This is a genomic window from Bacillus sp. GbtcB10, from assembly GCF_019091365.1.
In the GTDB taxonomy this organism is placed as follows: domain Bacteria; phylum Bacillota; class Bacilli; order Bacillales; family Bacillaceae; genus Bacillus; species Bacillus altitudinis.
Genome location: NZ_JAGXJP010000005.1, coordinates 115,343 through 172,442, shown reverse-complemented (window position 1 = coordinate 172,442; position 57,100 = coordinate 115,343). Strand labels below are relative to the sequence as shown.

General features: G+C 41.5%; 60 protein-coding genes and 1 riboswitch (2 of these 61 cut by a window edge). Of the genes, 39 read left to right on the top strand and 21 right to left on the bottom strand.

The features are described from left to right. The 11 genes from KVT11_RS17290 to KVT11_RS17240 form a co-directional block, all read left to right on the top strand. Window positions 1–136, top strand: partial view of an ABC-2 transporter permease gene (locus tag KVT11_RS17290; protein ID WP_072367574.1) — the 3' end only. The gene continues 470 nt to the left of window position 1, outside the view; the window shows 136 of its 606 coding nt (coding positions 471–606); the start codon falls outside the window, past its left edge; the stop codon is at window positions 134–136. Window positions 137–320: 184 nt separating this feature from the next. After that, on the top strand, window positions 321–539 hold the full coding sequence (locus KVT11_RS17285; protein WP_017366493.1) for a helix-turn-helix transcriptional regulator: 219 nt from the start codon (window positions 321–323) through the stop codon (window positions 537–539). Beyond that, the gene (locus KVT11_RS17280; RefSeq protein ID WP_017366494.1) at window positions 536–835 is read left to right on the top strand and encodes a hypothetical protein; all 300 of its coding nucleotides are present in this window, start codon (window positions 536–538) and stop codon (window positions 833–835) included. The genes KVT11_RS17285 and KVT11_RS17280 overlap by 4 nt, the downstream gene beginning before the upstream one ends. 55 nt (window positions 836–890) lie before the next feature. Further along, window positions 891–1,835: an alpha/beta fold hydrolase gene (locus tag KVT11_RS17275; RefSeq protein WP_017366495.1), complete on the top strand. Its 945-nt coding sequence runs from the start codon at window positions 891–893 to the stop codon at window positions 1,833–1,835. A 105-nt stretch (window positions 1,836–1,940) separates the two neighbouring features. Beyond that, the gene (locus KVT11_RS17270) at window positions 1,941–2,831 is read left to right on the top strand and encodes a helix-turn-helix domain-containing protein (RefSeq protein ID WP_116307340.1); all 891 of its coding nucleotides are present in this window, start codon (window positions 1,941–1,943) and stop codon (window positions 2,829–2,831) included. 376 nt (window positions 2,832–3,207) lie between these two features. Then, complete coding sequence (locus tag KVT11_RS17265) at window positions 3,208–3,507, top strand: circular bacteriocin, circularin A/uberolysin family (RefSeq protein WP_017366497.1); 300 nt, start codon at window positions 3,208–3,210, stop codon at window positions 3,505–3,507. 41 nt (window positions 3,508–3,548) lie between these two features. Further along, a complete protein-coding gene (locus KVT11_RS17260; RefSeq protein ID WP_017366498.1) occupies window positions 3,549–5,039 on the top strand; it encodes a hypothetical protein in 1,491 nt (496 codons plus the stop codon). After that, on the top strand, window positions 5,029–5,637 hold the full coding sequence (locus KVT11_RS17255; RefSeq protein ID WP_017366499.1) for an ATP-binding cassette domain-containing protein: 609 nt from the start codon (window positions 5,029–5,031) through the stop codon (window positions 5,635–5,637). The genes KVT11_RS17260 and KVT11_RS17255 overlap by 11 nt, the downstream gene beginning before the upstream one ends. Further along, complete coding sequence (locus KVT11_RS17250; protein ID WP_017366500.1) at window positions 5,615–6,130, top strand: stage II sporulation protein M; 516 nt, start codon at window positions 5,615–5,617, stop codon at window positions 6,128–6,130. The genes KVT11_RS17255 and KVT11_RS17250 overlap by 23 nt, the downstream gene beginning before the upstream one ends. Before the next feature lie 30 nt (window positions 6,131–6,160). Further along, on the top strand, window positions 6,161–6,670 hold the full coding sequence (locus KVT11_RS17245) for a hypothetical protein (RefSeq protein WP_017366501.1): 510 nt from the start codon (window positions 6,161–6,163) through the stop codon (window positions 6,668–6,670). 573 nt (window positions 6,671–7,243) lie between these two features. Continuing rightward, window positions 7,244–8,632: an amino acid permease gene (locus KVT11_RS17240; protein WP_210552291.1), complete on the top strand. Its 1,389-nt coding sequence runs from the start codon at window positions 7,244–7,246 to the stop codon at window positions 8,630–8,632. 38 nt (window positions 8,633–8,670) lie between these two features. Here KVT11_RS17240 and KVT11_RS17235 read toward each other — a convergent pair whose 3' ends face one another. The 5 genes from KVT11_RS17235 to fabF all read right to left on the bottom strand — a co-directional run bounded on the left by KVT11_RS17235 (window position 8,671) and on the right by fabF (window position 15,576). After that, window positions 8,671–9,552 carry a glycerophosphodiester phosphodiesterase gene (locus KVT11_RS17235; RefSeq protein ID WP_052321024.1) on the bottom strand — a complete coding sequence of 294 codons (882 nt, stop codon included), beginning with the start codon at window positions 9,550–9,552 and terminating at the stop codon, window positions 8,671–8,673. A 92-nt stretch (window positions 9,553–9,644) separates the two neighbouring features. Continuing rightward, window positions 9,645–10,979: a glycerol-3-phosphate transporter gene (gene glpT / locus KVT11_RS17230; protein ID WP_008343899.1), complete on the bottom strand. Its 1,335-nt coding sequence runs from the start codon at window positions 10,977–10,979 to the stop codon at window positions 9,645–9,647. A gap of 218 nt (window positions 10,980–11,197) precedes the next feature. Next, on the bottom strand, window positions 11,198–11,968 hold the full coding sequence (locus KVT11_RS17225) for a SurA N-terminal domain-containing protein (protein ID WP_035702985.1): 771 nt from the start codon (window positions 11,966–11,968) through the stop codon (window positions 11,198–11,200). A gap of 152 nt (window positions 11,969–12,120) precedes the next feature. Then, a complete protein-coding gene (locus KVT11_RS21355) occupies window positions 12,121–14,184 on the bottom strand; it encodes a thioredoxin domain-containing protein (RefSeq protein ID WP_210552292.1) in 2,064 nt (687 codons plus the stop codon). A 159-nt stretch (window positions 14,185–14,343) separates the two neighbouring features. Continuing rightward, entirely contained in the window at window positions 14,344–15,576 is a 1,233-nt protein-coding gene (fabF, locus tag KVT11_RS17215; RefSeq protein WP_017366507.1) for a beta-ketoacyl-ACP synthase II, read from the bottom strand. A gap of 103 nt (window positions 15,577–15,679) precedes the next feature. Here fabF and KVT11_RS17210 point away from each other — a divergent pair, with 103 nt between their 5' ends. Together KVT11_RS17210 and KVT11_RS21110 are read left to right on the top strand one after the other, a co-directional pair. Beyond that, window positions 15,680–16,516 carry a helix-turn-helix transcriptional regulator gene (locus KVT11_RS17210; protein ID WP_008359338.1) on the top strand — a complete coding sequence of 279 codons (837 nt, stop codon included), beginning with the start codon at window positions 15,680–15,682 and terminating at the stop codon, window positions 16,514–16,516. Window positions 16,517–16,703: 187 nt separating this feature from the next. Next, the gene (locus KVT11_RS21110; RefSeq protein WP_116307348.1) at window positions 16,704–16,913 is read left to right on the top strand and encodes a hypothetical protein; all 210 of its coding nucleotides are present in this window, start codon (window positions 16,704–16,706) and stop codon (window positions 16,911–16,913) included. A 145-nt stretch (window positions 16,914–17,058) separates the two neighbouring features. Here the strand turns inward: KVT11_RS21110 and KVT11_RS17205 are convergent, their stop codons facing one another. Further along, complete coding sequence (locus tag KVT11_RS17205; protein WP_017366508.1) at window positions 17,059–17,565, bottom strand: hypothetical protein; 507 nt, start codon at window positions 17,563–17,565, stop codon at window positions 17,059–17,061. A gap of 118 nt (window positions 17,566–17,683) precedes the next feature. On the opposite strand from KVT11_RS17205, the gene KVT11_RS17200 reads away from it, so the two are divergent. The 10 genes from KVT11_RS17200 to KVT11_RS17155 all read left to right on the top strand — a co-directional run bounded on the left by KVT11_RS17200 (window position 17,684) and on the right by KVT11_RS17155 (window position 23,206). Further along, entirely contained in the window at window positions 17,684–17,998 is a 315-nt protein-coding gene (locus KVT11_RS17200) for an ArsR/SmtB family transcription factor (protein ID WP_008343888.1), read from the top strand. Between the two features lie 83 nt (window positions 17,999–18,081). Next, window positions 18,082–18,510: a DMT family transporter gene (locus tag KVT11_RS17195; protein WP_008343887.1), complete on the top strand. Its 429-nt coding sequence runs from the start codon at window positions 18,082–18,084 to the stop codon at window positions 18,508–18,510. 13 nt (window positions 18,511–18,523) lie between these two features. Then, entirely contained in the window at window positions 18,524–18,988 is a 465-nt protein-coding gene (locus KVT11_RS17190; RefSeq protein ID WP_017366510.1) for a DMT family transporter, read from the top strand. A 122-nt stretch (window positions 18,989–19,110) separates the two neighbouring features. Then, the gene (locus KVT11_RS17185) at window positions 19,111–19,371 is read left to right on the top strand and encodes a metal-sensitive transcriptional regulator (protein ID WP_003217059.1); all 261 of its coding nucleotides are present in this window, start codon (window positions 19,111–19,113) and stop codon (window positions 19,369–19,371) included. Window positions 19,372–19,496: 125 nt separating this feature from the next. Further along, complete coding sequence (locus tag KVT11_RS17180) at window positions 19,497–19,979, top strand: DsrE/DsrF/DrsH-like family protein (protein WP_060832022.1); 483 nt, start codon at window positions 19,497–19,499, stop codon at window positions 19,977–19,979. A gap of 14 nt (window positions 19,980–19,993) precedes the next feature. Further along, window positions 19,994–20,350, top strand: coding sequence for a rhodanese-like domain-containing protein (locus KVT11_RS17175; protein ID WP_116307350.1), 357 nt, complete (start codon window positions 19,994–19,996; stop codon window positions 20,348–20,350). 52 nt (window positions 20,351–20,402) lie between these two features. Next, window positions 20,403–20,963 (top strand): sulfurtransferase TusA family protein, encoded by a 561-nt coding sequence (locus tag KVT11_RS17170; RefSeq protein ID WP_060832024.1) that lies wholly within the window; start codon window positions 20,403–20,405, stop codon window positions 20,961–20,963. A gap of 15 nt (window positions 20,964–20,978) precedes the next feature. Then, complete coding sequence (locus KVT11_RS17165; RefSeq protein ID WP_060832025.1) at window positions 20,979–22,106, top strand: MBL fold metallo-hydrolase; 1,128 nt, start codon at window positions 20,979–20,981, stop codon at window positions 22,104–22,106. Between the two features lie 34 nt (window positions 22,107–22,140). Further along, window positions 22,141–22,371 carry a sulfurtransferase TusA family protein gene (locus KVT11_RS17160; RefSeq protein WP_008343881.1) on the top strand — a complete coding sequence of 77 codons (231 nt, stop codon included), beginning with the start codon at window positions 22,141–22,143 and terminating at the stop codon, window positions 22,369–22,371. 58 nt (window positions 22,372–22,429) lie between these two features. Beyond that, window positions 22,430–23,206 carry a sulfite exporter TauE/SafE family protein gene (locus KVT11_RS17155; RefSeq protein ID WP_060832026.1) on the top strand — a complete coding sequence of 259 codons (777 nt, stop codon included), beginning with the start codon at window positions 22,430–22,432 and terminating at the stop codon, window positions 23,204–23,206. A 52-nt stretch (window positions 23,207–23,258) separates the two neighbouring features. Here KVT11_RS17155 and KVT11_RS17150 read toward each other — a convergent pair whose 3' ends face one another. Together KVT11_RS17150 and proS are read right to left on the bottom strand one after the other, a co-directional pair. Then, a complete protein-coding gene (locus KVT11_RS17150) occupies window positions 23,259–23,435 on the bottom strand; it encodes a hypothetical protein (protein WP_017358723.1) in 177 nt (58 codons plus the stop codon). Window positions 23,436–23,610: 175 nt separating this feature from the next. Beyond that, entirely contained in the window at window positions 23,611–25,044 is a 1,434-nt protein-coding gene (proS, locus tag KVT11_RS17145) for a proline--tRNA ligase (protein WP_074041742.1), read from the bottom strand. A 400-nt stretch (window positions 25,045–25,444) separates the two neighbouring features. Next, window positions 25,445–25,544: riboswitch (purine riboswitch) on the top strand. A 77-nt stretch (window positions 25,545–25,621) separates the two neighbouring features. Between proS and KVT11_RS17140 the strand changes: the two genes are divergently transcribed. Next, window positions 25,622–26,794 carry an MFS transporter gene (locus tag KVT11_RS17140; protein ID WP_008343877.1) on the top strand — a complete coding sequence of 391 codons (1,173 nt, stop codon included), beginning with the start codon at window positions 25,622–25,624 and terminating at the stop codon, window positions 26,792–26,794. 42 nt (window positions 26,795–26,836) lie between these two features. Here the strand turns inward: KVT11_RS17140 and KVT11_RS17135 are convergent, their stop codons facing one another. Both KVT11_RS17135 and KVT11_RS17130 read right to left on the bottom strand, forming a co-directional pair. Further along, the gene (locus KVT11_RS17135) at window positions 26,837–27,214 is read right to left on the bottom strand and encodes a hotdog domain-containing protein (protein ID WP_017366518.1); all 378 of its coding nucleotides are present in this window, start codon (window positions 27,212–27,214) and stop codon (window positions 26,837–26,839) included. Between the two features lie 137 nt (window positions 27,215–27,351). Next, on the bottom strand, window positions 27,352–28,119 hold the full coding sequence (locus tag KVT11_RS17130) for a GNAT family N-acetyltransferase (RefSeq protein ID WP_017366519.1): 768 nt from the start codon (window positions 28,117–28,119) through the stop codon (window positions 27,352–27,354). A 207-nt stretch (window positions 28,120–28,326) separates the two neighbouring features. Here KVT11_RS17130 and KVT11_RS17125 point away from each other — a divergent pair, with 207 nt between their 5' ends. The 3 genes from KVT11_RS17125 to KVT11_RS17115 all read left to right on the top strand — a co-directional run bounded on the left by KVT11_RS17125 (window position 28,327) and on the right by KVT11_RS17115 (window position 30,604). After that, window positions 28,327–28,785 carry a MarR family transcriptional regulator gene (locus tag KVT11_RS17125; RefSeq protein WP_017366520.1) on the top strand — a complete coding sequence of 153 codons (459 nt, stop codon included), beginning with the start codon at window positions 28,327–28,329 and terminating at the stop codon, window positions 28,783–28,785. Window positions 28,786–29,133: 348 nt separating this feature from the next. Further along, window positions 29,134–29,595: a 2-thiouracil desulfurase family protein gene (locus KVT11_RS17120; RefSeq protein WP_045034650.1), complete on the top strand. Its 462-nt coding sequence runs from the start codon at window positions 29,134–29,136 to the stop codon at window positions 29,593–29,595. Between the two features lie 181 nt (window positions 29,596–29,776). Continuing rightward, window positions 29,777–30,604, top strand: a complete 828-nt coding sequence (locus KVT11_RS17115) for an aldo/keto reductase (RefSeq protein WP_017358734.1) — start codon at window positions 29,777–29,779, stop codon at window positions 30,602–30,604. A 50-nt stretch (window positions 30,605–30,654) separates the two neighbouring features. On the opposite strand, the gene KVT11_RS17110 is transcribed toward KVT11_RS17115, so the two are convergent. Next, on the bottom strand, window positions 30,655–31,737 hold the full coding sequence (locus tag KVT11_RS17110; protein WP_116307354.1) for an iron-containing alcohol dehydrogenase family protein: 1,083 nt from the start codon (window positions 31,735–31,737) through the stop codon (window positions 30,655–30,657). 199 nt (window positions 31,738–31,936) lie between these two features. On the opposite strand from KVT11_RS17110, the gene trhO reads away from it, so the two are divergent. Beyond that, on the top strand, window positions 31,937–32,905 hold the full coding sequence (trhO, locus tag KVT11_RS17105; protein ID WP_007498459.1) for an oxygen-dependent tRNA uridine(34) hydroxylase TrhO: 969 nt from the start codon (window positions 31,937–31,939) through the stop codon (window positions 32,903–32,905). 343 nt (window positions 32,906–33,248) lie between these two features. Further along, window positions 33,249–34,868 (top strand): glutamate/serine transporter AimA, encoded by a 1,620-nt coding sequence (locus KVT11_RS17100; protein WP_024719047.1) that lies wholly within the window; start codon window positions 33,249–33,251, stop codon window positions 34,866–34,868. A gap of 34 nt (window positions 34,869–34,902) precedes the next feature. Here KVT11_RS17100 and KVT11_RS17095 read toward each other — a convergent pair whose 3' ends face one another. Further along, window positions 34,903–35,103 carry a hypothetical protein gene (locus tag KVT11_RS17095; RefSeq protein ID WP_008343859.1) on the bottom strand — a complete coding sequence of 67 codons (201 nt, stop codon included), beginning with the start codon at window positions 35,101–35,103 and terminating at the stop codon, window positions 34,903–34,905. Between the two features lie 185 nt (window positions 35,104–35,288). Here KVT11_RS17095 and licT point away from each other — a divergent pair, with 185 nt between their 5' ends. From licT to arr, 5 genes are all read left to right on the top strand, one after another. Continuing rightward, complete coding sequence (gene licT / locus KVT11_RS17090; protein WP_017358738.1) at window positions 35,289–36,125, top strand: BglG family transcription antiterminator LicT; 837 nt, start codon at window positions 35,289–35,291, stop codon at window positions 36,123–36,125. A gap of 236 nt (window positions 36,126–36,361) precedes the next feature. After that, on the top strand, window positions 36,362–38,221 hold the full coding sequence (locus tag KVT11_RS17085) for a beta-glucoside-specific PTS transporter subunit IIABC (protein WP_048002337.1): 1,860 nt from the start codon (window positions 36,362–36,364) through the stop codon (window positions 38,219–38,221). Window positions 38,222–38,239: 18 nt separating this feature from the next. Next, window positions 38,240–39,661, top strand: a complete 1,422-nt coding sequence (locus tag KVT11_RS17080; protein WP_116307356.1) for a glycoside hydrolase family 1 protein — start codon at window positions 38,240–38,242, stop codon at window positions 39,659–39,661. Window positions 39,662–39,818: 157 nt separating this feature from the next. Continuing rightward, entirely contained in the window at window positions 39,819–40,004 is a 186-nt protein-coding gene (locus KVT11_RS17075; RefSeq protein WP_008343855.1) for a hypothetical protein, read from the top strand. 120 nt (window positions 40,005–40,124) lie between these two features. Beyond that, on the top strand, window positions 40,125–40,541 hold the full coding sequence (gene arr, locus KVT11_RS17070; RefSeq protein ID WP_007498448.1) for an NAD(+)--rifampin ADP-ribosyltransferase: 417 nt from the start codon (window positions 40,125–40,127) through the stop codon (window positions 40,539–40,541). A 61-nt stretch (window positions 40,542–40,602) separates the two neighbouring features. Here arr and KVT11_RS17065 read toward each other — a convergent pair whose 3' ends face one another. Genes KVT11_RS17065 through KVT11_RS17040 form a run of 6 tightly spaced genes read right to left on the bottom strand, consistent with a single transcriptional unit; the run spans window position 40,603 to window position 48,092 of the window. Next, window positions 40,603–42,522 (bottom strand): BglG family transcription antiterminator, encoded by a 1,920-nt coding sequence (locus tag KVT11_RS17065; protein WP_116307358.1) that lies wholly within the window; start codon window positions 42,520–42,522, stop codon window positions 40,603–40,605. Continuing rightward, a complete protein-coding gene (locus KVT11_RS17060; RefSeq protein ID WP_048003124.1) occupies window positions 42,519–43,403 on the bottom strand; it encodes an ROK family protein in 885 nt (294 codons plus the stop codon). Before KVT11_RS17060 ends, KVT11_RS17065 begins: the two co-directional genes overlap by 4 nt. 57 nt (window positions 43,404–43,460) lie before the next feature. Continuing rightward, window positions 43,461–46,124 (bottom strand): mannosylglycerate hydrolase, encoded by a 2,664-nt coding sequence (mngB, locus tag KVT11_RS17055; protein WP_116307360.1) that lies wholly within the window; start codon window positions 46,122–46,124, stop codon window positions 43,461–43,463. A 28-nt stretch (window positions 46,125–46,152) separates the two neighbouring features. Continuing rightward, window positions 46,153–47,271, bottom strand: a complete 1,119-nt coding sequence (locus KVT11_RS17050; RefSeq protein WP_008342177.1) for a PTS fructose transporter subunit IIC — start codon at window positions 47,269–47,271, stop codon at window positions 46,153–46,155. Window positions 47,272–47,307: 36 nt separating this feature from the next. Next, the gene (locus KVT11_RS17045) at window positions 47,308–47,637 is read right to left on the bottom strand and encodes a PTS fructose transporter subunit IIB (RefSeq protein ID WP_007498438.1); all 330 of its coding nucleotides are present in this window, start codon (window positions 47,635–47,637) and stop codon (window positions 47,308–47,310) included. Beyond that, window positions 47,634–48,092: a PTS sugar transporter subunit IIA gene (locus KVT11_RS17040; protein ID WP_116307362.1), complete on the bottom strand. Its 459-nt coding sequence runs from the start codon at window positions 48,090–48,092 to the stop codon at window positions 47,634–47,636. Before KVT11_RS17040 ends, KVT11_RS17045 begins: the two co-directional genes overlap by 4 nt. Before the next feature lie 242 nt (window positions 48,093–48,334). On the opposite strand from KVT11_RS17040, the gene KVT11_RS17035 reads away from it, so the two are divergent. Then, window positions 48,335–51,001, top strand: a complete 2,667-nt coding sequence (locus KVT11_RS17035; protein WP_116307364.1) for a S8 family peptidase — start codon at window positions 48,335–48,337, stop codon at window positions 50,999–51,001. A gap of 109 nt (window positions 51,002–51,110) precedes the next feature. Next, window positions 51,111–51,593 carry a DUF2059 domain-containing protein gene (locus tag KVT11_RS17030; protein WP_007498435.1) on the top strand — a complete coding sequence of 161 codons (483 nt, stop codon included), beginning with the start codon at window positions 51,111–51,113 and terminating at the stop codon, window positions 51,591–51,593. A gap of 344 nt (window positions 51,594–51,937) precedes the next feature. On the opposite strand, the gene KVT11_RS17025 is transcribed toward KVT11_RS17030, so the two are convergent. From KVT11_RS17025 to mmuM, 3 genes are all read right to left on the bottom strand, one after another. Then, entirely contained in the window at window positions 51,938–52,558 is a 621-nt protein-coding gene (locus KVT11_RS17025; RefSeq protein WP_041091191.1) for a hypothetical protein, read from the bottom strand. A 112-nt stretch (window positions 52,559–52,670) separates the two neighbouring features. Further along, window positions 52,671–54,074 carry an S-methylmethionine permease gene (gene mmuP, locus KVT11_RS17020; protein ID WP_076822588.1) on the bottom strand — a complete coding sequence of 468 codons (1,404 nt, stop codon included), beginning with the start codon at window positions 54,072–54,074 and terminating at the stop codon, window positions 52,671–52,673. Between the two features lie 46 nt (window positions 54,075–54,120). After that, window positions 54,121–55,059, bottom strand: a complete 939-nt coding sequence (gene mmuM / locus KVT11_RS17015; RefSeq protein WP_116307502.1) for a homocysteine S-methyltransferase — start codon at window positions 55,057–55,059, stop codon at window positions 54,121–54,123. 337 nt (window positions 55,060–55,396) lie between these two features. Here mmuM and KVT11_RS17010 point away from each other — a divergent pair, with 337 nt between their 5' ends. The 3 genes from KVT11_RS17010 to KVT11_RS17000 all read left to right on the top strand — a co-directional run. Next, complete coding sequence (locus KVT11_RS17010; RefSeq protein ID WP_025206673.1) at window positions 55,397–56,227, top strand: YitT family protein; 831 nt, start codon at window positions 55,397–55,399, stop codon at window positions 56,225–56,227. Window positions 56,228–56,334: 107 nt separating this feature from the next. Then, a complete protein-coding gene (locus KVT11_RS17005) occupies window positions 56,335–56,652 on the top strand; it encodes a PadR family transcriptional regulator (protein ID WP_048003129.1) in 318 nt (105 codons plus the stop codon). Continuing rightward, on the top strand, window positions 56,645–57,100 hold the 5' portion of the coding sequence (locus KVT11_RS17000; protein WP_017360400.1) for a DUF1700 domain-containing protein. The gene runs 132 nt beyond the window's last position; 456 of the gene's 588 nt are visible here — the first part of the coding sequence; it begins with the start codon at window positions 56,645–56,647; the stop codon falls past the right edge of the window. The genes KVT11_RS17005 and KVT11_RS17000 overlap by 8 nt, the downstream gene beginning before the upstream one ends.

Below are 57,100 nucleotides of genomic sequence, written 5' to 3'. Positions count from 1 at the left end.
ATTTAGTGGGATCACTGAGTTTATCATGAATTTATCAATCCCTATTTTATACACTGGGTCCGTTGTGCTGATTATGCTTATTTACTTGCTGTCTTGGGGACTTTCTACTGCGATTTACCAGAGGAAAGTGTTTTAAATCAGATGATCACATCATTTATAGAGAATCATTCATTTTGAGGTAGGTCTTTCAAAATGGATGATTCTTTTTTGCATCCGGTGAAATTGACATCCTGCAGAAAACAGGTTATTGTTATTTAACATAATGTTAATTATTTTTAACATTATGTTAAATAAATCATCCTTTAAGAAAGGAATCTGAAATGGAAATTAAAAATAGAATGAAAGTATTACGGGCAGAAAAAGACTGGACACAAAAGGATTTGGCAGAGAAGTTAGGTGTGACTCGTCAAACTGTGGCAGCGATTGAAAATGGTAAATATTCTTTGTCTTTACAACTAGCATTTCAAATTGCGAGAACATTTGAAGTTGATTTATATGACGTTTTTCAAGAGGTCGACAAGGAGGAACAACAGCGATGATGACAACGATCATACTTTATTCTCTGATTATCCTTTCTATCTTAAGTACGGTCTTTCAATTTAAGAAAAGCCGTGAATATAAACAGGATGAACGGGGTCAATTTATTTTAGCGAAAGCCGGAAGTTTTTCAATTGTAGGTGTGGCATTAGCCTATATATTGGTTGCTGTCATTCAAGCTTTTGTTCATGAATTATCATCTCCAACGGAATGGTTTTATATAGCGATTACGTTTATGTATGTATCAAGTGTTTGTGCAAATACAATTGGCATTATCTATTGTGAAAGAAAATACTAATCTTTCATCTGCGGATGCAAGCTAGGGTACTTCATCATGAAGGGAAGAAAAAATATTGAAAAAATTACTGAAAATAATGCTGATTGCTCTATGTACCATTCTGACTGTCTTGGTTGTATTTGTAGCCAGTGTTTATGTTGTGAATCTAATTAGTAATGAAAGAGAACAGGGGAAAATAGAAGATTATGGGCAAAAGGTCTTGGTAGATGGGAAGCAAATGAATGTGCTCATTCAAGGCGATGGGAAAGAAACGATTGTCCTTCTCCCAGGCTATGGAACTGCTTCACCTGTGCTGGATTTTGAACCGTTAGTCAAGGAGTTATCGCCAGATTATAGAGTCGTTGTGATTGAACCGTTTGGTTATGGTTTAAGTGACGACACAGATAAAGTAAGGACAAGTCAAAACATTGTGGATGAGATTCATGAATGTTTGCAAAAACTCAACATTAAAAAATATACGCTGATGGGTCATTCGATTGCTGGCATTTATGGATTAGAATATGTGAATCAATACGAAAAAGAAGTCCAAGCCTTTGTCGGCATTGATACGAGTGTTCCTAAACAGGAAACGGATGAATTGCCAGTCTCCAGCTTACAGCTGCTTCATCAATCCGGCTTTTACAGATTGATAGTGAAAATGAATCCAGATCAACTGGTGATGCCTAAAGTAGATGATCAAACGAAAGCTCAGATTAAAATGCTGACTTTCCGAAATTTCTTGGATGAAAGCCAAGCGAGTGAGGCAGAAAACTTTAGAAACAATTTTAAAAACGCTCAACGCCTACATTTCCCTAAGAAGCTCCCTGTTGCTTTCTATCTAGCGGATCAAACGGAGGAAGAAACACCAAGCTGGAAACCAATGCATGAAGAGCTGCTGAAACATGTAGACCACGGAAAAGTCGTTACTTTCAAAGGCGGCCATTATTTGCATCATACGAAATCAAAAGAAATCGCAGATGATGTGAGGGAGTTTCTATCGAACAACGAGCGCTCACGTTAGCGTTCTTCCCCCTCTGCTTCTGTTTGAGTTGAACAGATGAAACATCGCAATTTTGATCAAAACGAGTGAACTGATTTGTTTTATGATCAAGAAGAGGTGAGGGAGATGATGTATAGTCGGGTGACGCAAGAGGTGATTTCTTATTTGGAGTCGCATTTGATGGATGAGCTGTCGCTGAGACAGGTGCCTGAGAAAGTAGGATATTCACATTTTCATTTGCTGCGTGTGTTTAAACGAGAAACCGGGCTGTCGATGGGGGAATATGTGCGGAAACGAAGATTGGCTACGGCTGCACGGCTTCTTTTGTATACGGATCAGGGGATTTTAGACATTGCTTTTTCGTTACAATTCCAATCGCAGGAAGCCTTTACGCGTGCTTTTAAGCATCTGTATTCCTTACCTCCCGGAATGTACAGGTCGATGATGAGAGACATGCAAATGAAAAAGGAGGAAGATTCGATGACATTACATGAAGCAGTACCTGGCTGGGGTTTGAGTGGTTCACATCCGCATATGTATGAGATGGGTGTTGATACAGCAGAGTTTCATACGGGAAAGCAATCAGGTGTTTTATCATCTAAAGAAGGCGTACAAGATGGACAGTTTGCGACGATGATGCAAGGGTTTCAAGCAAAAGAGTATGCAGGCAAGCGGTTGAAGCTCTCTGCTTTCTTGAAAACAGCGAATGTATCTTCAGCAGGAATTTGGATGCGGGTAGATGACGGAAAGGGTGATACGGTGCAGTTTGATAATATGCAGAATCGACCTGTGACAGATTCTACGGAATGGAATCAATATGCGATCGTATTAGATGTTCCTACGCGCAGTGAATCCATTCATTTTGGAGTGCTACTCAGTGGTCATGGAACAGTCTGGGCTGACGGTTTTCGATTTGAGGAAGTGGATGAGAAAACACCTACAACGAATATGGTGGAGGCTTCGGCTCTGCCAGATGTGCCGATGAATTTGCATTTTGAGCTTGAGGAGACCGTGTGAGCGGTCTCAGCTCGTAGAGAAACAAAGATTCTCTACGAGTTTTTTTTGATATGATCTACCTTATGGAACTGATTGAAATTAACTAATCCGTGTTACAACTTTTTTAGGTATTATAAAAGGCTACTAAATACTAGAATTATAGTGTGTAGACAATCTTTTTGATGAAATGATTTCGGGGTCTTTAGGTTTATTTTTTACAATGTCTCCTATTTCAAGAACAGTCTTTATTCTTATTTCCATTTTAATTGATAGATCTAGTGTAATAGTATTAATTTACTAATTATAATATAATTTGTATTTAATGTTGAAATTATACAATTTAAATGACAAGATATAAATAAGGGGGAGAAAATAATCAAAGAAAAGGGGAATACTTATGAGCTTAACAACACGTAAAAAATTATTTGGATTAGGTTTTATGTCATTAATCGCAACGGTCGCTGTAACTTCTGTTGCTTTTATGAGTATTAATCAGAACTTTTTAGTAGCCAAGCTTGGCATTGAACTAAGTACAGCTGAAAAAATTGCAGACCTTATTATGGCAGGCGGAACAATTGCATCTATTATTGGCATTGTTGGCGCAGCCACAGGTGTAGGACTTGCTCTAGCTGGAGCAATCGGTGCTTTAAAAGCAATAGCAAAGGCACAGGGAAGAAAAGCAGTTATTAACTACTAAGCTTTGTCTTCTCCCCCAATACACTATATTAGGTGATATATATGAGATTAGCTTTACTATTTGAAAAAATGTATCTTAGGAAGAAAATAGATGAAGCATCATTACCACAATGGTTAGGTCATGCTACATATTTATTTCTATCTTTAAGATTTTTCATCATTTATCCTGCAATAGGCATAGGTTTATTTTTTGTTTTAAAAGCTCGTATATTAGACATGACCCTTATAAGTACGTTATGTTGCATCTTAGCAATTATAGATGCGAGAGATTTCCCTATAAAGAATTATTTGATTTACACGTTACATCAAAATGTAATTGTGGATAGAACAGAATCATTTAGAAAAATTTATCGGCATATTTATTTTTATTTTTTCGGTAAAACTGTCTTTAAATTCTCCTTGATTTTTTTTGTGCCTATGTTTATGGTTGAGAATCAATTAAACATCATTTATTTTGTGTTATTAGTGATAATCATCATTATAACAGTGATGAACTTTTCTTCTTATCATTTTTATAGAAGCTACTTTCAAAAAGGTATTGGCCAAAATATACGGTTAGTCAAGCTCATTTTAGTATGTTTTACTGCGTATATCGTACTGTTAGCCATTTTCCATTATTTCGAATCGGAGATTATACAAGTCTATAATCATTTTCAATTTGATCTATTCAACATCTTGACTGAACTATTAATTACCTGTTTAGTTCTATTTATTTTGTCTATGGTGTTTCACCATCATAAGGTGTTTCGAAAAATTGGTAAAGAAGAATTAAATGCAAAGGAAACTGTTGTTCAGCATAAGGTGAGGTTTAAAAAGAGGGTATTCTTTAACAAAGATATCTTACTTATAAAAAGAACTTACTACAATAAACTCAGGTTTTTAAAATATTTATATGTCCTACATGTATGTGCCTTAGCGATAGTTCCGGTATTGGTTAGTTTATTATTAAAAGGGAATGATTCCTATATTCTGTTATCCATCATATTTATCGCTGTGGCTTTCTCAAATTTTATAACAGATTATTTAAAAAAGGTGATTAGCCCTGATATTGAATTTTTTGCATTGCCACCAAATACTGCATGGAATATTTCTTTAAATGAAATCTTGGTTCAGAAAGTATATATCTATTTGATTTTATCTGGGATTCCAGTAATCTTTAGTGTCATAACTATGGTCATCTTACATATTCCTTATTCATTCATTACTGGCGTTGCTCTTTTAATTGTTTTTGTATTTATCAATATGGGGCTAGCTGCTACGATTGGTGCCATACTCTTTCCGAAAATAAATCCAGAGAGTGATTATGAAATAGGAAACTCAAGTAAGGCAGTCGTATTTGAAAATGTTTATTTGTACATAATCTCTATTTTGCTTTCCTTTATATTCATCATGGAAATTTTTAGTCTGGAGATGCCATTTCAATTAGGAAAGTACATAGTGACGTTAATCGTGATCCAAATTTCAATTCTCGTCGTCGCGATCTTGTATTTGAGAAATACCAAGGTGAAGGATGTAATGAAAAATGCAAATTAAGAAAGCATCTTTTAGTTATGGAAACAGTTTGATCTTTGAAAAGATCAATTTAGAGTTAATACCAGGCGAAATTGTTGCTGTAGTTGGTTCTAATGGCTCGGGTAAATCGACATTATTAAAATGTTTAGCTGGTATTTATGAGTTACATAGTGGTGATATCGTGAAAGAGGCCGAGGAAAATGTAGTGTTTGTGCCTGACGTACCTAGATCATATGAATATTTAACAGGATATGAATACCTTGTATTTATACAATCTGTTTCTAAGAAAAAAGATGTTGCAAAGATTCATAGTATTTTAAAGGACTATACTCTATATCCGAATAAGGATAAATTGATCAAACATTATTCTCACGGAATGAAACAAAAATTGGGGCTTTGTGCCGCACTCATCAATGAAGATATTCATTATTTATTATTAGATGAGCCACTTACAGGTATTGATGAGAAAAGTCAAAAAGTGATCATTGAAAAATTTAAAGAACTTGCGAGCAAACAATGTTCGATTATATTCTCAACACATCAAATTGAAACATTAAGAGGGATATGTGATAAGGTTTTTTATTTAGAGGAGCAGTATGAAGAAATTGTTCATAAATAAAATTAAAGTTAGACTTTCAGCAGTCTCTACTCTATCATTTATACTCCTTCATGTAGTATTCGGTGTTATTGGTTTTATAATAACTAAAAAAGCACCCTCGGATGTCATGTATGTAGAGGATAGTGTGTTCCTTTATTTTACTAACAATTTTTTATACTGTATGGTTCTTGTCGTTGGTGTCGTTACAGCAGGCCTGCTCACCACCTTTCTCATCGCTTCAAATGCATATCTGCTTGGAGTGACAATGAAGGGAGCTCTATTGTTAGGGCATGATATAGGATACGTTCTTTATCATATTTTGCATGGAGTGATTGAACTTCCTGCAATTTATTTTTTCTTTAAAATCGGTATTTATCCAGTCAGTTTGTTTTTGAAATATTTCGTTTTTGATCACAGATTTGATTTTTGGAGAGATATTTATACAGTCATCCGATACTTTATTTATGGGACAGCTTTATTGTTATTAGCTGCAGTGGTTGAATTCTTATTATAGTGAACTTCTTTTGTTTATAGGGAGATGGACATGTTAAAAAAAGAAAAGCTTAATTTACTATTCATTTGGAGCGTCATTATATTCATTCATTTCATTGTATCGCTTTACATTACAGATGCTATTTCTGCCCCCTTATTAAAAAAATCATCTATCAATGTAGGGGAAAATACGGTGATTTTAATGACAATTATACTATTAATTTTAGCGTCATTAATAGATGTTGTGATTGTTTCTTTACTCATTCATATTAGCTCTGTCATGATGAACATTAGAGTAAATATGATGAAAAGCTTTTTCATTGCTAGTTTATTTAATCTCATTTTAAATGTAAACCAAGTGTTAGACACTATTGTGTTATCAAACGCAAATAATCTGACAGCAGAAAATTTCTCAACGAATATCTTCTTCAATCCGTTCTTTTATCTAGGTTTAGTTGTTGTTAGTCTGTGGTTAAGATATGTTGAGAAGAAACCAAATGTACAAATAATTGTGATTGCGGCTGTTATTTGTATATATAAATCTTTAACTGTATTTATTTAAATATACAAAAAAGGAGATTTAGTATATGTCGAATTCATCAAAAAAAAATAATAATTTAATCTTTTATATAGGTGTTGGAATGGTTATTCTACTTATAGCCTTTTTGAAGTTTAGTCATATTTCCGGTACGATGGAGGTCGTGTTGATATTAATCGGCTTAGTCTCCTTATTTACAATAAAGATTCTTACTAGAGAAAAAAAAGATAAAAAGCAGTAGAGTCTTTATTAAGCGTACGGTGTTTTAGAAATATTATGAGAATATGATTGAAGGGCATAGTCATTTGATTATGTCTTTTTGATTATCGTTGTTCGGTCTTTATTTAGTAGAAGAAGGTCGTGTTTTAAAAATATGTTTAGTTATAAAAGGTTCCTAACTTTTTATATGCAAATAACAAAATTTAAGGAATTTAAATATCTGAATATTATAATAACGGTGTTTTCCTCAAAAAAACAATTGTTTTTTAAGGGTAGATTTATTATGATAATATACATCGAAAGATTGAAGATTTTGAATCAGAATGAAAATTCTGATTTTTTATTTTTTATGTTGTTTGTTGATGAGGGGGAATGGAAGTGGCTCAAAAGGAATTAAAGAGAGGGTTAAGTGCTCGTCATATTCAAATGATCGCGCTTGGCGGCACAATTGGTGTTGGCTTATTTATGGGGTCAGCTAAAGCCATTCAATGGACAGGTCCATCGGTTCTTCTAGCGTACGCAGTGTGTGGTATTTTTATCTTTTTTATTATGCGTGCGATGGGAGAAATGTTGTATCTTGAACCGAGTACGGGATCTTTTGCTACATTTGGGCATCAATATATTCATCCGCTTGCGGGGTATATGACAGCTTGGAGTAACTGGTTCCAGTGGGTCATTGTTGGGATGTCTGAGATTATCGCCGTAGGTGCTTATATGAAATATTGGTTCCCTGATTTACCAGCGTGGATTCCGGGATTAATCGCCATGATCATTTTAGGTGCGGCCAACTTGATTTCGGTTAAGTCATTCGGTGAGTTTGAATTCTGGTTTGCGATGATCAAGATTGTGACGATTATTTTAATGATCATTGCAGGTTTAGGCATTATTTTCTTTGGGTTTGGCAATGGTGGAACAGCGATTGGTTTGTCTAACCTTTGGGCGCATGGCGGATTCTTTACAGGTGGATTTACCGGTTTCTTGTTTGCATTGTCTCTAGTGATTGCTGCCTATCAAGGGGTAGAGCTTATTGGGATTACTGCAGGTGAGGCGCAAAATCCGCAAAAGACGCTGACAAATGCCATCAAAAGCATCATCTGGCGTATTTTGATTTTCTATATCGGTGCGATCTTTGTCATCGTAACTGTGTATCCGTGGGATCAGCTGAATACGCTCGGCAGTCCATTTGTGGCGACGTTTGCGAAAATTGGAATTACGGCAGCAGCAGGTATTATTAACTTTGTTGTCATTACAGCAGCGATGTCCGGCTGTAATAGTGGAATCTTCAGTGCGGGACGTATGCTTTATACATTAGGTGTGAATGGACAGGCACCTGCTTTCTTTACAAAAATTTCGAAGAATGGTGTACCGTATTTTGGGACATTTGCTGTGCTGATTGGTTTAGCGGTTGGGGTGGTCTTAAATTACGTTTCTCCGCCAAACATTTTCGTTTATGTGTATAGTGCGAGTGTCCTTCCTGGTATGGTGCCTTGGTTTGTGATTTTAATTAGTCACATTGGCTTCAGAAAGGCGAAGGGGGCAGCGCTTGATCAGCATCCGTTTAAGCTGCCGCTTGCGCCATTTTCTAACTATTTGACAATCGGATTCTTGCTGATGGTGCTTGTGTTTATGCTGATTAATCAGGATACACGAATTTCTCTTATTGTAGCAATTGGGTTCTTGATTTTAGTGGCGCTTAGCTTTTTTGTATTTGGAATTGGTAAACGAAAACCGATTGAAACAGCTTCTTCTGATCAAACGGTGGAATAATCAAAAGCCTTGCGGAACAACCGCGAGGCTTTTGTCGTTTACAGAGAAGCTTTGACACGCTGAAAGACATCTGGAAAGTTGGTGAAAAGACCGGTGACGCCGTACTGCAAAAGCCGTGTCATATCTGCCTCGCTATTGACTGTATATGGGTGAAGGAGGAGTCCATGGCTTCTGACCTGCTGTACATTTTCAAGTGTCAAAGCTCTAAAATTCGGTCCGATCCCCACTGCATACGATTTGATGAAGTCGAGCTGATCATCTGTAATAGACGTCATTTGCGCTCTATCTAATAGCTGTACTTTTGGAAGCCGAGGGGCGAGTTTCTGCAATTTTAATAGACTTTCTTGGCTGAAAGATTGGATGATGACCTGCCCTTTTCTCGTATGTTTTCCAAGAAGGTGATGTTTCTTTAAGACGGCCAATAGCTTTTCTTCCATTTGTGGATAGATGTCTGGTTTTTTGGTTTCAATATAATAATTTTCTCGTTTACCGAAGTAGCGTAATACCTCATCTAATGTGAGGACTTGCTGTCCAATATAGTGGGCATTTTGTTTGTCGGGGTTGGCTTCGTTGAACCATGCACCGGCATCAAGCTGTTTGATTTCGGCAAGTGTGAGGTCTTTGACCCAGCCTGTTCCGTTTGTCGTCCGGTCAACCGTTTCATCGTGCATGACGATGAGGTGTCCATCCTTTGTCATTTGAAGGTCGAGTTCGAGGTAATCTGCATTCATCTTTGTGGCGAGCTTGTAGGAAGCTAGGGTATGCTCTGGGGCATACCCTGATGCTCCGCGGTGTGCAACGGTTAAAATGCGATCTGGAGATAAAAGATGTTCATGTGCCGATATGGTGGTCGGCACCCAACCAAAAGACAGTAAAGCAAAAGAGAGTAACACGAAAGCAAGTAATCTACTTTTCTTCATATTTTATCCTCCTTTTACGGTAACTGCCTCCATCATAAGAAATAGATGTAAAGGGCATGTTGGGCGGAGATGAATCTTTTATGTGATTTTCATTAAGCTTGCTCTACGCGCTTTCCTGTATTCCATGTCATGGCGAGGAACACAATCGCAAGGATACAAGAACCAACTAGTAAAATGAAACCTCCTGTCCAGTCATAGTGATCGACGACGACACCCATCATGGCATTAGCGAAAGCAGAGCCACCAATATATCCAAAGAATCCTGTCAACCCGGCAGCAGTGCCAGCGGCTTTTTTCGGAGCGAGATCAATGGCTTGCAGTCCAATGAGCATGACGGGTCCGTAAATTAAAAACCCGATGCTGATGAGGGCAATGTTATCAACCATTGGATTGCCAGCAGGGTTTAACCAGTACACAAGAACCGCAATTAATACGCCGATCATAAAGAGGACGCCAGCAGGTGCGCGGCGGCTTCTAAAGAAGCGGTCACTAATCCACCCGCACAATAATGTACCAGGGATGCCTGCATATTCATAAAGGAAATAAGACCAGCGTGAATGCTCTGGTGAGAATCCTTTTGCTTCTGTTAAATAGGTAGGTGCCCAGTCTACGACCCCGTAACGGACAAAGTACACAAAGACGTTGGCAATGGCGATATACCAAAGGAATTTATTGTTGAGTACATATTTAAACAAAATCTCTTTTACGGTTAATTCTTTTTCTTGATCTTCATATTGTTGTGCCGGATAGTCATTTCGGTATTCTTCAATTGGCGGAAGACCAGCGGATTGCGGGGTGTCCCGTACGAGAAGAATGATGACGAAGGAGACGATAATGGCGATGATGGCAGGGAAGAAAAAGATACTTTTCCACGTCGCAAACAAAACAATTCCTAATGTAATAAGCGGTGCAAGAATCCCCCCGCCGATATTGTGAGCGACGTTCCAAATGGACATTTTCGTACCACGTTCACTCACCGAAAACCAATGCGCCATCGTTCGTCCGCATGGCGGCCACCCCATTCCTTGAAACCAGCCGTTTAAGAACATGAATAAAAACATGATCCATACACTGGATGTCACCCATGGAAATGAGACAAAAAGAATATTGATAAGAGCTGATAGAAAGAGTCCAGCGGCTAAAAAGTATCTTGGGTTACACCGGTCTGAGATCATCCCCATAATGAATTTACTAAAGCCATAAGCGATTGAAACAGCCGCCAGTACAAAGCCTAATTCACTTTTTGTGAACCCCTCTTCCTGTAAATAAGGGATGGCAAATGCGAAATTTTTGCGCAGCAAATAGTAGCCAGCATATCCGATAAAGATCCCCAAAAAGACTTGCAGACGCAGCCGTTTATAGGTTTCGTCTGTTTTGGCATCATCGAGCCTGTCGATATGCGGAGCGGGTTTAAACCATTTGAACATAAACATCCTCCTCTTGTAGATATGACTGAAACAAAAGTACGAGGTCTGTCTTTGATCTTGTACTTTTTCAGAGACAAAAGAATTGATAACGCTTTCTTTTGTACTCCCATCATATCGGATGGAGTAGATGTTTATGATGAGGCTTTTGTCATTATTTTGGAAAAACAGTTCTTGAAGTGATGAAAAAAATCCGCACAATGGCGGATTTTTAATAGTGGTTAAATTGATACATCAATTTTTGCAGATTTCTTTAGTTGATCAATTTCTTTTTGTACTTCTTTTTGCTTTTCTTGAGATTCTAACTGCTTCTTGATTTGTGATTTGACGTCTTTGAAATCAGGTGCTTTTTGTTTTTGTTTTTTCATTTGTTCGGCGTATTGGTCATAGTACGCTTTGACGTCTTTTTCAGACACAGAGGCTGATTTAATTTCTTTGTCGACATATTGGCTGTATTTGATGCTGTCGGCAATATCACTTTTCAGCTGATCCATTGTCAGTCCGCTCTTTTTGAGTGCTTCTTCAAATTGAGCATTGTCTTTAAATTGTTTCTTTTCTTCTTTTAGCTGCTGATCGACTTGTTTGTCAGAGGCTTTATAGCCCTTCTTCTCAGCATCTTGCAGGATGAGCTCTTGACCTACTAGCGCATCAATGGTTTGCTTTTTGACAGCTTTTGCGCCTTCTTTAGATGTTGGGTCTTGTCCTGACTGCTGAAGTTGACCTTGAATGGTTGATAGGGCGCTATTGTATTCACTGCCTGTGATTTTATCTTTGTTGACGGTCGCAACGACCTTTTGATCATCAATTTTTTGTGCGTCTAATTTCTTTTGCATCTCTTCCATTTGCTTTTGCTGCTCTTTTTGGTCAGCCTGTGTTGTTTCCTTGCTTTTGGCTGAATCGTTTTGCTTATCCTGTTTCGCATCGTTTGATGAGCAGGCTGCAAGCCCCACTGATAACAGACAAGCAATGAGTGTATATGATACTTTTTTCAATTATTTTCTCTCCCTTCGGTATGAGAACATCTAGTGCGCATTCTAACCGTTTTAGAGGAAAAATAAAACCGTACAGATGAATTGTTAGCGGATTGACATGTTTTTTATCTGTTTGTCCTCATTTTGTCTTCTCATAGTCATCATATGACAGCTTAAATTTGAAATAATTGTTCCATCGCTTCGTCGAGATTGGTGATCGGCTGGCGGCAGCTGTAGTTTTCACAAATATAGACCGTCGTGCTGTCGTTGATCGTTTTGTAATCTTTTGCAAAAGGTGCGAGCCTTGCTAGTTCTTGCCCTGTTTCGGCAGTTAAAATGAGATCAAATGGCATGAATCGTTTTTGCAATGCTTGTAGAAGCTGTTCTTTTTGCGGATCGCCCTTTTTCCCGAGAATAATGATTTCTCGTTTTACGGCATATTGGCTTAATAGTCCTTGTAAAAAGGCGGTATGTCCGCTTGGATAGGAAGAGACATCGACGTAAAAGGCGCTGAACATCTTCTCTAGTGTTTCGATCCAGTCTTGACGTCCGATCATTCTGCTTAGTTTCAGAAGGTGTTGGAGTGCAGTACTGTTACCAGACGGCATGGCCCCGTCGTATACTTCTTTTTCACGAACGATAAGCGCTTCTGCATCTGAGCCTGAGAAGAAAAAGCCCCCGATTTGCTCATCCCAAAATAGTTCAAACATATTTTCACCAACGGCTCTGGCTTTTGTCAGCCAATCTAGGTCAAAGGTCGCTTCGTATAAAGACATATACGCTGTGAGCATGTGCGCATAATCCTCGATAAAGCCTAGATGCTTTACGTCCCCTTCCCTGTAGCGGACCATGAGCCGTTCCTGCTGGACGAGGTGTGTTTCTAGAAAAGACATTGCCTGTTTTGCTATGCGGATAGCCTCTTTTTCATGAAAGACACTCCCTGCTTTGGCAAGTGCGGAGATCATCAGCGCATTCCACGATGTGAGTACCTTGTCATCGATCAGCGGTGCAGGTCGCTGCTGTCTTACAGTGAGTAAGATGTTTCGAGCGAATTGCAGTTTAGAATAAAGGGTTTGGTCGTCGATTGAATATGCTGCCTTGATGTCATCAAATGAGGTGGAAATGGTATGAGGGATGTTCTGTCCTTCAAAATTTCCTTCCTCTGTGATGTGGTAGACCGCACAAAATAAAGTGCCGAGGTCATCACCTAAATGAGTCATGATCTCCTCTTTTGTCCAAACGTAATATTGCCCTTCCTTTCCTTCCGAATCGGCATCGATTGCCGAATAAAAAGAGCCATCACGATTCATCATGTCTCGTTTGATAAATTGAATGAGGTCTTGGACAAGCTTTTCGTACTCAAGGTGTTGAGTGATTTGATAGGCTTCGGTGTAGGCATCTATCAGCAAGGCGTTATCATACAGCATCTTTTCAAAATGCGGCACAAGCCATTTTTCATCCGTTGAATATCGAGTAAATCCAGAACCAATATGATCATAAATACCGCCGTTTGCCATGCCATTTAATGTTTTTGTGACGGCATATAACGCATTTTCTTGCCCTGTCCATTCAAAATAACGCATGAGAAACGTGAGCATATGAGGTGCGGGAAATTTAGGCGCAGAACCGAAGCCGCCATACAGCGTATCAAAGCTGCTCATGAGCTGATAATAGGCTTTGTGAATCGACTCCTGAGTGAGCGTATTTTCTGTCTGCCCTGCTGCCTTGATCCGTAAATTATTTGTTGCCTTTTCTGCCAATGATTCAATATGATCACGATCGTTGTGATACGCATCCAGCAATTGCGTCAGTGCTTCAATGAAGCCGGGACGGCCGTAAGCACTTCTTTTTGGAAAGTATGTCCCCGCATAAAACGGCTTTTGATCAGGCGTGACAAACACGTTGAGCGGCCAGCCGCCTTGCCCGGTCATCATCTGACAAACGGACATATACATCGAGTCAATATCTGGACGCTCCTCACGATCAACTTTGATTGAAATGAAATGCTCGTTTAGGATGTCAGCGACTTGTTGATCTTCAAAGCTTTCGTGTGCCATGACGTGGCACCAGTGGCAAGTGGCGTAGCCGATGCTGACAAGCACCGGTTTATTTTCACGTTTCGCTTTGTCGAATGCTTCTTGTCCCCACGGGTACCAGTGAACTGGGTTGTGGGCGTGTTGAAGGAGGTAGGGTGATTTTTCCGTGATGAGTGGGTTGGGTGTTTGGTTGTTTGGCATGGGTCACCTGCTCTTTCAATTTTTTAAAGTATTTTCTTTTCCCCATTTAATATATCAGATAGCTGAGGTCCGTCATCATTTATCTGTGAGGTATTCCCATCATGAAAAAAACAAGGGCTATAAACCCTTGTTTTGTCATTATTTCACCTTTTCATCACTTCAATCGTAATGTTTTAACAAGATGGCTGAATTATGTCCTCCAAAACCAAAAGAATTGGATAGCCCATATTTCAATGGAAGCTGTCTCGCTTCCAATACAACATCTAAGTTACAATCTGGATCTTGCTTCTCTACATTAATAGTTGGCGGAATCAATCCTCGTCTCAAACTTTCCACTAAAGCAATCGCTTCTACTCCGCCAGCAGCACCAAACATGTGCCCAGTCATTGACTTGTTCGCCGTTGTTGGAATTTCACCTGAACGATCACCAAATAATTTCTTAATCGCTAGAACTTCTGAACGATCACCTACTTGTGTACTTGTTGCATGAGCACTAATAACATCGATTTCACTTGTTGATATATCTGCACTTCTCAATGCTTTCTTCATGGCTAAGTAGGCACCCCTACCTTCTGGGTGTGAAGCGACCATATGATGAGCATCTGAACTAGCTCCGTATCCCACTACTTCACATAATATCGGCGCATCTCTAAGAATTGCGTTGTCTAATGATTCTAATACTAAGATACCTGCGCCTTCACTCATCACAAAGCCATCTCTATCTGTATCGAATGGGCGGCTGGCTCGACTTGGGTCTTGGTTTCTAGTAGATAGTGCGTGTGCGTTTCCAAAACTAGCCAAAGATATCTGGTTGACGGCAGCTTCTGCTCCACCGGCAAATATAATATCTGCTTCATCGTTTCGGATCGCATTGAAAGCTTCACCAATAGAAGTGTTACCGATAGAACAAGCTGTGACTGGTGACAATGATGGCCCTTGTGCGCCTAATTTGATGCTGATTTGGGCCGCAGCTGCATTTGAAATCATCATGGGGACAAGGCTAGGGCTTACTCTCGAGGGACCTCGTTTATCTAATACATTCACCTGATCAACAAGCGATTGTATGCCCCCGATTCCTGAACCAACATATACGCCTAAACGTTCAAGATCTACTTGATCTAACTGTAATTGTGATTGTTCTAATGCTTGTTCGGCTGCTGCTAAGGCAAACTGACTAAAACGATCTAATCGTTTTGCTTCTTTTCTCCCTAATATTTCATCTGCATCGAAATCACGAACGATTCCAGCTATTTTTGTTTTATAATCAGTCGTATCAAAAGAATCAATGTGAGATATTCCCGATTGTCCTTTAATGAGTTGATTCCAAAAGCTATCTATATCATTTCCAAGTGGAGAAATAACTCCCATTCCAGTAATAACAACTCTTTTCATGATCATTCCCTCCTTGTTTTTATTAACTTTAGCCATTGTGTTATCCTATTACAAGTTGTTGTTTATCCTAGTATAATGAATAATATTTTAAAGGGAGATCTGAATGAAACCTGAAACAAGACTTCAAGCATTATCAGAATTTCTAAAAAACCAACGTTCAAAAATTACGCCTCAAATGGTTGGTTTACCTGTAGGAACCCGCCGAAGAACACCAGGGCTCAGAAGAGAAGAAGTAGCTCAACTAGCCGGTGTGAGTCTTACTTGGTATACATGGTTAGAGCAAGGCAGAGATATAAAAGTATCTACTTCGGTATTAGATGCGATTTCTAGTGCGTTACAATTAAATAACGATGAAAGGAGATATTTGTACGCTTTAGCGTTAGAGGAAGGTGTGAAACAATCCTATATCATTGAGAATGAGAAGGAAATCAGTCCGGCTTTAGTGAAAATTTTGCAGGAGCTTCGTTATTGTCCAACGATTATATCTGATAGAAGAAGTCAGATTGTTGGGTGGAATCAAGCAGCAGCTAATGTATTTTTGGACTTTGAACAAATCATCCCGGCAGAAAGAAATATCATCCGCTTACTATTCGCAAGAAAGGAATTTAAAAGTTTAGCCGTGAATTGGGAGCATTTTGTAAGAGGCTATATCGCCATATTTAGAACGTATTATGGACAGTATGTGGCGGATGACTGGTATGAGCAATTTATAGAAGAAATGGAGCAGGCATATCCTGAGTTTCGTAAAATATGGAATGAAAATGAGATCAGCTATGCACCTGAAGTATTAATTGAATTTCGTCATGCTAAGGTAGGGAAAATGTTGTTTAATCTCACTTCATTACAAGTGTATGGGGATACTGATTTAAGATGCAGTGTCTATACTCCAGTTGAGGATACTGAAACGGAGCTTAAGTTAAAACGTTTAATTGAAGGGTAGCTATTGTTTGGAGAGAAGAATAGATTTGAGGTATCCTTCCATGTTCAGAAAGTAAATAAATTAGGTATTTATGATAGAAATTATTTTTTTACTTCTTAAAACTTAATCATGACATTTAGCTTCTTTGGGTATCGATGCCGTCTATTCGCTTATCTAATACAAAATAATGAGAACGGACAGAGATAAAATGGATTATGTTTATCAGAAAAAGGAAAAGAAAAACGGTAATTGTGTCATTTCCGTTAGAGATAGATGGGAGAACTCAATTATTGAATTTGAAAAAAAGCAACATCATATTGATATAGTGGTTAATTACCGTAATGATAAGACTACGAAGTATTCAATACCAATAGACATTTTTGAAAAAGTTTACGACGATCTGCAAAGAGGTAATTGAGGGGATTTTGGTTCCTTCAACTACCTCCGTGTTACATTTATATTCGCTTTTCTATTCATAACTTCAATTGATCTTTGCTTAACCAAGGTTACGCTTCTACGATCTCTAATAACACAGCATTTTGATGTAACTTGTCAATTCTCCTCTACCTCTTCACTAGTACATATTGTAAGTTTTCTAATTCAAACATATCAATCAGTTCATCGATCCCTTTAAAATCGATATGTTTTCCAAACCGTTTTTTGCTTAGGTCAATTTCTACATCCAATTGATCGTCCTTTTCTTTCATTTCGAGTCCATCTAGACAAGAATAGATTTCGATGGTTTCTCCTTTTGACAGTTCTTTTTCAATGAATTTAAAAAGTGCACGAAGAGAATGAATGATGCCTAATTCATAAACAAAAGGATGCGTGAATTTGTCTCTTACCTCTTCATAGACGGGATCTAGATAATCAATATGAATGCCTTCGAAATCCTCTTCTGTTTCAAATACTTCTATCAAAAGATCTTCCTTTTGATAGGTTTTATGCTTTTTTTGTTTTTTATCAAACATGCTGATATTGAGTTCAGAGAATGGTTTATAGGTAGGATTTTGACCAATGGTACCAAGCGGCAGTTCTTTGTTTGATCCAATATAATGCTGTAAAGTCATGGGTTGCCCTCTTTCCTTGAAATATTCCTTATAGCGTTGATTATTTCCTTTTTACCAATTTAGAGGTGAATATGCAATGGCTTGACATATCGGTATTTCTAGATATACAATGTCTGCCATGGAACCTATTGATGTGTTTAAGGCATTATCGAATGAAACAAGGTTGAATATTTTAAAGTGGCTCAAGGAACCTGAGAAGCATTTTCCTAAGCAAGGCGCTCATTTACCGAAGGAGGTTAGTTATAAGGGGGGCGTTTGTGTTGGGGATATTCAAGAAAAGGCGCAAATTTCTCAATCAACGGTCTCTAGCTACTTACATTTGATGCAAAAGGCTGGTCTGCTTGAATCGGTACGGCATGGACAATGGACATACTATAGACGAAATGAAGAATTTATCCAACAGATCGGACAATATATGAAAACAGAGATCTAAAGGATGTGTGATTTCTGTTTTTTTCTATTCTATATATCTGTTTATCTAGATATATAAATATATGAATTGAAGGAGATTTGATGATGCGTTTGATTTTTTATGTACTTGCGCTACTAGCGGGTGCGGCACTTAGTTTTGAAGGAGCCATCTATGCGGAACTGGGGAAGTCGATCGGACAGTTAGAAACGAGTTTTTATAACTTTTTTGTCGGTTCAATTATCATGGGGCTATTGTGGCTCTTTTTTGGCAAAGGTGACCTTTCCTATACGTTGAAGGCACCGAAATGGTCGCTACTTGGCGGAGCGATGGGGGTTGTGTATTTAACGTCTATTGTGGTGAGTGTTCCATTTGTTGGTGTGGGGGTAACGATGGTTGCTGTCATTATTGGTCAGCTGCTGATGAGTATGGTGATTGAGCATTTTGGCTGGCTTGGGAGTCAGAGAACGAGAGTAAACAAAGAGAAGGTATTTGCGGTCATTTCGATGATCATTGCCCTTATTCTTATTCATTAGGAGGAAAGTCGATATGGCATTATTGTTAATTTTATTTACTTTCATCGGAGGCATTACGTTAAGTGCGCAATCTTCCATAAACGGTACGTTTAGCAGGAGAGCAGGTACGATTGAAACGACCTTTTTGACCTTTTTAACGGGTACGATGTTTTTGACCATTCTGATTTTATTCTTTGGGAGCGGCCATCTGTTGAATCTCTTGCATGCACCAAAGTGGCAGTTGAGTGCGGCTTTTCTTGGAACGGCTTATTTAATCCTGACAGTGATCGCTGTTCCGAAAATCGGTGTCATTGCTGCGAATATTGCGGGGATTGCTGGGCAGCTTGTCATTGGAATGGTTATCGATCATTTTGGCTGGTTCCATAGCCTGGTGATTTCACTTGATCTCAAACGCATATTGGCATTGTTCTTTATGCTGATCGCTCTTTATTTTATTTACAAAGGAAATAAGCGCTCTCGAGAGGAAGCGAGTGCTTAAAGAGAACGTGCTGCTGCGACATTTGCTCTCAGCAGCTCTTTTATACTAATTCATCATGTTTGACTAAATACCTATCAGGGTATACTATCTGATCATAAGGAAAAGAGAAAGGAGTGTTAAACGTGGAGTATAATCAGCAGATGAAGAATCGTCTTCGCCGGATTGAAGGGCAGATTAAAGGGGTTCTTGCGATGATGGAGCAGGGAAAGGATTGCCGCGAGGTGGTGACGCAGCTGTCTGCATCACGCAATGCCATTGATCGGGCAATGGGTGTGATTGTGAGTACAAACCTTGAACAATGTGTCCGTGAAAGTCTTGAGCAGGGCAAGGATACAGAGGGGCTTGTCAAAGAAGCGGTTGAGCTCTTGGTGAAAAGCCGGTAAGAAATTCCTCAGCCTTTGGAGGTTGACGAATTTTTTTACTTGTTATAATATACCCTTACCGGTATGTGTATATATTTTTTGTTATCAATATACCCCCACGGGTAATTGATATAAGGAGGATCATGATGGAGGAACAGAAAAAACGAACAACAATTGTTTTATTTAGTGGAGATTATGATAAAGCGATGGCCGCTTACATTATTGCAAATGGCGCAGCAGCTTATGATCACGAGGTGACGATTTTTCATACTTTTTGGGGGCTGAATGCCTTGCGTCAGGAAGAGATGGTGCCACTGAAGAAGGGATTTTCAGAAAAAATGTTTGGCAAAATGATGCCGCGCGGTGCTGATCGAATGGGGCTGTCAAAGATGAATTTTGCAGGAATGGGGCCGAAGATGATCAAGCATGTGATCAACAAACACAATGCCATGACCCTGCCGCAGCTCATTGATATGGCGAAGGAACAAGAGATCAACCTCGTGGCATGTACGATGACGATGGATCTTTTAGGGCTGCAGGAGGATGAATTACTAGCAGACATTCAATATGCCGGTGTGGCAGCGTATTTAGCAGAGGCAGAAATCGGGAATGTGAACTTATTTATCTAGGGGGGTGTCCATAAATGATTCAAATGCTTTTGCTCATCATGGTGATCGCTTTGCTTGTGAGCCGTTTTCTTCCCGTACGGGGTGTGAAACAAATGGACGCAGCTCATCTGAAACCTAAATTGCATAGTCGGCATCAACAACTGATAGACGTGCGATCACCTTTAGAGTTTCAAACAAATCATATAAAAGGCTTTCAAAATATCCCCTTACCACAGTTAAAGAATCGAGCGCATGAGCTTGAGAAAGACAAAGAAGTGTATGTGATCTGCCAAAGTGGGATGAGAAGTATGCAGGCGGCTAAATTGTTAAAAAAACAGGGATTTACCCACATTACGAATATCAGGGGTGGCATGAATGCTTGGCGATTATAGGTATCAATAGGCTTTGCAATATACCCCCACCCCTATAAAAGGAGGAAAAACAATGCAGCAACCAACAGCAATTCTAGATGCAAAAGGATTGGCATGCCCAATGCCCATTGTCAAAACAAAAAAACAAATGAATGAGCTCTTGCCAGGAGATGTGCTTGAAGTGCAAGCAACTGACAAAGGCTCTACAGCGGATTTAGCAGCTTGGTCAAAAAGCGCCGGTCATGAATTTTTAGGAACAAAAGTAGAAGGACAGGTGCTTCATCATTTGATTCGTAAAGGCGGAACGAAACAGGAGGAGGAGCAGTCAATGATTTCGGAAATGTCGTTGAACATGTTTCAACAGAAGGTAAAAGAAGATCAGTCATTGTTTATTTTAGATGTACGAGAGCCAGATGAATATGAAGCGGGCCATATTCCAGGAGCTGTTCACATTCCTCTTGGCGAGGTGGAACAACGTGCTGAAGAATTGAACCGAGAGACGCTCATTTACCTCATCTGTCATTCAGGCAGAAGAAGTGAATTAGCCGCTCAAAAGTTAAAAGAAAAAGGATTCCATCAATTGATCAATGTAGTGCCAGGCATGAACAGCTGGACAGGAGAGATTGAAAAATAGGAGCTGAATGAAACGATGACTGTAAAAGCAATGACAGCAGAACAGTTAACAAAAAAGATCATCAACAAAGAGCCGATCTTTTTGTTGGATGTACGAAACGAATCAGATGTGCAGGACTGGAAAATTGAAGGGAAAGCCGTTGAATATTTAAATGTGCCTTACTTTGAACTTCTTGATGGCGTAGAGGATATGGTGGAGAACATACCGGATGACATAGATGTACTGGTCGTTTGTGCGAAAGAGGGCTCTTCTATTATGGTGGCAGAGATGCTGTCAGAGGCAGGCAGAACGGTCCATTATTTGCAAGGCGGCATGAAGGCATGGGGTGAGCATTTAGAGCCAGTGAAGATCGGTGATTTAACTGGCGGTGGAGAGTTGTACCAATTTGTGCGAATGGGCAAGGGGTGCTTGTCCTATATGATCATGTCGAATGGAGAAGCTGCGATTATTGATGCAGCTAGAATGACGGAGGTCTATACGCGATTTGCTAAAAAGCATCATGTCACAGTAACGCATGTGTTTGATACGCACCTTCATGCGGACCATATATCTGGCGGGAAAAAGCTGGCTGAACAGACTGGGGCCACCTATTGGCTACCGCCAAAAGACGCCGAAGAGGTGACATTTGATTACAATCACCTTGAAGAAGGGCAGCGTGTGACGATTGGAGCGGCGGAGATTGATATTCACGCCCTTTATTCACCGGGCCATACGATTGGTTCAACCTCTTTTATCGTAGACGACCGTTTTCTCCTTTCAGGTGATATTTTGTTCATTGATTCGATCGGACGACCTGATCTAGCCGGTATGGCGGAGGACTGGGTAGGTGATTTGAGGGAAACCCTTTATACACGATATACGGCGCTTTCGGCAGAATTGATTGTGCTGCCTGCACATTTTATGATCGTGGCTGAGCTTAATGAAAACGGGAGCGTTTGGAAGGAGCTAGGCGCTTTGTTTGAAGAAAATCACGGGCTGAACATTGAAGATGAAGACGTATTTAGACAAATGGTCACGCAGGATCTCCCTGCACAGCCAAACGCTTATCAAGACATTCGGTCTACCAATATGGGGAAGCTGCATCCAGACGAGGAAGCACAGCGAGACATGGAAATTGGTCCAAACCGTTGTGCGATTCGATAATGTTCAATAGAATAAAGAAGCGAGGGATGATCAGATGACATCAGATCACATTTTAGACGTAACCGGGCTTGCATGCCCGATGCCGATTATTCGGACGAAGAAAAAAATGAACGACTTGGCAGAAGGTCAAGTATTAGAAATACATGCAACAGATAAAGGGGCCAAAGCTGATTTGGCTGCATGGGCTAAGTCAAGCGGACATGAATTGATCACACAGACAGATGAAGGGCATGTGCTGAAGTTCTGGGTGAGAAAAGGGTCCTAAAGGGGAGAGGGGTATCTATGAGGGAGCCCCTTTTCCTTTTGCAAAGGAGGAGACCAGCGTGGATTTTGCGTTTTTCATTACTTTATTTATCATCGGATTTATTGGTTCCTTCTTATCAGGAATGGTCGGAATAGGAGGATCAGTGATCAACTATCCCATGCTGCTTTATATCCCGCCTCTAGTCGGAGTGATGGCATTATCGGCACACGAGGTTTCAGGGATTGGTGCCATTCAAGTCCTATTTTCGACACTCGGCGGTGTACTGGCGTATCGAAAAAGCGGATTTTTACATCGACCATTGATTTTATATATGGGGAGCAGTATATTGGCAGGGAGTTTATTAGGCAGCTATTTATCACATTTCCTTCCAGAGAAAGGCATCAATGTAGTCTATGGTCTTCTTGCCATTGTCGCTGTCATTTTAATGCTTGTTCCGAAAAAAGGTCAGCGGGCAGAAGCGGATGGAGAGGTGACCTTTCATAAAGGACTGGCGGCTGGTATTGCCTTTGTGATTGGAAGTGTATCGGGTGTATTAGGTGCAGGCGGTGCCTTTATTTTAGTGCCGGTGATGCTATCGATTCTCAAAATCCCTGTGCGGATGACGATTGCCTCGTCTCTGGCGATTACGTTTCTCTCTGCGATCGGCGCATCTGCTGGGAAAGTGCTGACGGGTCAAGTCATGTTCATGCCTGCTCTTGTCTTAATGGCGGCCAGTTTAATTGCTGCGCCGATTGGGGCGAAAATTGGTCAGAAAATCAATGCCGTTTATTTGCAATGGGCACTTGCCGTGATGATTACAGCCACAGCGATCAAAATCTGGGTAGATTTATTATAAGAAAAAGACCAACAACTGAGAGCAAGGGCTCTTTTCCATGTGTTGGTCTTTTTTATTTCATGTCATCGTGCTCGATATACGTTTCAAGTGCAGGGTGGTACTCTTTTTGATAATGAAGATTGGGGCATGTTTTCACGACTTTGCCTTGCAAGGCATTGGACTTCGAGACATCTAATGCTGTTTTACATTTTGGACAGCGTTCGTTAAAAATTGAGAGCCAGCGCTTCATAGATCACCACTCCAGTTAAAGTCTTAAAAACCGATTATATTAATATGAATTATAGGGGATTGTGTGAATGAGGTCAATGGATATTTGGCTCTTTTTAACAAAAAAGAAGCATCGTATAAGATGCTTCAGCGTGTAGACAAACCCCTGTATTATTTGTAAAAAATTTGAAATATGATTAGTAGGCTTTTGCCCAGAACACCATATCAGAAGCAGGTTTCCCGCAGCAGACACATGTGTCAGAAACGGATTCTTGTTCAAACGGGATACAGCGTGATGTCGCCCCTGTTCTCTCTTTGATGTCGTTTTCACAGTCTTCATCGCCGCACCACATGGCTTTGATCAACCTGTTTTCTTCGGAAAGAAGCTGCTCGATGTCTTCGATTGTGTGGGCGTTTGATGTTTTTTCATGTAATCGTTCTTTTGCTTTTTCGTACATCGTCTGCTGAATGTCTTCAAGCGTGGACGTGATGGCTTGTTCAAGTGCATCTAACGTGATGGCTTGCTTTTCACCTGTGTCTCGTCTTGCGAGCATGACTTGGCCTTTTTCCATATCCTTTGGTCCTACTTCTACGCGTAATGGGATGCCCTGCATTTCGCATTCGTTGAATTTCCAGCCAGGCTGTTTATCACTTGCATCGATGTCAGCTCGTGCGATGCGCGCGAGTCGATCCTTTAATTCATAGGCATGATCGAGGACACCTTCTTTATGGGAAGCAATTGGCACAACACGTACTTGGGTTGGCGCAATGTTTGGCGGCAGGACTAGTCCTCTGTCATCGCCATGCACCATGATCATAGCGCCAATGATTCTTGTGGTGAAGCCCCATGATGTTTGCTGGACATGCTCTAATTTTCCTTCTCGATTTAAAAATTCAATGCCAAACGCCTTGGCAAATCCGTTGCCGAAGAAGTGAGAAGTGGCGGTTTGCAGGGCTTTTCCGTCATGCATCAAGCTTTCAACCGTATAGGTGAAGCGGGCGCCAGCGAATTTTTCTTTCTCTGTTTTTCTTCCTTTAATGACAGGGATCGCTAGAAGCTCTTCACAAATAGACGCATAGACATGGAGCATTTTTTCTGTTTCTTCAATCGCTTCTTGCTCAGTCTCGTGACAAGTGTGCCCTTCCTGCCAGAGGAATTCAAGGGTTCTAAGAAATGGACGTGTTGTCTTTTCCCAGCGGACGACATTGGCCCATTGGTTATATAGCTTTGGTAAATCGCGATAGGAATGAATGATGTTTTTATAATGCTCGGCGAACAGCACCTCGGATGTTGGTCTGACGCAGAGTCTTTCTTGTAATTCCGAATCACCGCCATGTGTCACCCACGCTACTTCAGGAGCAAAGCCTTCGATATGATCTTTTTCCTGCTGGAGAAGGCTTTCTGGGATAAAGAGCGGCATATAGACATTCTCGTGACCCGTTTCTTTGATTTGACGATCAAGTTCGTCGCGAATATTCTCCCAAATTTTAAAACCGTATGGCTGAATAATCATACTGCCTCTAACGCTTGAATAATCGACGAGACGCGCCTTTGTGACAACATCTGTATACCACTGGGCAAAGTCGTCTTCCATGCTTATAATTTTCTCAACAAATTGTTTCTTTGACATCGTCTTTTTCCTCCTTTTAAAAAAACAAAAAAGCTGTGCTTTAAGTTAGGGACCATTCCTGGTGGTACCACCCTAATTTAAAGCACAGCTTTACACTCGATCATGATAACGGTATGAACCGCTGTATGAAACAGAACTAAATCGGCAGGTTCACTTGAAGATGTCAGTAGGAACTTCTCAGCACCGTTCCCTCTCTGGTAAAGATCGATTCAAGCTACTATTCCAGATCTACGTTGATCCTTGTTCGTTGATTTTTCATCAGTTTACCTGTAAATGGGGGAGAAAGCAAGTTGGTCCGCAAGTTCATTTCATGCCCTTCTGAGGTCGTTTATGTCGCTGAGCCATTGGCAGACATTTTCTGTTTTTGCAGCTTGCACGTTATGGAAGGCTATGCTAATATATTTGAAGAAAAAAATAGACTTGTATAACCTCAATAATATGGTTTGAGGGTTTCTACCAGGATCCGATAAATCCTGATTACAAAAGCGCGCTTTCCTTTTTTGTAATCAGGGTTTTTTTGTTTGTCTGCACCCTGTATCAAAAGTGAAAGCCATGATATAGAGAAGGGATGTTAGACATGAACTGGAGAGTTTATTTATTAGCTGTTTCTACTTTTGCGGTTGGATTAGTTGAGCTTGTGGTCGGGGGCATTTTGCCAAGTTTAGCAGAGGATCTCAATGTGTCTCTTGCGACAGCTGGGCAGCTGATCACGGTATTTGCGATTGTGTATGCTATTTCAGCACCGGTGCTACTGACCGTCACAGCCAAAATCGAACGAAAGCGTCTTTATTTAATCGCATTATTGGTCTTTACATTAGGCAATGTATTCACATATTTTAGTTCCACCTTTACCCTTGTCATGATCTCTAGGGTCTTGATTGCCATGAGTACAGCGCTTGTTGTGGTACTATCATTGACGATTACCGCCAAGCTGGTGGAACCAGCGCATCGAGCGAAAGCATTAGGTCTGATTTTTATTGGGATTAGCTCATCACTTGTTCTCGGTGTACCGATCGGTATTTTTATTACAGAGAGCTTTGGCTGGAGAGTGATGTTTTTAGGAATCAGTATTCTGTCAGCCATATCTATGGTACTCATTTATTTTCTATTGGAGAAAATGCCTGTTGAAAAAGTCACGCCGCTTAAAGAACAAATTCGTTCTTTAGGGCATCCGAAAATTTTCAGTGCACATTTGATTAGTTTGTTCATGCTTGCTGGTCATTATATGCTGTATTCTTATTTCACGCCATTTCTGATGGAAGTTCTGCATATGACTCCGTTTTGGATTAGTATTTGTTATTTGGTCTTCGGACTTGCGTCGATTGGCGGGAATGGGTTTGGCGGCTGGCTGAGTGACAAACTAGGATCAGGAAAAGCCATTTTGCTTGTGACCATGGCGTTTGCCATTGTGATGTTTATCCTTCCTTATACAGCGGGAGTGTTTATGCTCTTTATGGTGATGGTTGTCCTATGGGGTGCTCTTAGCTGGGCACTGACACCTGCTTTGCAGAGCTATTTGATTCAAACAGACCCTGTGACATCTGATATTCAGCAAAGTTTAAATACATCCGCTTTGCAAATTGGGATTTCCATTGGATCAGCAGTGGGTGGCGTCATGTTTACAATGACCGGTTCATCTGTTGATTTGGCTAAATTCGGTGCTGTTTTTGTGCTGATTGCCTTTAGCTGTGCAGTGATTTCATTAAAGAGACCGCCGCTTTATATGGATCGTCAGCATCATGCTGAATAGAAGAGAATTAGATCGTTTAGCTGCCTCATCATAGGCAGCTTTTTATTTTTTGAAAACCACACCTTCACTTTTACCAGTAATGACTTCTTCTCCATGCTGATTGATATACCGGGAAAAAAGGTGGACACGATGGTATTTTTCAAGGGGTTCTACCTTGGTGACGGCCATCTGACAGGTAATGGTGTCACCTGTATAAACAGGGCGTATGAAGGTACATGTCATCTCTTGACCGATAAAATGAAACTGCCCGCCAAGCTTCGTGGCTAGACTTGCTGTGAGAAAGCCGTGTACCATGAGCCTGCCTTGATCATCTAGCTCGATATGATGTTTGCCAAGATCACCTGTCATCTCGCCAAATTGGATCACATCTTCATGCGTATAGGTTTTGCTTGTTTGAAATTGATCGCCTGGTTGAACCATCTGTTTTTCAGCTCCTTTTTTTAAATGTACCAAAGGAGTGAATGAATGTACATTCATTTTTATGGTGAGATGTTGGAGGCAAAGAAGAGACAGGCTACCTTTCTTTGCCCTTGATAAGTCAGGAAAAATGTCATCTTCTATTCAAAAACAACCATTTCTCCAATTGGATGAAATCCGGCACGCTGATAGATATGTTTGCCGTCATTTGAGGCTTGTAACATCACACACTTTTGTTTGTTATCTGTCTGGGTCAGAAGGTAATGAAACATGTCACTGCCAAGTCCTCTTCCGCGGTGTTCTGCCTTTGTGATGACATCATAAATACCGTAGCTGTCTGCTGTTTCAATCAATAAGCCCGTTGTGACCGGTTTGTTGAGTTCATATCCAACGAACATGCGGGTACTCGGGTGTAATCGTTCAATCGAAAAGCGCTGGAAATAGCTGTTTAAAGCGATTTCCTCAGGTGATCCTTCGAAAAGTTCGATAAATAAATGTTGATAATCGAGAAAAGTTTGATCGTCAGTCACTTCCTTGATCGTAAGCGATTGAGAGGTCCTTTGATCGATGTCGTTTGTATGTTCAAGCATCATGATGGTATTGCGTTCCACTTCTTGAAGCCCATATTTCTGCATGATATTCGACCAATCTGGGTGGAGCAGGCTTTGAGTGATCCATGTGCTGAATGCTAGCTGCTGTTGCTGCATTTGTTCGATGGCAGCTTCCACTTTTTGTTGATCTTGTATGTGCGCTGAAATGGGTAATAACAAATTGAACGTGTCAGTTGATATATGCGTGTTTGATAGAACGAAATCCTCCGTTGATAGGAACGATCCGTTGACAACAGAAGTAAACAAATTTATTTTTTCTTCTAACTGGCGAATGGCCATTTGCTGCTCTGTTTTCATTCTCTCACCTTCTTTTTTTGATTGAGGGGTACCTATCATAAATAATAGCAAAGAAAAGGAAATTGTGCCGTCTCTTGTAATCTAGTAAAAAAGTTCTTTTATTTATCAGGTCTGATGACCCATTCTTTTCATCATCCCCACATTTCTTTTGACTCCTTTATTGATTATTAGTACCATTTTATTAACCAGTTAAGAGTGGAGGTTCAGATGGAAACAAACGAGCAGATTGTCTTAAAAGCGATTCAAGATTTGATTATGCATAGGGAAAAGAAACGGAACGATCCAACAGATCCACTGATTACCACGACTGATACACTCAAGCAAGATTGGACACTTACACAGCTTCATATTTTATCTATGATTCAAGCAAACCCTAACGAATCCAATAATACATTTCTTTCACAACAACTAAAACTATCAAAACCAGCTATTACAAAGGCTGTGAAAAAGCTCATCGAAAAAGGTATGGTCGACTATCGCCACCGGCAAGGTGACAAGAAATCCGTCTATTATTCACTCACAGAGGAAGGCACACAGCTTGCGGCACTGCATGATGAACTTCATGAACAGGCAGTCTCCTCCTATTTAGAATTCCTCCATGAATTTAATGAAGACGAACTACAGGTTATTGAGCGCTTCTTAAAGGCTTGGAAGGAAAAGATATAAATAACGGACCGAAAGCTTTCTATAAACTAGATGCTTTCGGTTTTTTTATGGTAAAATTAACATATATTGACGTTATTCGTGATGATGATTGAGGGAGGAAGCCGTGTTGGTGAAAGAGATAATGGAAAATTTCAAAAAATCTATTTTTATCATGCCGTTCGTCGGATTGTTTGTCAGCTTGCTATTATTTGTTTATTTTTTTGGAGTGACAGGAGTTGAAGGGTCCATGTGGGCGGCTGTTTTGTATTGTGCTCTGCCCTTTCTGATGTACACGATACTCTGTTTGCCTTTATGGATTTATTTTAAAGTCAGCAAAAAACGTTCAATACATAGAAATGAGGAACATACATGATCGTTGTCAGCGCTTGTCTTGCGGGATTAAAGGTCCGTTATAATGGCAGCCATCGATTAGATCAACGTATCGAGGAGCTTGTGCAGGAAGGAAAGGCGGTAACAGTTTGCCCTGAGCTGCTTGGCGGTTTCTCTACACCAAGACCTCCCGCAGAAATTATTGGTGGAGATGGTCATGATGTCTTACGAGGGCAGGCTTCTGTAGTTGATGTTCATGGAACAGATGTGACAGAGATGTATGTAAAAGGTGCACAAGACACGCTTAAGCAGGTTCAGACTCTTGGCGCAACATCCGTCGTGTTAAAAGAGTACAGCCCTTCTTGCGGAAGCCGGATGATCTATCGGGGAGAGTTTAACGGTAAGACAAAGGCTGGGGACGGTGTGACGTCTGCCTTGCTGAAACAGCATGGGATTCAAGTATTCTCTGAGGAGGATGATTGGACCTCGCTGTTTGTATAGGGATAAGTAGAAATCTATTTAATATAAAAACAAATATATTCACATAAAAATTTTGTGTTGTTAGTATGGGACAAAATGAAATTAGGTCATAGTAGCCCTTGCATGGTCTATTTTCATGCATGATCTTTCGCACATTCGGGTATAGTGCATGGTAAGCAAAAATGAAGCGGAGGTTTGTTTGATGAGTGGATTAACAGATACAGTCACATTAGCAAACGGAGTGAAAATGCCGAAGCTTGGCTTTGGTGTATGGCAAGTAAAAGATGGGGATGAGGCTGTAAATGCAGTCAAAGACGCACTTGAAGCTGGCTATCGCAGTATAGATACAGCAGCGGCCTATCAAAATGAAGAAGGTGTTGGCAAAGCCATTCAGCAATCAGGCATCTCTCGCGATGAGCTGTTCATTACGACAAAAGTGTGGAATAGTGATCAAGGATATGAGTCAACGCTTGAAGCCTTTGAAACGAGTATGAACAAACTAGGTCTGGATGTATTGGATCTTTATTTAATCCATTGGCCGGTTGAAGGCAAATATAAAGAAACGTGGAAGGCGCTAGAAAAGCTTTATAAGGATGGCCGCGTGAAAGCCATTGGCGTGTGTAACTTCCATCAGCACCATCTAGAAGATTTATTAGAAGAGGCAGAAGTGGTACCAATGGTCAATCAAATTGAGCTGCATCCGAAGCTGACGCAGGAGCCTTTACGTGACTACTGCAAGGCAAAAGGCATTCATGTAGAAGCATGGTCGCCATTAGGCAGCGGAAAACTTCTTAACCATCCGGTGCTTCAAGATATTGCGAAAAAACATGAGAAGTCAGTGGCGCAAGTCATTCTTCGCTGGGATTTGCAGCATGGCATTATCACCATTCCGAAATCTGTGACGAAGAGCCGAATCATCGAAAACACAAACGTATTTGATTTCGAGTTGTCCGCCCATGAAATGAGTGTCATTGATCAGCTCAATGAAGATGAGCGCACGGGTCCAGACCCAGATAACTTCGATTTTTAATAGAAAGAAAGCACAGGCGGGATGCCTGTGCTTTTTATTTGCCCGTATGTTCAGACCGTTTTTTGAGGCTGATAGGTCTCAATGATTTGAATGGCGTCGACAATTTGCTCTTTCGTATAGTCTCCAATCAAACAAAAGGTTTCATTTTTACGTGCAGCATGGTTTGCCACTGTATGTGCTGCTTCCTCTAGCTGAGCTGTGATGCCAAGATCACGCATCGTTCTAGGTAATCCGAGTGTTTGATAGAGCTCAAGTAATTCTTCTACTTCCGTCATACGGTTTTCTGCGGCAAGCTGGACGAGAATGCCATAGGCCACTTTTTGTCCATGTAACACATGATGTGTTTCATCAATAAATGTTAATCCATTATGAACAGCATGGGCTCCTGCCATTCTGCCATAACGTCCTCCATAGCCGCCGACTGTTCCGGCTAACGTAATGATCGTATCTATTACATCTGCAAAGGCTTGAGAAAGCTGACCTGTTTTTAAGCTGCTAACGGCTTCTTCACTATGAGTCAGAAGAATGTCACGAACGTACACTGCCTGCTTTAATGCAGCATGTACCATGAGCGGCAAGGTGCCTTTTGTGTTACGAATAATGGCTTCCGCTTCATACCATTTTGCCAGCGTATCCCCAATTCCGCTTTGGAGATAGGAAAGAGGAGATGAAAGCAAAAAAGTATGATCAATTAACGTGAGATAGCTGGACCGCTGATGATAGTCGACCCTCATGAAATTTCCCTTGTCATCATAAATGACACTGAGCGGTGTAGAAGCCGCACATGTCCCAGGAATCGTCGGCACCATAATCACTTCAATTTGGAGAGCGTCGGCAACAGACTTCGCTGTATCTAAAATCGTGCCGCCACCGATCCCTATGATCACGTCTGAACTCTTGAGTTCTTCCGCAATTCGTGTAATCGCATTTGGTGAACTGTAACCTTTATGCTGAACAACAGGCCATTCGGATGGAAGCTTTGTGTACTGTGAAAAGGCTTGATATGAGTCATATCCTGTCACTATAGCTGGTGACTGAAAGGGAGTAACAAGTGACTCGATTTCATGATAAATCCCCTTTTGAGAAATAAACTGGTTAGGACCACTTCTGACGATCTCTTCTGGCTGGATCATGGACTTATGCTCCTTTACGAAATCATATAGTTCTTAAATCATCTCATTTTACAGAAAGTTCTGTCAAATAATCGAACAATATGAGACCATAGACCCTTCCGTTTTATGGAATTGAACTGCTGACGTTGCCTTAAGGTATGTATTTCCTGTATGATATAAAATGGTATGTTTTGATTAAATTTAAGAGGTGTTTATATATATGGAAAAACAATATCGTGTATTACTTTACTATCAATATGTCCCCATTGAGGATCCAGAAACGTTTACAGCAGAGCATCTAGCATTCTGTAAGGAACTTGGTTTGTTAGGTCGTATTCTTGTTTCATCTGAAGGCATAAACGGAACCGTTTCTGGTACCATTGAGCAGACGGACAAGTACATGCAAGCATTGAAAGAAGATCCACGCTTTGCGTCCATGCCAATTAAAATTGACGAAGCAGATGGTCATGCGTTTAAGAAAATGCACGTCCGTCATCGAAATGAATTGGTGAATTTAAGTCTTGAAGATGATGTGAATCCGCTAGAATTAACGGGGAAACATCTCAGCCCAGTTGAATTTTACGAGCAAATGCAATCACCTGATACGGTCGTGATTGATGCACGTAATGATTATGAGTTTGATGTCGGTCACTTCAGAGGTGCTGTGCGCCCTGACATTGAGACATTCCGTGAATTGCCTGAGTGGATTCGTGACAACAAAGAGATTCTTGAAGGGAAAAAAATTCTGACGTATTGCACAGGCGGCGTACGCTGTGAGAAATTCTCAGGATGGTTAAAGCGTGAAGGCTTTGAAGATGTATCCCAGCTTGACGGTGGAATTGTCACGTACGGAAAAGACCCGGAAGTTCAAGGAAAGCTATGGGACGGTCAATGTTATGTGTTTGATAACCGCCTAACGGTTCCAGTCAATCAAACAGAGCACGTCGTGGTAGGAAAAGATTTCTTCACTGGCGAACCTTGCGAGCGTTATGTGAACTGCGCGAACCCTGCATGTAACCGCAAAATGATTGCAACAGAAGAAAGCGAGCATAAATATATGCGCAGCTGCAGCCATGAATGCCGCACAAGCGAACGTAACCTTTATGTAAAACAGCACAATTTATCTGAAGAAGAAGTTCAAGAAAGACTAGCTGTCATTGAAAAAGAACAAGCAATCTCACAAGGATAAGAGGGTTTCCCTTTTATCCTTTTTTCTTTGAATGATACGTGTTCAAAGGGAAGAGGAAGTCATTTCCTCTTTCTTTTTTGTTTTGTTTTTTTCAAAATAAGGGTAAAGGTAGTTAATCAGTCTAATAGATTGAACAGTTGAAAAAGCGCTTTCTTTTGAAATAAGCATGTTCGACTATTTCAGAAAATGGAGAATTGAGAGATAATATAACGGGCAAAAAAATGAACAAAGATAAAAGTTCAGATCAGAAAGTATTTGCCAATGGAATGAAAGGTGAGCTGCTATAAAAGAAAGGCGCTTGCTCGACACATGCTCTGTATTTTAATCGAAAGGTGTTATGAACATGAATCATTTGCATCGTAGGATGGGAACTTTCGCTTTAATGATGGTAGGTCTTGGCTCAATCATTGGTTCAGGATGGCTCTTTGGTGCGTGGCGGGCTGCTCAAATCGCCGGCCCTGCTGCTATTTTGTCATGGTTGATCGGGATGGTTGTTATTTTATTTATCGCATTGTCTTATAGTGAACTCGGGTCGATGTTTCCAGAGGCAGGCGGAATGGTCAAATATACGCAATATTCACATGGCTCTTTTATTGGATTTATCGCCGCTTGGGCAAACTGGATCGCCATTGTCTCAGTGATTCCTGTTGAGGCAGTGGCTTCCGTTCAATACATGAGCTCATGGCCTTGGGAGTGGGCAAAGTGGACAAGCCATTTGGTCACAAAAGGGGTTTTGACGACCGAGGGGCTCATGGTGGCAAGTGTGCTGCTGGTGATTTATTTTCTGCTCAATTATTGGACAGTTGGGTTGTTTTCAAAGGCGAATACATTCATTACGGTTTTTAAAATCGTCATTCCAGGATTAACAATTGGTGCGCTCTTATTCGTAGGTTTTCATAGTGAGAATTTTACTTCTGGAACAAGTATTGCGCCGAACGGCTGGGCGAGTGTGCTCACAGCAGTGGCAACATCAGGGATTGTGTTTGCTTTTAATGGCTTCCAAAGCCCGATTAATATGGCAGGAGAAGCGAAAAATCCAGGGCGTTCGATTCCAATCGCCATTGTTGGATCGATTTTGATTGCAACGGTCATTTATGTGCTGCTGCAAATCGCTTTTATTGGCGCTGTCGATCCATCAATGATTGTGAATGGCTGGGGGCATTTGAATTTCAACTCGCCATTTGCTGACCTTGCCATTGCGCTAGGAATCAACTGGCTTGTCCTCATTTTATATGCAGATGCGTTCGTTTCTCCTTCTGGAACAGGGATTACGTATACGGCGACGACGTCTCGTATGATTTATGGGATGGAAAAAAACAAGTACATGCCGAGTGTACTTGGCCGTCTGCACCCAATTTACGGTGTGCCTCGTCCAGCGATGTTTTTTAACTTAGGCGTATCGTTTATCTTTCTGTTTTTGTTTAGAGGATGGGGGGTTCTCGCTGAAATTATCTCTGTGGCGACCCTGATTTCCTATTTGACAGGACCTGTGACAGTCATGACTCTGAGAAAGACGGGAACAGATTTATATCGTCCATTGCGGATTAAAGGGCTCAGCATCATTGCTCCGCTTGGTTTTGTCTTTGCATCATTGACACTGTACTGGGCGAGATGGCCGCTGACGGGTCAGGTGTTGTTCATTATTCTCATCGGTCTGCCAATCTATTTTTACTATCAAGCAAAAGCGAAGTGGAAGGGCTTTGGCCGTCACTTTAAAGCAGGTGCTTGGATGGTTGTGTATTTGCTTGTGATGATGACGATTTCCTGTCTCGGTAGTGATAAATTTGGCGGGTATAACGTCATTCATTATGGCTGGGATATGGCACTTATTGCAGTTGTGGCGTTGTTATTTTATATGTGGGCACTCAAAAGTGGATTTGAAACAGAGTTTTTAGAAGATGCGAAAAAAATCAACGATGAACTGCGTGCTTCTCAGAAAGAAGCCGCCTCATCTAAGGAATAATGGAAGGGCTGCCTGAATACTGAGGGCAGCCTTTTTATTTGGATGGATGATCCATGACATGCTGCTTTAGCCAGGTGGTAACGCCGTGTAGAACGGTGGCTGTCACAAGACAGATAAGCGCATATCTCCATAGCTGATCTAAGCCTTGTCCACTAAGCCAAAAAACAATACCTAGAATAAAGAGAGTCAGAATGAACATGAATAAAAAAGATGCTGACCAGAAAAAAGCCTTCATCGAAGGTCACCTCCTCGGGGTATTGTATGCAGGCCTAGGGAGGATCAGACCAGCAAGAAAGAAGTAAAAATATCGTGAAATCTATTTCAAAAGTCAGATAAAAACGCCAAGTGATTTGACAGTTGTGTTAAGATGAGAGCATATTTTGAGTGTAGATGGCTGGTTATAGACGGAGGTGTTTGGAGATGCAGATTCAAAAGGTTCTAAACAATAATGTCATTAGTGTGATAGATGAACAAGGAAAAGAAATCGTCGTCATGGGCAGAGGCATCGCTTTTCAAAGACGTCCCGGCGATCCGGTGGACGAGGCGTTAATTGATAAAGTGTTCCGCTTAGAGGATCATTCCGTACATGAGCGGATGAAAATGCTGCTTCAAGAGGTTCCGTATGATGTCGTCAAGGTGACCGAGGAAATGATCCAATACGCACATACAAAGCTGAACCGAAGATTAAACGAAAGTCTGCATGTATCGCTGGCAGACCATATTCATTACGCCATCGAACGATTAAAGAAAAACCACTTGATTGAGAATTCGCTGATTTGGGAGATTAAACGTTTATACAAAGATGAATTTCTCGTGGCGAAGGAATGCCTTGAGATGATTGAAGATCGTCTTCATATTGAACTGCCTGAAGATGAAGCGGGCTTTATTGCCATGCATATCATTAATGCAGAGCTCAATGAAGACATGAATACAACGGTCAATATCACGAAAGAAGTGAATGCCATACTGACCATTGTGAAATATCATCTGAACATGGAATTTGATGAAGACTCGCTCAACTTTTATCGTTTTCTCACACATTTACGCTTTTTCGTACAGCGTCTCATCAATGAAACGTTACTCGTCAGTGAAGATCAAGATTTATATCAGCTGATTAAAGTGAAATATCCGAAGGCGTACGATTGCGCAAAGAAAATCGCGGAATATGTGTATCAAACGTATCATCGCGACCTGACATCAGAGGAAATGCTCTATCTATCGATTCATTTGAATCGACTCATCAAACGAGAAAAATAAAGATAGAATTTTAAAAGAAAGCGTTGACATCATAAAAAGTGAGTGGTACTATTTGCTCATAAACATAAAAGAATACGGTTTCACAATGATCGTCTTAGAGGATTGTGACTGTTCGGCAGGCAAAACCTAAACGTTCACTGAAAAAGCGCAATAGCAAGTTGCGACTATTTTTGGTGCCCGTTTAGGTTTTTATTTTGCCTAAAAACGTATTTTTTTGAAAAAAAGGGGGTTTTTGTATGAGTCATCGTCAATTAGCAGAAGACATTATCAAACATATCGGGACAGAGAAAAATGTTCATTCATTGGTTCACTGTGCCACAAGACTTCGCTTCACATTAAATGACAGATCAAAAGCAGATAAAGCGGCCATTGAAAAATTAAATGGTGTGGTGACTGTCATGGAAAGCGGCGGCCAGTTTCAGGTGGTCATCGGCAACACCGTACCAGAGGTATATCGAGAGATTGGGGAGTTTACGAATCTATTAGAGGATTCCACTTCTTCATCTGCTAGATCAAGTGAAGAAAGTACAAGTCTTTTCGGAAAATTCGTCGACATTGTTTCTGGAATTTTCACACCGCTTCTAGGTGTCATGGCGGGTGCCGGTATTTTAAAAGGACTTCTAGGCATCTGTATTAATGCAAAATGGTTATCTCCTGAAGATACGTCGTATCAAATTTTATTTGCCGCATCAGACAGCTTGTTCTACTTCCTGCCGCTGCTGCTCGCATTCACTTCTGCTAGGAAGTTTAAAGCGAATCCATTTGTCGCTGTGACGATTGCAGGTGCACTGATCTACCCGACTATTCAAGAGCTCACAAAAGGCGGCGGAGATGTGTCGTTCTTCGGCATTCCGGTTGTCTTAATGTCTTATACATCAACGGTTATCCCGATTATTTTGGCAGTGTTTGTGATGGGATATATCGAACGTTTCTTTAACAAAGTCATTCATGAAAGTGTGAAAAACTTTATTACACCACTGATTTTACTGGTCACGGTCGTTCCACTGACACTGATCGTATTTGGACCATTTGGTGTGTATGCAGGGAATGGAATTGCAGCCGTCCTGCTGAAAGTATTCTCCTTTAGCCCTACACTTGCCGGTGCTTTAATTGCGATGGCATGGCAGGTTCTTGTCATCTTCGGTATCCATTGGGGGCTTGTGCCAGTCATTTTAAATAATATTGCGGTTCATGGAAAAGATCATATTAAGCCGGCCACTGCGCCAGCTGTATTTTCACAAGCCGGTGCTTCAATCGGTGTTATGCTGAAAACAAAGAACAAAAAGTTGAAATCATTGGCTGGATCGACAGCGGTTTCTGCTGTATTTGGAATTACAGAACCTGCTGTATACGGCGTCACACTTCGTTTGAAAAAACCATTTATTGCAGCGGTGATCTCTGCCGGTGTCGGTGGTGCCATTATCGGTTATTCACAAAGTATTGCGATCGCGTCTGGTCTTCCGAGTTTACTGACACTTCCGATCTTCTATGGTCAAGGATTTACAGGATTCTTAATCGGAATTTCCGTTTCATTTGTCCTTTCAATCGTCTTAACCTATTTGATTGGATTCAAAGATCCTGTGGATGAAGAAGAAGCTCCTGCAGCTAGTTCTGCACCAGCATCTGAAAATGAACATGGTGTCAAAGCAGCTCATGTGAAAAGTCCTTTATCTGGCGAAGTCATCAAGCTAGAAGAGGTGCAAGATAAAGCCTTCTCATCTGGCGCATTAGGTAAGGGCGCAGCCATTATTCCATCAGAAGGCAAGCTGTTTGCACCAGTAACTGGAGTCGTGACAACGGTATTCCCAACAGGACATGCATACGGTCTCACCTCTGAAAGTGGAGCAGAAGTACTCATTCATATTGGACTGGATACTGTACAACTTGGGGGCCGTCATTTTACGCCGAAGGTTGAGCAGGGCCAAACGATTACAGAAGGTGAACTGCTTGCGGAGTTTGATATTGAGGCCATTCAAGCAGCAGGTCTTTCTGTCACAACACCTGTGATTATTACCAATTCCGGTGAATTTAGCGATATCATTGAGACAGAAGAAAAACAAGTGACACCAGGACAATCATTTTTACACTTAGTTTAAGAAAGGGAGGACATAATCATGAGATATTCAACACTAGCACCATTTCCAAAAGACTTTTTCTGGGGCGGATCGACTTCCGCCTATCAAGTAGAAGGTGCATGGAACGAGGATGGCAAGGGACCTTCAGTCATTGATATGAGAGAAAGCTATCCTGAAGGAACAACTGATTTTAAGGTAGCCAGCGATCACTATCATCGATATAAAGAGGACGTGAAGATGTTTGCAGAAATGGGCTTGAAGGCTTATCGTTTCTCCATTGCATGGACACGTATCATTCCAGATGGAGATGGGGAGATCAATCAAAAGGGAATTGAATTCTACCATTCTCTCATTGATGAATTGCGACGCTATGACATTGAACCAATTGTGACGATGTATCACTTTGATTTACCTCATGCGCTTCAAGTGAAAGGCGGCTGGTCAAATCGTTCAACAGTCGATGCGTTTGAACGTTATGCGGAAGTTTTGTTCCAAGAGTATGGTGAGAAGGTAAAATATTGGCTGACGATTAATGAACAAAACATGATGATCTTACATGGATCAGCTCTAGGTACACTGGATCCAAATTTAGAAAATCCGAAAAAAGAACTATATCAGCAGAACCACCATATGCTTGTGGCACAGGCGAAAGCCATGACGCTTTGTCATCGTTTGCTGCCTGAGGCGAAAATCGGACCAGCGCCAAACATCGCCCTTATTTACCCGGCATCTCCAAAACCTGAGGATATCATTGCTGCGGCTAATTACAATGCGATCCGCAACTGGCTATATCTTGATATGGCGGTATTCGGTCGTTATAACAACCTTGCATGGGCATACATGAAGGAAAAGGACATTCTTCCTGTGATTGAAGAGGGAGATATGGATATTTTGAAAAGTGCAAAACCAGACTTCATTGCCTTTAACTACTACACATCTCAAACGGTTGAAGCGAGTAAAGGAGATGGCAATGATGAATTTGCCCGCGGCGGAGATCAGCATTTAAAATCTGGTGAAGATGGCGTCTACAAAGGCGGGAACAACCCGTTCTTAAGTAAAAATGCATTTGGCTGGGAGATTGACCCTACCGGTTTCCGATCAACGATGCGTGAGATTTACGATCGCTATCAGCTGCCTCTTATTATTACGGAAAACGGGCTAGGCGCTTTTGACAAGTTAGAAGCGGATGGATCGATTCAGGATGATTATCGAATTGATTATTTAGAAAAACATATTGAACAAATCAAATGGGCGATCACTGACGGTGTAGAGGTATTCGGGTACTGCCCGTGGTCAGCCATCGACTTAATCAGTACACACCAAGGCTGCTCAAAACGCTACGGTTTTATCTACGTCAATCGTGACGAATTTGATCTGAAAGACCTGAAGAGAATTCGGAAAAAGAGCTCTTATTGGTATGAAACATTGATCGAGCAAAATGGAGAGAACATCGGGAAGTAACAGGAAAAAGCCAGTCACCTTATTAGCGGGTGGCTGGCTTTTTTGTTCGTTTACTTTATTGGCAAGAGCATATTGTTCGAGTTGTTCTAAAATGTTAGTCTAATGATATATTGTAAAAATTGGTTGATTATCCATTATAAGAAAGAGGGTTATGTAGATGATGACGATCCTTTATTTGTTTTTCTTATTGTTCTTTCTTTTTTACGCTTTAAACTATATTGGTCAGAAATTAATTGCGAAGGAACACCCAATGAACCACGGATTGATTGTGACGCTGTCAGCAGTGGAAGGTATTCTTGTTTTTGTTCTTGTTGGAATCAATGAGAAATTTCCTTTTTTTTAAACGATCTTACTCTCTACTATCATTATACCCCGAATTTCATCTCATTTATAGACTGTTTTCCGTCCGCATCAGCCCGTATACTGTTATACGCAAGTCAAAAACGATAAGGGATGTGGCTGTATGAATGACAAGAAAGATGTTTTAGATCCTGGGCCGTTTTTTCATGGGACGAAAGCGGAATTGAAGATTGGGGACCTGCTTGAACCGTTGCATTTATCCAATTATCAGGATAAACAATCGAACCATATCTATTTTACTGGAACATTAAACGCAGCCAAATGGGGAGCTGAATTAGCCCGGTCTGATTCCAAAGAGAGAATTTATGTTGTAGAACCGACAGGCGAGTTTGAAGATGATCCGAATTTGACGGATCAAAAGTTTCCAGGGAATCCGACCCGTTCTTATCGATCGACATCCCCTTTGAAAATTGTCGCAGAATTAGGCGCTTGGGAAAGACATTCCGATGAAGAAATCAATCATATGCTGACGTCGTTAAAAAAGTTAAGGGAAGAAGGAAAAAATGTCATATACGATTGACTCGTATGTGAGGAATAGATGAATAAAAGGCCGTCCGATTTCACTTGGGCGGCCTTTTGTGCTATTGAAACAGGACATGCATCAGCTCATCAAATGTCTTTGCATGTGTCAAGGAATGAAGGCGGTCAGGACTGTCTAACAAATCGACAGCTTGTTCAAAAAATTGATTCATGCAGACAGCGTCATCTTTCTGAATGGCTAACAAGAAAATCAGAGATACTTGATCTCCCTGCCAATCAATTGGCTGTTTCAATCGTGCAATTGCCACGCAGGAGGTGCCTTCATTTGTGATGAGCGGGTGAGGCATCGCAATCCCCTTGCCAAGATAGGTCGACGACATTTGCTCCCGTTCCAGCACAGAGGAACGAAAAGAAGATGAAACAAGCTGATGCGCCTCCAGCCGGCTGCAAAGCGTATCTAATACCTCTTCTTTGCTTGAAAGGTTCACATCCAACAAGGTCAATCGTTCTTGGAAAAAAGCCATCAGCTCCTGCGAAGGGGCACCGTGTCCGTTTAACAGGTGAATGACCTCACTCACACGCTGGACATCATGATGTTCAAAAAAAGCATTCACTTGAATGATTGGTTTCCCCTTTGGTGCGAGAGGTACGGTTGTAATAATCACATCACATGGCAAAGTCGTGCTAAAAGCGTAATCCTGATAAGAATAAAGCTCAACAATCTCAAGCTCATGTTGAAAGGCCGCCTTCAATTTAATTTCAAGCAGCCGTGCCGTTCCTAGTCCAGACCCGCATACAATAATGGCCCTCTTTTTTTGTGAGGTGTCAAGATGACTTCTTTCAAATGAAGCAGCAATATGTAAGGCAACATATGCCGCCTCATCTTCATTTGGCGTCCGCACCAGCTGTAAGGCATTGAGTCCGCTGACAGCCAAATCAAACGGATAAGGATAAGAAGTTTTGATCTCATGCAAAAGCGGATTTTGTAAAGACACGCCGTATTGAATTCGATTTAATAATGGCTTCATATGCAGCATCAAATCTTGACGCAGGATATCGTCATCTACAAAACGATGACCGCTTGTTTTTTCAATGTGCTGGAGAAATCGTGTCACCGCCTGACGCACTTCTTCTGTCGTTTGGTGCTCATCGATTTCTTTCCACGTTTGATTCGCTAAGAGATGCATCACCAAGTAATCTGTTTCATCCTCTGATAAGGTGACGTGAAACGTGTCACTTATTTGATGAGTGATCTTTTGAGCGATTCTTGTTAACACTGGCGGTCTTTGTGTGTGAGTGGTACTGGCGGGTATCCGCTGTTTTTTTTGCGTTTGCTGAATGGCAATCGCTAAGTGAATCACTAAATTCTTTAGGGCAATATCTTTAATGAGCAGTGATTCTTGATATAGATTTGTCAGCACAATGGATCGAATGGTTTCAAGTGAAATGTCAGGGAAATGAAGCTGTTCCCGCTCAGTTATATGAGATAGGGCGGGTTCTTCTTCAAGCAGTAAGTCTGCGTAGCACGTCCTTTTTTGCAATTCGTCTCCGTCTACTTTTAAGCCAAATCCAGGCTTTGAGACAAGGGTCATACCGTAACGGGCTAACAGCTCCCGTCCTTTTTTTAAATCACTGCTGACCGTCATACGGCTGATGAACAATTCTTCTGCTAATTGATCAATTTTTAAGTAGTCTGATTGAAGCAATAATTTTCTCATCATAAATCGTATGCGCTCTTCTGGCATGACGGGTACGAGAGAGCGGGCAGGAAGCTTTTGCTGATGAAGCCAAAGCAGGAAAGCGTCTTGGTCACTTGTTAAGAGTGTATACCCTTTCCCGCGGATGGTCTTGATCATGGCTCCAGCTTGTGTTAACAGCTCGTTTGCTTCTTTGATTAAATTGCGGATGGAGCGGTCAGATAAGCGAAAAGAGGCAGTGAGCTCCTCCAGTTTCACGAACCCTTTCGTTTCAAATAGCCGCTGAATGAGCTGGTAGGTTCGAGTATCTGCCGTCATCATCATTGCGCCGCTCCTTGTTCCTTTAAGGCATCAGCTCCAAGGGCAATGGCTCCCATTAAACCAGATAATCCGTCAAAGGAAGGCTTTGTGACGATTTCATTTAATGGCTTTGGTAATTGTAAGTAACCATGAAGACGTTTGTCTGTTTCTTCAAGGATGAGCGGCAGCAAGGCCGGCTGTTTCATGACACCTCCACCAAATATAATGCGTTCTGGTGAAAGGGTGAGTAATAAATTTGCGGTCATTTGCCCGAGATAATAAGCTTGAAGTGACCAGGCTGGATGCTCCTCTGGCAGCATTTGTGCCAATGTATGATAGCGGCCTTCTATGGCAGGTCCAGATGCTAGTCCCTCTAAACAATCATGGTGGATCGAGCAGCAGCCTCCATAGGTGTCATGAGGGTGGCGCTGAACGGTGATATGTCCCATTTCTGGATGAAGCAGTCCGTGAATGAGGCGGTTTTCAATATAAGCACCGCCGCCGATTCCCGTCCCAACCGTGATGTAGATCAAGGAATTTGGTCTGTCTGTGTCAGTTGAAAAACGAGCTTCACCGAGCGCCGCACAGTTCACATCCGTATCAAGCTTCATAGGGAGACCGAGTGCTTGTTTTAAGGTTGAGAGTAATGGAAATTGGCGCCAAGCTGTTTTGGGTGTTTCGAGAATCGTTCCATAGCTGGGGCTGTGCTCTTTTACATCGACAGGCCCGAATGCGCCTATGCCAATCGCATCGACTGGATGCTCTGTAAAGTATTCGATCACTTGCCGGCATGTTTCTTCTGGGTTCCCTGTTGCAAAGGAAGTCATATGTTCAATCGTTCCGTCTGTTGTTCCGTAGCCGCAGACAAATTTTGTACCGCCTGCTTCGATGCCTCCAATTCGCATGATCAATGCCCTCCATTAAAGAGAGGCGGAATCCAAATGGATCCCGCCCCTACATGTTCATTTTTTCTTTACAATGTAGGTTTGTACCTGACAAGGTGTGAGCGGTTCAATGTGTAATGATCCATGTTGTGCTTTCAGTATATGTCCTTCAGGTGTTTCGCCTAAATTCGCTGTTTCTCCATGTTGTAGAGATGAACTATTGATTGAAGCGGCTGTTTGACGTGTTAAATATGGATTGAAGAGACGAATGACAATGCCTGTTCCATGCTCTTCTTTTTTCAAAGCGCTTAGAACGACCCCGTCTGTCTCAATGTCAAGCAGGCTATAAGTAGATTGTAAGTCTTCTTTTTCATCTCGGAAAGAGAAAATTAAACGACCGTTTAAAAAGTCTGCCCGCTCGTAGCACTGAACTGGGGTGGTGTAACGTTTAGCAAGCTGAGCCAAGTGTCCTTCACTCACCGCTTCTTGGCTATAGTGCATGCCAAAGGAGAATGATAGCGAACCTTGAAGCTGGGCGTCAGGTGTTTCCACGATTTTTTCTCCAGAAGCCCGGCCGGGACGGTAAAGAAGGTTTTCTTTCCCCATTTTTCCGAAACAGCGGAAGAGTGTGTAAGCAATGGTTGTGTAGCCCGCGCCTGTGATTTGGTATTCTCTGACGCAGTCCGTCAAAAGAGAGACACCATATGCTTCATTGCGAAGTGCAACAAATGATTGCATGGGTTCAATGGTAATCGGTTTTTCTTCCCAATGTTCATTGTTCCACCATTCTAGCTCTTGCGTCAGCTCCGTTGGACGTTCGATGGTGCCAAATTGTTGATCGCTGAGTGATACGTTTGATGCAATACCTGTATCAAAGAGTACCCGTAGACGGTGGTCTAGCGCATGGTTGTCCACATTCACATGAAAACGGATGACCGCTTCATCTTTATTTAAAGCCACCTTCGCTGTGATCGGGAGGGAAGTCGTCCCCTTTTGCTCCGAGCGTTCCTCTAAATCATATGGGACAGTCAATTGAAGCTTGATGGTGAGCTCTTCCTGTAAACTGCTTTTAGATACGGTAATGTCTGCTGATGAGATATCTTTAGATGATACATAAAGATCCTCACGCGGTGGTGAATAGTTATAAGAATCCCCATCATCTCCGTTGTCTTCAAAGATCATTTGCTCAGAGAACGTTCGTCCAGTCTGTTTATCCGTAATTTCTAATGACCCATTGTCATTTGCTGCAATGCGGTAAAACGTATTTTCAATGACACGACCTTCTGTTTTTTCCAAAATGGATTCACTAGATTCATCGAAAACCATGCTGACTTGTGTATAACCAACGGATGGCAAGTCGACTGCTTCAATGAGTAAAACAGCTTTCCAGACTTGCTTTGGCATGTACACCTCTTTGCTTGGGTTAAGTGAAATCTGCTGTGCTAAGACATAATCTGTCACATCGGTTTTGCTTTTGACTGTGTAGTGAAGAGTTCGTCCATCAGCGTCTTTTAGCGTAAATGGACGTTCTGTGATAAAGGTTTCGACTTCAATGACTTCAGAGCGCTTTGAAGGCAGTGTGTTAAATAAAGTGAACGTGATTTCTTGCTCAGTTTGCAGCCGGATGGCGATGAGACGCATGTGTAAGTCCACCAGATTCTCGGCGATTTCTTTTGCCTGCTTGTAGCGGAAGAAAACGTCTTGATTCGTCGTATCACTGTTACAGCCGCCAATGCTGTCATGCGCTGCATTTTCAAACATGAGGTACCAAATATCACGCACCGTGTCATGCGGATAGTCATGTCCGAGTGAATAGCTGATTGTAAGGATCGGCTCCATCACATTGACAAGATAGTTTTCAATTTGATTGTTTAAGATTTTCAAATCTGCTCTTGTTGAAAAAATAGACTTATGAATCCGCATATGCTTGGCATGAATGAGCTCTCCTTCTAATGTCTCAAAAGAAGTCCGCTCTTTTTTCACTGCTGCAATGTAGTCTTCTAAACTGCTGATTTGATAGTGGTGCTCGTCTATTTCATTGGCTTTTTCTAATAAGTCAGGCAGGTTTTTACGAATAGGCGCTTGGTCAAAGCCATTTGGGAAATAGACATTCTTTGTCGTGGCTTTTGCTTGCAGCGCCCCGATTTTTTCAGAAAGAAAGGCTTGCAGGTCTTCATCCTTCTCAGGAATATTTCCTCCGTAGTAGTAGCCAAATGGCAGATTCACTGCAAACACTTCACTGCCATCCGCCCCGCGCCAATTAAATTCTGTGTGATTCGTCATATGATCAGAAACGCCGCGCCAAAAGGCTGTGTCGACAATTCCAAAGCCTTGATAAATTTGAGGCATTTGTGCAGATTGACCGAAGGAATCAGGGACATAACCGACCTTCATGACATGTCCAAACTGCTGACAGCGCTCAATCCCATATTGCAGATTCCGTACAATCGATTCCCCAGAAATCACGAGCTGATCAGTTTGTGTATACCACGGACCGATGATGAGGCGTTTTGCTGTGACGAGATGTTTAATTCGATCCTCATCCTTTGGGCGCCATTTCAAGTAATCATCTAGCAAGGATGCTTGTGCATCGAGCATGAAGTAATGGAATCGTTCATCTGTTTCGAGGGTGTCCAATATGTCCATTACGCTTTTCATTAAGTAGATACGGGAGCGGGAGGTGGTAAAATACCATTCCCGGTCCCAGTGAGTATGTGGAATCACATGTACATTGACAGTCATTGTGTAACGACACCTTTCTTTGTTCAAATTATCCTTCTAGCACAAGGTCAAAATCATCTTCTTCTTTCTGCTTCTGATCATGTTCTGGCTTTTGGGGTTCTTTTTTCTCAGAGAAGTTCACAAGTAGGTTGGCACCAATTCCAATAACAAGTGCGCCAGTTAGCGCGCCGATTAAATATGCCCACCAGTTTCCTACTGAGAAGAATCCGTAGAGTCCGCCAATTGGCGGCATGATGTCATGGACACCTAATAAGGCAGCAACCCCGCTTCCAGCAGCACAAGCGACGACATTCAGCGGAATCAATTTCAAAGGATTGACGAGTGTAAAGGGAATGGCTCCTTCTGTAATCCCGATAATCCCCATCACAAGACCGCCTCGTCCGGCTTCTCTAAAGGTAGGAGAGAAGTTGCGTTTTCGAATCAATGTCGCAAGCCCGTATCCAAGCGGCGGAATGATAATCGCGATATTGACGAGAATGGCAGGAAGATAGACACCTGATAGGAAGAGCGCATTACCAGCCATCCAAGCTGATTTATTCACTGGGCCGCCAAGATCAAAGCCAATCATGGCGCCTAAAATGAGAGCAAGTGCGAGTGTGCTCGTTCCATCTGCGACCATGCCTTTGATCCATTCAATTAATGCGGTGTTCAAAGCCCCTAATGGACCGCCTAGCAGAACGGACATGAGAAGTCCGGTTAAGCCAACAGTAATGAGCGGTAAGATGAGCAGAGGGACGAGTCCAGCTGCGGAGCCTTGAATTTGAATTTTTCTTTTCACAAAGAGAGCGACATATCCGGCAAAGAAACCTGCAATGACGGCGCCGATAAAACCAGCATTTGTTGAGCTGGCAAGAGCTCCGCCGATAAAGCCGGCCGCAAGACCAGATTTATCCGCAATCGAATAGGCAATAAAGCCAGCGAGCAGTACGTTCATTAAGCCAATGCCTGTCCAGCCAACCTGTTCCATCAAATAGGCACCATGTAAAATGCCGCCTGCATCTTTATAGGCGTTTAAATCTGACACACCAAAACCTAACCCGACTAGTTTGGCTAAACCAACGATAAGTGAAGCTCCGATGATCACCGGAAGAATATAAGAAATACCGGTCATGAGGTGGCCTTCAATGACTTTTAATTTTGCTTTCATTCTGCTTTGCTCCTTTCTATATGGCATTGCTCTTGTTTATTGGGATTCAGATTTTTTCTTTTCAACCAGCGCAACGGCTTTTGTGATGATTTGCTCGGCATTTTTTAGGGCGCGTCCGATTTCGACACGAACAGTAGGAATACCTGAGAAGCGTTCAGCGTCGTTAATATGCTGATTGGAGGCGATAATGCAAAGGTCTGCCTGCTTGGCTTCCTCTGCTGTAATGCCATTCACTTGTCCCATAATTCCTTGTTGCTCGATTTTAATCTCGTGTCCAAGCTGTTTACCCGCATTCTCTAATGCTTTTGCTGCCATTGGTGTATGAGCTAACCCTGCTGGGCATGAAGTGACACCGACAATTTTCATTGTGTAATCCCCTCTTTCAATTGTTGTTCAATGACTTCGTAATAATAGTCTGCTGTTTGACCGGGTTGAATCTTTTCGATGAAAGCAGGCTCCATTAAACTTGTGGCAATGCCAGACAGTAATTTGAGGTGTGTGACATTGGCCTCTTCTAGTGGAACGAGCAGTGTAAATAAATAGCTTGTTGGCAAATCGTCGAAGCTTCCCCAATCAATGGGTTGTTCAAGTTCTAAAAAGAGAAGTGAAGCCGTTTGAACAGCAGAGCTTTTTGTATGAGGAATCGCAAAACCTTGCTGAAGTCCTGTTGAGACTTCGTCTTCGCGTTTCAACAAATCTGTTAATAACCCTGACTGATCGTTTGTAATGTGAAGGTCTTCAGCTTTCTCGGAAATGTATTGTAAAATCTCATTCTTTGATCGACCGTTTACTTGTGTAAAAACATGATCTTTTTGGAACAAGCTGATCCCTTCTCTCTTGTTTGTTAAGCGCTTACAATTTGATTGTAATGTACTTTTCGACATGGTTAAATAGCATCATTTTCCGTTTAAAATGGCAAAAAGTTTATGAAGCGATCAGACTAGCCATCTGAATATCTCAAATCCTAGCTTAAAACGAGTTTAATTATGTCAAAAACAGATTCTACTAAAAGGGATTCTGTGATATTCTTCCAAGGTATTGTAAAAGATAAGGGGGTCTTTTCATGTTTAAAAAGCAGGTCAAATCCTGTGTGGTTGTACTCATGGCTATCATTCTATGTATGGCTGCATTACCTGGGTACAAGGCATCAGCAGTTAGTAAGGGCACAAGTGTCAATGAAGCCATTGGGTTAAAAAATGGTGAAGTCATCTCAGGTACATTACAGAATGAAAAAGAAGAGTCATGGTACCAAATCACGCCATCTGCACAAGATGTGGCAAAACATACACATATGCAAATTGCTGTCAAAAGCAAACAAGTGTTATCTGTATCGGTCTACCCAAGTAAGGATAGAGCGATAAAGGATGACACTTATTCGAGATATCGTGTGGACACAGCAAGTGGAGAGACAGAAATCAACTTCCCGCATGCATGGTCAGGTCCTTACTATGTCAAAGTGCTGTATTTAGGTTCAGAGGAAGACAGCCGTGATGAGGAAGAGGATGCAGCATATACAATCGGGTATAAAGGCGCGAATCTTCCGCCATCTGAACCGATTTTCCCTGAAGAAGAAGAGCCAGGGATCATCATTATTGAGAAAAAGCATGGACGTCAAATTCTTCAATCCATTCGTACGATCGAAGACAAACGATTCAATGAAACAGCCGACGGTCAGAAGCTTACACGTCTGCTACAAAAAACAAAGCCGTTTCTCAAATCTAAACTCATCAACAATCAAAAAAAGCAGCAAACGGTGTACAATCATTTGCTTACATTAAAATCATTGCTGAATGATGTAGAGAAAAATGGTGCATTCAGCGGTCATATCGTCACAGAGAAAGAGCAACAGGCGATCCGTTCCCTTTTTGATATGCTCAAAGAGGCAAGTCCAGCCTATCTAAAAAAGGAATTAGAAACAGTGGGACAAAAAGTAGGAATCGATCAGCTTGAAGGAAAATCGATCGGTTATGTATTAGAGAAACAAAAGCTTGTTCCAGAAGAAAAGGTCAACACAAACAAAATCATCTTTAAATTAAAGGATGGACAAACGCTTCAATCCGCAAAAAAGAAGATGAAAGGCTACGGAATTCAAGAAAACCGTGTGACATCTCAATCAGTAAATCCTTTATTTAAAGGAATGTATGTTTATGATGTACCGGCAGGGCAAGAATCAGCTGGCAAAACGCTTAAAGCAGGCAAAGCTGTGATCAAAAGCACGGCGAGAAAGCTTTCTAGTATGCCGAATGTTGAATTTGCAGAGCCTGTACAAACGTATCGTGCGCTCAGCAATGACGCGCAGTATGGTTATCAGTGGCCGCTGAAAAACAGTGCGCAGAACAGTGGGAAAAAAGGCGCTGATGTGAAGTTTGAACAAATGAATACATTGATTGGTACAAGCAAAATGAAGCAAACGTTAATCGCTGTTGTGGATACAGGTGTCGACAGCCGTTTGTCCGATTTAAGCGGAACGGTTCGCACAGACTTAGGTGCCAATCTCATCGGCCGAAATAAAGATGCAATTGATGACAATGGCCACGGTACCCATGTGGCAGGTATCATTGCAGCAAAAGCCGACAATCATTACTCCATGGCAGGGCTGAATCAACATACAGGGATCATCCCGGTCAAAGTACTGGATGCGTATGGAAATGGAGATACAGAGCATATTGCTCTTGGCATTAAACATGCAGTGGACAAAGGTGCAAAGGTCATCAACATGAGCCTTGGCGGCTACTACAGCAAGGTCATTGAATATGCGATGAACTATGCTGCACAAAAAAATGTATTAGTGGTAGTGGCGAGCGGAAACGATGGCATTCCAGAAATGGGTTATCCGGCGACGTCCAAATACGCCATGGCAGTTGGTGCAAGCAATCGCATGGATATTGCCGCTGAATTCTCAAGCTATGGTAAAGGATTAAGCGTGTCTGCACCAGGGTCTGATATTCCAAGCTTAATGCCTGATGGGAATGTTTCATACCTGAGCGGGACATCAATGGCTACACCGTATGTTGCAGCAGCAGCAGGATTACTGTTTTCTAAAAATCCAACCCTGAAACCAAATCAAGTGAGAAATATTTTACAAAATACAGCGGATGATATTTCATTTAAAGCTGTTGATGGAACAGATGACGTTTTCTATGATGAAAATGACGAGCCTGTTGTTGATCCGAAAATTCCGGGTATCGATTGGATGACAGGACATGGCAGACTCAATGCTTTTGCCGCGTTAAGTGCTGTTGAATTAAACGCATCAGTTAACAAAGTAGAAGATCAGCATCAAAAGGTGACAGGAAAGGCGAAAGCCGGCGCTGCCATTTCTGTGTATAGAGGCAAAACCCTGCTTGGAAAAGGCACGGCAAGCAAAAAGGGAACCTTTAGTGTGAAGATCAAGCATCAAAACAAAAATAAAGTGCTTCACATCAAGATATCAAAAGGAAAGGCTGCGACTTCGCTCAAAACGGTCGTGAAAAAGGGCAAAGCGCCAGCTAAGCCAAAGGTGAATCGAGTAACAGTGAAAAGTAAAACGGTCAAAGGAACTGCGGGTGCAGGCTTGACGATCAAGGTGAAGAACAAATCAAAGAAAGTCATTCAAACGGTCAAAACCAATAGCAAAGGCGCATTTACAGCTAAAATCAAACCGCAAAAAGCCAAAACTGTCTTATATGTGACAGCTTCAGATGTGAGAAAAAGAGAAAGTAAAGCAGTGAAAGTTGTTGTGAAAAAATAGTTTTGCAGCTTCCCTTTTTTGAATAAAAAGGGAAGTTTTTTGTTTTTACTGGAAAAATGACAATAACTGTCGATAGTAATATAGTAGGAAAAAAAAGGAGGATTTATCGATGAAAAAAATCATGTTTGCTTTCTTTCTATCATTGCTTCTCGTTTTCCCAAGCTTTGCACATGCAGAGGAAACAGGAGCAGTACCAGCATCCGTACAAGTAACAGGCGTCACAGCAGCAGACGGTGGTATGGTCAATTACGGTTCTGGTAGTAAATATCGTGTAGGTTCATATTATCCAGCTACTTTTAAAGGAACATTAAAGGACACAAGTGGTCAACTCATGGCGAATCAGCCAATTCAGCTTTATTTTGAAGCAGCAATCAAATCATATGCTCAAACAGCAACAGGTACAACAGACGAGAATGGACAATTTTCACTAACGATTCAAGTTCCTGCAGGTGCAGGCTACCGTACATACAATAATGCAGGCTGGTCTACACATTACTACGATATCGTTCCAGTGACTTTCACATCAAACGACATCACGCTATCTTCAAATGTGACAAGTGTGTACCATTTGGCATATACATCACGTTACTAATCTGCTAGAAGAGGCGACTTGGCGCAAGCCTGTCATTTTCATAGAAAAAAGGATGTCAGCTAGTGACATCCTTTTCTTTTTGTTAGCAAACCTGCTGGGCGGCAACCGAAAGAGTCGATAAACAAACACTCATGAGCCGTTTCTCCCAGATTCGATCGAGCGTTGAGCTTTACATCTTGAGCTTTGATGGGTAAGAACTTTGAATACTTGAGCTTTCAGCTTTGAACGTTCAGCTTTGAGCTTTTATCATGGATCATCCTAAGATGATCATCAGATGAGGAGGGAATGACCTTTCCCTCGGAGGTGTTTAGTCCTATCGATTTTCGGCTCACTAACAAAATCGACTAGTCGATCTGTATTTTTGTCAAGGTATTGCTTTCTGATAAGGAGAAATCCACTTCCATTTGGAAATCTTCAATCTCTTTCGAAAGCTGTTCAATCTTTACTCGAAGACGAAGAGGGTCAATGATCGCCGCCTCATTTTCAGCTAGGAATGACTTGACGATCTCTTGGTTGGCAGCGGCTTGTGTTTTTCCGTCTTTCCCAAATAGTGTTTCTAAATGCTGATCCAGTCTCTTTTTCACATCTTCATTGATTTGTTCTGACCGGTCAACCAGCTCTGTGTAGACCTTTTTTAATTTTCGTAAATAACGAATATCGTAATCTATGGATGTCTTGCGTTCAATGGCTTCTGCTACGGTCATGCTAACACCCGCCACCTCAATCGTTGTCGTAGCATTCGACACAACGATGGCTGATTTAATGGCATTTCGGCGTTTGATTAATGCTTGAATCGATTGGTCATCTGCTTTTGCCTTTTTTTCTACTTCTTCTTGATTTTGAAATCCGTTCTGTATATGTTTCCCGATGATCAAACCACCGAGTACGGCTTCATCAATCGTTCGGTTGATTCTTTTATCTAACATTTTCAGTTCACTTAATGCTCTTGTAATGGTCATTTCCATATTAAAAACAGCTCCCTTGATTCATCCTGAAAATCATAGATTCCTATCATATACCAAAATGTCTTTGTTTTGCTAGTGATATCCTTTTTTGGGACAAACAAAAACCCTGGTGCTATACACCAGGGTTTTCTCGTTTTTTCTGAATCCATGTTGTCACGTAATAGGCAGCATAGCAGAGTGCGATAAAAGGGATACCGCAGATAAGAGCAATACGCTGATTTGGATCAAAAGCAATGCCGATCACAGATGCAAGGCATAGGAGGAAGGCAGCAATCGGAACCACCGGATAGAGCGGGGTTCGGAAAGATAAATCATGAAGCTGTCCGCCATCCTGTAAGAATTTTTTGCGAAACATGAACTGTGAAGCTGCAATTCCCATCCATACAACAACAACGGCGAGTCCAGAGATTGAAACAAGAACCAGATACACCGTTTCAGGTGCGATGACACTCGATAGCAAAGAGAGAATGCCCCCAATCATACTTAAAATGAGTGCATTCAAAGGAATTCCCTTTGACGTCAATTTTGCCAGCTTTTTAGGTAATGTTCGTTCTTCAGAAAGAGACCATAGCATGCGAGATGAGGCGTATAGCCCTGAGTTTGCAGCAGATAAAATCGCTGTCAGAATGACAAAATTCATGAAATCTGCCGCATAAGGAATCCCGATGCGGTCAAATACCACAACGAAAGGACTTTTGATCACCCCGGCTTCTTCTACAGGAATTAAGCCGGCTAAGACCACGATCGTTCCGACGAAAAACAGGACAAGACGTAGCACAGTCGTGCGAATCGCCCGGGGAATGGTCTCATCTGGATTGACGCTTTCGCCCGCAGCAATCCCAATCAGCTCAGTACCCGAAAAAGCAAAATTAACAGCCAGCATGGTCATTAATATCGGTAAAAAGCCGTTTGGGAAGAGACCCCCATCTCCAGTGAAGTTAGAGAAGAACGGAGCGGCCTCACCGCCTTTTAGTGGAATCAATCCAAACATTGCAGCTCCGCCAAGGATAATAAAGAGAATAATAGCCATGACTTTAATGCTAGAAAACCAAAATTCCGATTCTGCAAAAAACTTAACTGTAAAAGCATTGAGTAAAAAGATGAGAAGCGCAAAAACACCGCTCCACATCCAAACCGATGTGTCCGGGAACCAGCGCTGCATTAAAAGACCTGCCGCTGTAAATTCTGAACCAAGTGCCACGGTCCATGTTAGCCAATAAAGCCAAGCCACTGTATAGCCAGTGCCGGGCCCAATGTATTTTGTTGCATATGTGTGAAAAGCGCCTGTAACCGGCATTGCGACAGACAGTTCACCTAAACAGAGCATCACGAGGTACACAATTAATGCCCCAACCAGATAAGCCAAAATCGTTCCCGCAGGACCGGCCTGATTGAGCGTATATCCTGAGCTTAAAAAGAGTCCTGTGCCAATTACGCCACCTAAAGAAAGCATGAACAGGTGACGGCTTGTCATTTTTCGTTGATATTGTTGTGACTGATCTTTTGCTTGTTCCATGTCTTCCCGCCCTTTTGCTTAGAAGTATGTGTGTTGAGTCATGATGCTACGATGTTGCCTGTTTTAAGATATCGGTAATATCTTCTGGTGTCGTCCGGCAGCAGCCACCGATGATTTGTGCGCCGTCTTTATACCATTGCTGTGCACATTCACCAAATGTATGGTGAGACGTATCTCCGCTCCAAACCTTTTCTTCAGGATCATATAATTCCCCTGAGTTCGGATACACGACAATCGGTTTGCTCGTCCCTTTTTTCATCTCCTGAATGAGAGAAGACATATATTGCGGCGGTGTACAGTTTACGCCAACAGCAGCGATCTGCTCATATGGCTCGAGTGCTTGTACACAGTCTCTAAGTAAATCTCCTTCACTAATGTGCTGACCATCCTTTGCACTAAATGTAATCCACCCATATACACCGCTGAACTCATCCTGCAGCAGTTTAGCGATGGCGATTGCTTCAATGAGACAAGGGATGGTTTCACAAGCGAGAATATCTGCACCAGCCTCTACTAAAGCTTGAATTCTTGGTCTGTGAAAATCAATGAGTTCCTGCTCCGTGAGACCGTAATTTCCCTTATATTCTGAACCATCAGACAAATAAGCGCCGAAGGGCCCCACAGATCCAGCGACAAATGGTTTTGCCCGCTCTTTACGTTGTGTCTCATCCTGCCAAAACTGCTCGCATGCTTCTTTTGCTAACGTGACAGATCGTTTCATTAATTCGATGGCTTCTTCTTTTGTATAGCCTTTTTCAGCAAAGCCATCAATTGTCGTTTGGTAGCTGGCTGTTGTTGCACAGTCAGCACCTGCTTGGAAGTAGTCCAAGTGTACTTGCTGAATCAATTCTGGCTGTTCAATGAGGATTTTGGCTGACCATAAACTGTCGTTTAAATCACAGCCCTTTCGTTCAAGCTCCGTTGCAAGTGCACCATCTAAAATCAAAGGTGCGTGAGCCTGTAATCGGCTTTGAATAGGATTCATATAAATCAAACAGCCTCCTTTGTCGATCGGAAATAATGGATATGATATGAGGCAGTAGTTTAAATGACTAAAGTGTTTTTGTCAAGGAGAGGAATAAGCATCATATGACGGAAAAACCCTGAAAACATGCGGGTTTGAGTGCATAAACATACAGTTGAAATAATAGAAAACCAAGTCATTGACAGCCTCTAAAAAGAGATATATATTATGGAAAGGTTCATTTCAGAAAGCTTCATCAAAAGGCGCCGTCTTTTGATTTTTATTTTGTCCAACGACTGTCTTCTTTCGTGCAGAAAGAGGGTTTTTTATATGCTTAAAAAAAGGAGGAAAGAAGAAATTGAAAAAATGTGTAAAAGATATTGCAATGATTCTAGTTGGTTCTTTTTTATTTGCTGCAGCTGTGAACATGTTTGTCATTCCACTTGAGTTTGGTGAAGGCGGCGTAACGGGGCTGTCCATCATTTTCTACTATATGTTTGAGATTGCGCCGTGGCTGACAAACCTTGTGTTGAATGCGATTTTATTACTTGTGGGGTATAAATACTTGGACAAGAAGACCACGATCTACACAGTGGTAGCTGTCGCAAGTAACTCTCTATTTTTACATTTGACCACTACATGGGTGGTGAATGTCCATGAATTGATCATTGGTTCTATTTTCGCAGGGATCATCATTGGGATTGGCATTGGTCTTGTTTTAAGAGCGGGCGGTACAACAGCGGGATCTGCTATCCTCGGGCGAATTGCGAATAAGTATTTAGACTGGAACGTGAGCTACGCCATCTTGTTCTTTGATCTGATCGTTGTTTTTGCTTCTTACTTTATTATTGGTGCGGAAAAATTAATGTTTACGATTGTGATGCTGTATGTGGCGACTAAGGTGATGGATTTCGTCATAGAAGGGCTTAACACGAAAAAAGCGGTCACGATTATTTCTTCATGCAAAGATGATATTGCAGAAGAAATCAATCACACCTTGGATCGAGGCGTGACCATTTTAAACGGTCGCGGTCATTATTCGAAGGAATCGAAGGAAATTCTCTATGCAGTCATTCAAAAACAGGAGCTGATGCGTTTAAAGAAAATCATTAAGAAAATTGATCGAGACGCATTCGTTGTTGTCCATGACGTGCGTGATGTGTTTGGAGAAGGATTTGTGAATATATAAAAGTGAAAGGCCCTGTGGGGGTCTTTTTTTTATGCTTTTACAAAATAAATACCTCTTTTCACATCATACTATGTATTGTATAGTATAAATAGTTAGGAGTTGTAAACATGAATGCACAACTAAAAAAAGGATTACTGGAATTCTGTGTACTGGCGGTATTAAAGAAAGGCGATTCCTATGGTTATCAAATGATTAAAGATATGTCCCATTGTATTGAGATTTCAGAATCGACATTATATCCGATATTAAAGCGGTTAGAGCAAAACAATTATGTGGAGACCTATTCACAGGAACATAACAGTCGATTAAGAAAATACTACCGGATGACAAAGAACGGACGAGATCATATCGCGCAATTTTTAGCGGAATGGGATCAAGTGATGGCGATTTACGACTTTATTTCTGGAGGACAGAGCAATGAATAAAAAAGAATTTTTAGCCAGCTTGGAGAAGCATCTGCATCGTCTAGGCGAAAAAGAAAGTGATCGGTTCATCGAGTATTACGATGAAATGATCGAGGATTATCAGGAAGATGGCTACAGTGAACAGGAGGCAGTTCATCAAGTCGGTCAGCCTGCCATCATCGCTGAAGGGATTATGAAGGAACAAGGAATCAAAACCGTTCAGGTGCCGACGTTTGGAGAAAAAGCCACAAGACTCTCCATCCTCATTTTGGGCTTTCCTTTATGGGGCAGTATTCTAGCAGCAGTCTTCCTGCTAATTCTTTCTGTGTATATGGTGATTTGGTGCGTTCCACTCGTGACAGGTACAATGACGCTAGTTGGTTTGCTCGGTGGTTTTTGGAGTATCATTGGTTCTCCATTTATTTTTCAGGATGGTTTGCATGTGGTGGTGACGCAGATCGGAGTTGGG

Bases quoted from the DNA above. Each gene is read 5' to 3' on its own strand.
- KVT11_RS17270 (WP_116307340.1), top strand. From the start codon at position 1,941: ATGATGTATAGTCGGGTGACGCAAGAGGTGATTTCTTATTTGGAGTCG.
- KVT11_RS17120 (WP_045034650.1), top strand. From the start codon at position 29,134: ATGATCGTTGTCAGCGCTTGTCTTGCGGGATTAAAGGTCCGTTATAAT.
- fabF (WP_017366507.1), bottom strand. From the start codon at position 15,576: ATGAAAAGAGTTGTTATTACTGGAATGGGAGTTATTTCTCCACTTGGA.
- KVT11_RS17260 (WP_017366498.1), top strand. From the start codon at position 3,549: ATGAGATTAGCTTTACTATTTGAAAAAATGTATCTTAGGAAGAAAATA.
- KVT11_RS17025 (WP_041091191.1), bottom strand. From the start codon at position 52,558: ATGGAAATGACCATTACAAGAGCATTAAGTGAACTGAAAATGTTAGAT.
- arr (WP_007498448.1), top strand. From the start codon at position 40,125: ATGAATGACAAGAAAGATGTTTTAGATCCTGGGCCGTTTTTTCATGGG.
- KVT11_RS21110 (WP_116307348.1), top strand. From the start codon at position 16,704: ATGGATTATGTTTATCAGAAAAAGGAAAAGAAAAACGGTAATTGTGTC.
- KVT11_RS17170 (WP_060832024.1), top strand. From the start codon at position 20,403: ATGCAGCAACCAACAGCAATTCTAGATGCAAAAGGATTGGCATGCCCA.
- KVT11_RS17085 (WP_048002337.1), top strand. From the start codon at position 36,362: ATGAGTCATCGTCAATTAGCAGAAGACATTATCAAACATATCGGGACA.
- proS (WP_074041742.1), bottom strand. From the start codon at position 25,044: ATGTCAAAGAAACAATTTGTTGAGAAAATTATAAGCATGGAAGACGAC.
- KVT11_RS17030 (WP_007498435.1), top strand. From the start codon at position 51,111: ATGAAAAAAATCATGTTTGCTTTCTTTCTATCATTGCTTCTCGTTTTC.
- KVT11_RS17110 (WP_116307354.1), bottom strand. From the start codon at position 31,737: ATGATCCAGCCAGAAGAGATCGTCAGAAGTGGTCCTAACCAGTTTATT.
- licT (WP_017358738.1), top strand. From the start codon at position 35,289: ATGCAGATTCAAAAGGTTCTAAACAATAATGTCATTAGTGTGATAGAT.
- glpT (WP_008343899.1), bottom strand. From the start codon at position 10,979: ATGTTCAAATGGTTTAAACCCGCTCCGCATATCGACAGGCTCGATGAT.
- KVT11_RS17140 (WP_008343877.1), top strand. From the start codon at position 25,622: ATGAACTGGAGAGTTTATTTATTAGCTGTTTCTACTTTTGCGGTTGGA.
- KVT11_RS17245 (WP_017366501.1), top strand. From the start codon at position 6,161: ATGTTAAAAAAAGAAAAGCTTAATTTACTATTCATTTGGAGCGTCATT.
- mngB (WP_116307360.1), bottom strand. From the start codon at position 46,124: ATGACTGTCAATGTACATGTGATTCCACATACTCACTGGGACCGGGAA.
- KVT11_RS17035 (WP_116307364.1), top strand. From the start codon at position 48,335: ATGTTTAAAAAGCAGGTCAAATCCTGTGTGGTTGTACTCATGGCTATC.
- KVT11_RS17130 (WP_017366519.1), bottom strand. From the start codon at position 28,119: ATGAAAACAGAGCAGCAAATGGCCATTCGCCAGTTAGAAGAAAAAATA.
- KVT11_RS17235 (WP_052321024.1), bottom strand. From the start codon at position 9,552: ATGAAGAAAAGTAGATTACTTGCTTTCGTGTTACTCTCTTTTGCTTTA.
- mmuP (WP_076822588.1), bottom strand. From the start codon at position 54,074: ATGGAACAAGCAAAAGATCAGTCACAACAATATCAACGAAAAATGACA.
- KVT11_RS17285 (WP_017366493.1), top strand. From the start codon at position 321: ATGGAAATTAAAAATAGAATGAAAGTATTACGGGCAGAAAAAGACTGG.
- KVT11_RS17195 (WP_008343887.1), top strand. From the start codon at position 18,082: ATGCGTTTGATTTTTTATGTACTTGCGCTACTAGCGGGTGCGGCACTT.
- KVT11_RS17005 (WP_048003129.1), top strand. From the start codon at position 56,335: ATGAATGCACAACTAAAAAAAGGATTACTGGAATTCTGTGTACTGGCG.
- KVT11_RS17200 (WP_008343888.1), top strand. From the start codon at position 17,684: ATGGAACCTATTGATGTGTTTAAGGCATTATCGAATGAAACAAGGTTG.
- trhO (WP_007498459.1), top strand. From the start codon at position 31,937: ATGGAAAAACAATATCGTGTATTACTTTACTATCAATATGTCCCCATT.
- KVT11_RS17250 (WP_017366500.1), top strand. From the start codon at position 5,615: ATGAAGAAATTGTTCATAAATAAAATTAAAGTTAGACTTTCAGCAGTC.
- KVT11_RS17060 (WP_048003124.1), bottom strand. From the start codon at position 43,403: ATGCGAATTGGAGGCATCGAAGCAGGCGGTACAAAATTTGTCTGCGGC.
- KVT11_RS17135 (WP_017366518.1), bottom strand. From the start codon at position 27,214: ATGGTTCAACCAGGCGATCAATTTCAAACAAGCAAAACCTATACGCAT.
- KVT11_RS17150 (WP_017358723.1), bottom strand. From the start codon at position 23,435: ATGAAGCGCTGGCTCTCAATTTTTAACGAACGCTGTCCAAAATGTAAA.
- KVT11_RS17175 (WP_116307350.1), top strand. From the start codon at position 19,994: ATGATTCAAATGCTTTTGCTCATCATGGTGATCGCTTTGCTTGTGAGC.
- KVT11_RS17255 (WP_017366499.1), top strand. From the start codon at position 5,029: ATGCAAATTAAGAAAGCATCTTTTAGTTATGGAAACAGTTTGATCTTT.
- KVT11_RS17080 (WP_116307356.1), top strand. From the start codon at position 38,240: ATGAGATATTCAACACTAGCACCATTTCCAAAAGACTTTTTCTGGGGC.
- mmuM (WP_116307502.1), bottom strand. From the start codon at position 55,059: ATGAATCCTATTCAAAGCCGATTACAGGCTCACGCACCTTTGATTTTA.
- KVT11_RS17115 (WP_017358734.1), top strand. From the start codon at position 29,777: ATGAGTGGATTAACAGATACAGTCACATTAGCAAACGGAGTGAAAATG.
- KVT11_RS17050 (WP_008342177.1), bottom strand. From the start codon at position 47,271: ATGAAAGCAAAATTAAAAGTCATTGAAGGCCACCTCATGACCGGTATT.
- KVT11_RS17075 (WP_008343855.1), top strand. From the start codon at position 39,819: ATGATGACGATCCTTTATTTGTTTTTCTTATTGTTCTTTCTTTTTTAC.
- KVT11_RS17180 (WP_060832022.1), top strand. From the start codon at position 19,497: ATGGAGGAACAGAAAAAACGAACAACAATTGTTTTATTTAGTGGAGAT.
- KVT11_RS17265 (WP_017366497.1), top strand. From the start codon at position 3,208: ATGAGCTTAACAACACGTAAAAAATTATTTGGATTAGGTTTTATGTCA.
- KVT11_RS17190 (WP_017366510.1), top strand. From the start codon at position 18,524: ATGGCATTATTGTTAATTTTATTTACTTTCATCGGAGGCATTACGTTA.
- KVT11_RS17045 (WP_007498438.1), bottom strand. From the start codon at position 47,637: ATGAAAATTGTCGGTGTCACTTCATGCCCAGCAGGGTTAGCTCATACA.
- KVT11_RS17280 (WP_017366494.1), top strand. From the start codon at position 536: ATGATGACAACGATCATACTTTATTCTCTGATTATCCTTTCTATCTTA.
- KVT11_RS17065 (WP_116307358.1), bottom strand. From the start codon at position 42,522: ATGATGATGACGGCAGATACTCGAACCTACCAGCTCATTCAGCGGCTA.
- KVT11_RS17160 (WP_008343881.1), top strand. From the start codon at position 22,141: ATGACATCAGATCACATTTTAGACGTAACCGGGCTTGCATGCCCGATG.
- KVT11_RS17205 (WP_017366508.1), bottom strand. From the start codon at position 17,565: ATGACTTTACAGCATTATATTGGATCAAACAAAGAACTGCCGCTTGGT.
- KVT11_RS21355 (WP_210552292.1), bottom strand. From the start codon at position 14,184: ATGCCAAACAACCAAACACCCAACCCACTCATCACGGAAAAATCACCC.
- KVT11_RS17100 (WP_024719047.1), top strand. From the start codon at position 33,249: ATGAATCATTTGCATCGTAGGATGGGAACTTTCGCTTTAATGATGGTA.
- KVT11_RS17125 (WP_017366520.1), top strand. From the start codon at position 28,327: ATGGAAACAAACGAGCAGATTGTCTTAAAAGCGATTCAAGATTTGATT.
- KVT11_RS17165 (WP_060832025.1), top strand. From the start codon at position 20,979: ATGACTGTAAAAGCAATGACAGCAGAACAGTTAACAAAAAAGATCATC.
- KVT11_RS17095 (WP_008343859.1), bottom strand. From the start codon at position 35,103: ATGAAGGCTTTTTTCTGGTCAGCATCTTTTTTATTCATGTTCATTCTG.
- KVT11_RS17210 (WP_008359338.1), top strand. From the start codon at position 15,680: ATGAAACCTGAAACAAGACTTCAAGCATTATCAGAATTTCTAAAAAAC.